Source organism: Winogradskyella algicola (assembly GCF_005869935.1).
In the GTDB taxonomy this organism is placed as follows: Bacteria; Bacteroidota; Bacteroidia; order Flavobacteriales; family Flavobacteriaceae; genus Winogradskyella; species Winogradskyella algicola.
In genome coordinates this window covers 1-57671 of sequence record NZ_SZQF01000003.1, presented here as the reverse complement: position 1 = coordinate 57671, position 57671 = coordinate 1, and the positions used below count along the sequence as shown (strand labels likewise).

The window sequence follows — 57671 nt, the reverse complement described above, 5'->3', positions numbered from 1 at the left end:
AGGTTAGATATTAATTGAATATGTTCTCCAAATTTTGATTCTCCTTTACGAAGCTTTAAAAGTGTATCGCGATCTTTTGAAGTAAATAATACGAGATTATGCATTTGGATGTTTAATTAAAGATTGAAATAAAAGTACATCTTTATTTAAAAAATTTAACCCTTAAATTAGATTAAAAAGACAAGAATTAACAAATTACTTAAACACAAATTTTATGGAAGGTTCACAAAAAACAAGCATCGGTCTTAAAGTAGGATTAGGTATTTTATTGGTATTATTTTTAGGAACTGCATTTTACGCTTCTAAATTATATACAGATAATAAAGAGACTGAAAAAACACTTATTACAGAAAAGGAACAAGTGATGAATGATCTTAACAATATGGCAAAGCAATACGACGAAGCTATTGCAGCTAGCGAGATTAAAGATCAGAATTTAATTGAGGCAAGAGAGCGTATACAAGGCTTAATGGATTCTTTAAAAGTATCTCAAAATAGTGTTAACTCTTTATGGAGATACAAAAAGAAATTCTTGGCGCTACAGGAAGAAATGGATGAGTTATTGGTTGAAAATGACCGTTTAAAAGTAGAAAACGAATATTTAGCAACATCATTAGATAGTACACAAGTACAATTAGCTGAGCGCACGGTTTTTACTGATTCTTTATTAGTACAAAATACAGAATTAGCAAATGTAGTTGAAGATGCAGCTGCTTTACAGACAGTTGGTTTAAAAGGTATGGGAGTTATTGAAAGACGTAGCGGAAGACAAATACCTACTGAAAGAGCAGGGCGAAGCGATAAAATTAAAATCTGTTTTACAGTTGCAAAAAACACTTTAACAGAAGCAGGTGACAAAGAGTTATACGTGCAAGTTATTGACCCTAAAAACAATGTTTTAGGAACTAATGACCAAGTACAATTTGAAGACCAGGTATTGAATTACAGTCTAATAAGCCGCTTCAATTACGAAAACAGAAACCTTAATATCTGTGAATATATAGCACAGTCTGAAGATACAGATTTTGAGAAAGGACGTTACCAAGTAAACGTTTTTAACGATAAAGAATTGATTTCGACTTCTGAGTTTACTTTGAAGTAAGATTTCAAAGATTGATTGATTGATAGTTAAATCCGGAAGTTTTCTTCCGGATTTTTTATATCCTTTAATTGCCCATTAATTATGACTTGCTCAACAGGATCGTGAGCAAAAGCGTATGGTATTTCGCTATAGTCGCTTAATGGTTTTGTAATAATTAGATTTGCTTTTTTTCCTCTGGTAATACTACCATACATATTGCTTATTCCCATAGCATAAGCACCATTGATAGTTGCAGCATTTATAGCTTCCTCAGGAGTCATTTTCATTTTTACACAAGCTGCACTTACAATAAAATTCATGTTTCCGCTAGGTGCAGAGCCAGGATTATAATCCGTTGCAATAGCTAAAGGCAAACCTGCATCAATAATTTGTCGAGCAGGAGTATACGGAATACTCAAAAAATAAGAACAACCCGGTAATGCAACTGGCATAGTCTCAGACTTCTTTAAAGCTTTTAAGTCATCATCATTCAATTCTTCAAGATGATCTACAGACAAGGCATTGTATTTTACACCAAGACCAACACCGCCAAGTATATTAAATTGGTTGACATGAATTTTTGGTCGCATATCATGTTTTGCCGCAGCTTTAAGAATAGCTTCTGTATCATCCAGATCAAAATATCCTTTCTCGCAAAAAACATCAATGTAATGGCTTATGTTTAATTTTGATGCTTTTGGAATCAATTCTTCAGTAATAAGCTTAACATATTCGTCCTTTTTGGTTTTATATTCTGAAGGAATAGCATGCGCTGCCAAAAGCGTAGGAGTAATTTTAGCAAGACTTTCTTGTTTTATACGTTTTATAACACGAAGCATTTTTAATTCAGCTTCAACTGTTAAACCGTAACCTGTCTTTATTTCAAAAGCGCAGGTTCCCATTCTTATAAGCTCTTCAAGACGATTAATAGACTGTTCGTATAAGTCATCTTCAGAGGTGTCTTGAAGTAATTTTGCAGAGTTTAAAATACCACCACCACGATTGGCAATGTCTTCATAACTCAATCCATTAATACGATCTACAAATTCTGATGTTCTATTGCCAGCATAAACAATATGCGTGTGCGAGTCGCACCACGAAGGTAAAACAATTTTTCCTGTCGCGTCAATTATGGTTTCAGCTTCAATACCTTCACAATATTCCATTTCACCATATTCTATAATGGTATCGTGTTCTATGTAGAGGTAGGCATTCTCTAAGACAGGAAGCGTTTTCAGGTCTTCACCTTTAACAATCATTACATTATAATCATGAACTTGTACAAGCTGTTTTATGTTTTTTATAAGAATGGACATAAGTTGGTTTTTTGTAAAGTTGCCTATTTTTTTTGATAAAAAAAAACGCTGATAACATGTATCAGCGTTTTAAAATTGAAATATTTTAGATTTCTATTCTTTAATGAACTTTGAAGCAAATTTTTCGTTAATGGTTATCGTATAAATACCGTCTGCTAAATCAGAAACATCTAAAGTATGATTTGAGTTTTGTGATTTAGAAAGTACGGTTTTTCCTGAAACGTCTGTAACCAAAATATTAATTGTTTCGTCTTCTAGACCTTCGAAATATAAATTATCTTTTGTTGGGTTAGGGAAAAAAGAAAATTTTGCAGATATGTTTTCACCAATGGTTAAAGTTTCAAGAATGTTTTCGTACCAATCTACAGTGTTATTAAAATAGCCAATCGTAGCGATATCCTTATCACCATCACCATCAAGATCTGCAATAGTTATTCCATAATGTTGATAGTTGTTATCGTTGATTAGAGCTTCAGGATTAAACGTACCAATATCTGTACTTTCAAACCAGATGATAGCATCATTTGCAGAACCACCATCGGTTAAAATAACATCATTATATGTGTCGTTATCTAAGTCTGCCACAGCAACAACTGCTGGCCTGTCAATAATTGAATCATCCGAAATTATAGTCTCTATAGAAGGTCCATTTTTGGTCTTACTGTACCACGCTACATCACCACTAACATTGTCAGATTTAATAATGTCTAAGGTACCATCGTCATTTACATCTGCGAAGGCAGCAACAAATAAAAATGGATTACCACTATTAACGGTTACTGTATCTTTTATCCAGGAGACCGTCATTGTTCCGCTTTCTATATACTGGTTGTAGTATATTTCTATGGTTCCGGAAGTAGTACCATCTACGTAGCCTATTAAGGCATCTTGGTCACCATCACCATCAAAATCATTAAAACTAACGTTTCCAGGTAGATTTGCTGCAACTATGGTTTGTTTAGCACCAAAAGTACCATCACCATTACCAGGTAACCAAGAAGCAATGCCACCATCATATTCTGCAATAGAAATGTCTAAGTTACCATCATTATTAATATCTACAGCAGTGAGTTGTCCTGCACCATCTGCAGTCGTAGATACCGCTACACCTGTATCAAATCCACCGGTACCATTATTGGCATAAAACATTACAGTGTCATTAGAATAGGAGCTTACAATAATATCATTTCCATTTATACCATCGTAATCCGCAATGATGATTCCTCCAATACCACTTAATGTACCCACATCTGAAACTGTAGGCATTATTGTAAAGTTTCCACTGCCATCGTTTTGATACCATTTAACAACATCAGTCGAAAAATTATAAGTACCAATGGCGAGGTCTATGTCTGTATCTCCATCTAAATCACCAGAAGCAATAACATATGGATCATTGCCAGTGTTTGGATCTATATTTTGAATAGAATTCCATAAAGTCTGCGCATCAGCAGAATACGCAAGTATTAAAAAAGGGAAAATTGTAAGTAAAGTTTTTTTCATTGGATTAATTGTGATTATTGAAAGCAAATGTAAGAATTTTATTAAAATTAATGTTTTATTTAATTGATATTCAAAAAAATAAAAATCAGTCATTTTAGTCAAAAAAAAATGCCAACTCGAATCGGATTTTGAAAACAATCAAAATCCAATTCAAATTGGCACCTTCTTAATATAGGTATATTTTTACTTTAAGCTGCCAACCATATCTTCTGGTTTTACCCATTCGTCATAATCTTCTGCTGATACGTAGCCTAAGTTAATTGCTTCTTCTCTAAGTGTTGTACCATTTTTATGAGCTGTATTAGCTATTTCAGCCGCTTTGTAGTAACCAATCTTGGTATTTAATGCTGTTACTAACATCAAAGAGTTATTAAGTAATTCTTTAATTACTGCATGGTTTGGTTCAATACCACTAGCACAATTTTCTTCAAAACTTACGCAAGCATCACCAATTAATTGAGCAGATTGTAAAATATTAGCAGCCATCATTGGTTTGAATACATTTAGCTCGTAATGGCCTTGTGTACCACCAACAGTTACCGCAACATCGTTACCCATAACTTGTGCGCAAACCATTGTTAAAGCCTCACACTGTGTTGGATTTACTTTTCCAGGCATAATAGAACTTCCTGGTTCGTTTGCAGGAATGATAATCTCACCAATACCAGATCGAGGACCAGAAGCCATCATTCTTATATCATTTGCTATTTTATTTAGTGATACTGCTAATTGTTTTAGTGCTCCATGTGTTTCTACAATGGCATCATGAGCAGCTAGGGCTTCAAATTTATTTTCTGCAGTTACAAAAGGAAGGTTTGTAAACTCTGCAATGTATTTAGCAACTAAAACATCATAACCTTCTGGTGTATTAAGTCCTGTACCAACTGCAGTTCCACCTAGAGCTAACTCACTTAAGTGTGCTAAAGTATTTTCTAATGCTTTTAAGCCATGGTCTAGTTGAGAAACATAACCAGAAAATTCCTGACCCAAAGTTAATGGAGTCGCATCCATGAGGTGCGTGCGACCAATTTTCACCACATCCTTAAAAGCAATGGCTTTGTTGTGTAATGTATTTCTTAATTGTATAACACCAGGAATCGTTGTTTCTACCACTTTTTTGTATGCAGCAATATGCATACCAGTAGGGAAGGTGTCGTTAGAGGATTGTGATTTGTTAACATCATCGTTTGGTTGTATAGTTTTATCACCTTCGCCAATAACTTTACCAGCTATTTGGTGTGCCCTGTTCGCAATCACTTCATTGACGTTCATGTTGCTTTGTGTACCAGAACCTGTTTGCCAAATTACTAATGGAAACTGATCGTTGTGTTTGCCTTCTAAAATCTCATCACAAACCTGCGCAATAAGGTCGCGTTTACTTTTGTCTAAAACGTCTAAATCGCAGTTAGCATAAGCCGCAGCCTTTTTAAGATATGCAAAACCATAAACCACTTCTAAAGGCATAGAAGCTGGTGCACCAATTTTAAAGTTATTACGAGATCGCTCGGTTTGTGCTCCCCAAAGTTTATCAGCAGGCACTTTAACTTCACCCATGGTGTCTTTTTCTATTCTGTATGTCATGATAATGTATGTTTTTTAACGCTTTACAAAATTACAGTTTTTGTAAGTGTATTGCTACTAAAATTGTGGTTTTATCTCAGCATTTGCACAAATAAAAAAGCCCAGAGTATTCTGGGCTTTTTGTATAAATAAGTTTTAAATTTATTTTTTTGTAGAGGTCATTACTACACTAGTTTCAATAGCTTGCCCTTCAGCAGTTACAGACATGTTAACCTCTGATTTTATAACATTACCAGTAGCCCTATCAACACTACTACTGCCTTCTAAAGTTCCTTTAGCTGCACCAGAAACGTTTCCTGTTACTTTTAGTTCTACGGTATCATCAGTTATAGAAGCTACTTCGTAAGTGGTTTCTATATTCATACCTTCTTGTTCTTTAGTCTCGTTCCATTTGTAACCAACCTCAACAGCTTCTTCAGGGAAAATCATACCACTCATGTTGTCCTTAAAAGAGCTTATATCAGCTATACCAGATTTTATATCTGTTTTGGTAACATTACCTAATTTATCATTTTCTATAGTTACAACGGTTTCTAGTAACTTTTTCATCTCAACGTGCATTCCTTTACCAAATGGGCTCAACTCAGACTCTTCAGTATTAGAATCGTAATCCATTTTTTGTCCCATAGATTCCATATCCATTTTTACATGACTAAAAGTTGCCTCAGATATTATAGCATTGTCTTTGGCATCTGTAACGTTAAGATCCATAGACATAGTCATATCCATTTTCATAAATTCGCCCATGCTTTGCTTCATTACCGTTTTTACCTCATAGGTGTCACCCTTTTCATAGTTTAGACGTAATAAGGCTGTCTCTTGCGAAAAGGCTAAGGTGCCAACGCATAACAATAGGACTACTAGTACTTTTTTCATTTTGTTTTTTTATTAATGTTATACCAACAAATATAAGATTTATAATCAGTTAGCAAATTTTTAATTGATTAAAGCTTTTGTTTGAAAAACACGTAGGTTGTGTATTGACTTGTTGATTTAAAATAGCGATCTTAGTTTACGGAGAATATAAATCATTAAAACAGATTCATATTCTAAACGCTGCCAATAATCTGAGCGACCAACTATTTTAGGTGCTCACTCAGTCAAATGGACTATTTACTCATTTCATTTTTCTATTTGAAAACTTCATTTCTATGTTTGAAGTATAAATTAAAAAACTATGAAAAAAATAATATTAGTTTGTTTTCTGCTAACTACAACAATTATTTCTGGTCAAAAAATTACCATAAAAGGAACTGCTATTAACTCAAAAATTAATAAAATTCCTGTATTTGTATCATTGAATGATACTATTAACAAATATTATAACAGTGCAAATTTTAATCAAGAGAAGTACGAAACCTTATTTTTGGATAAAGATTATAATACTTGGACAAACAAAAAAAATAAATTCAAAATAAGAGCAAAACTCACTGACTCAATAACTTTTAGTTCGCCGAATCAAATTTCTGAATCATATCTTGTTTCTGATTTGATTTCTAAAGATAAAATCATAATTCAACTTAAAACAGAGCCTTGTGAAGAATATATTGCTTGTGAAAATGATAAGCCTAAATTATATGTTTTCATCGGAAAAAAATTAACTGTCAACTATGGCGGCAATGATAATTATTGTGATGTAATATCATTGTCTACAAAATATAACGCTCATTATAAAATAATTGAAAATTTATATGGCGACTATCATAATGACACAATGAAATTTGTTGCATATGAACACGGAGGAAATGGCGATGCTAGTTTTGCTGAATATGAGTATGTTATACTATACATTGCTGAATATTGTGGAAAACTTGTCAAGTTAAGATACTTGGATAATGAAGTCTATAAAGCAAAAAATGGCAAATGGGCTACACCTTATAAAAAACTTAATTTTAAAAAACAGGATTCTGTAAAAATCAAACAACCAGAAATTATTGATTTTGAAAAAGATCTTATATTTAAATTTAGCATAAAAGCAGATTCAATGTGGCTTGAAAGAAAATATCCAAAACCATATTATCAAATTTCTGGAGCTAAAGCCAGAGCTATTTATGGCTACTATGCAAATGATATTTTTGAGATAATGAAAAAGACTATTTTGAAATCAAAAGGATTTTTTGAATAAAAAATTATTAGTAATAACGACTATAATCCATTCCGGCTAAAATTCCTGCTGGAATTTCTTTATTATGTTTCAGCTATTAAGGAAAGAAACCTACGAATTTTTCCGCAACAAGTCTACACACAAAACCTATAAGCACCATCAAAACTCTTCTAAAACTTATACCCAAACTTAAAACCCAAGGTAAAATTAAAGTGATTGTTGTTGTTTAGGCCTTCAACATTACGTCTTCTGTAATCGAAATGCCCACGATCATCATTCAGTGTGTCTGTTTCTGGATTGTAGTTTCTGCCTGGGTTTTTGATATTAAATAGCCTTATTCCAAAGCCAGAGTATAAATCAATAAAGTAATTTTTACCAATAGGGTAGTTTAAACCGTATTTTATATTAAATACGTTTACCGATTTGTGTACTACTAATGTTTCGTCAATAGAAAAGGCAATTTCTTCGAGTTCTCTAATATAACTGATGTCTTCATTAAATTGGTAACGGATAAAACGCGATTCTATACCAATATATTCATTAACTCTAGGGTTATTAGATATGCTAAGTAAATTGTAATATTTAAGCTCATACCTAAAGGCTCTTCCTTTGTCTTTAACAAGTCTTAATTTAGGATTTCTGCCACTTCCAAGCCTTTCGGTAAACACGGTGCCATATTCTGCACTAACACTTATATTATCAGTAACAAAATATTCTGCGCCTATGGTGAGCATAGGTTGTGAAAAAATATCTATAGCTTTTAGAGGTGTGGTATAAATAAAAATATCATTTCTTTTAAAGTGAATAGGCTCACTATTAGGGCTAAAAAATTTTTTCTCTGTACTATCAATTTCAAATAGTATATTTCTCTTGTAAGAAAACCGTTTGTGGTTGGTGAAATCTGCTAGAAAGCCAACATAATATGGTGATAAAAAGTTTAAAAAAAATGTACCCGAAGTTTTTTTAGGAAAAGCAAATTCTGTTGAAATGCTATCGTTAGAAAGTTCAAACTTTAAAGTGTCTTTTGAGCGTAGTGGAAAAATAGCAACATGATCTTCTTTTACCAAAAAGTCTTCACCCTTAAATTTTACTTTGGTGTTTTTAGGCGCATGTATGTAAACTTTATCTTTTTTGCCATTCAGTATCGTAGCACACGAACAGAGAGAGCAAAAACACACTAGTAAAAGTAGTTTGCGCATAAAAAATGTTTAATTAAAGATGCTAAAAGTATAAAATGGTTGCGTATAATTTTATCATTTTATTTAAAATTACGTAAGGTCAGGTATTAATATTTTAGGTTAAAAAAGCGAACTTCGCTTACTTGTGCTGAATTTGTTTCAGTATCAATCAATATAGTTCATTAAAATGGAAACATATTTTAACGACAAGCATCACCATAATATAATTTTCGCTAAAACAAAAGTTTGGTAAAAATTAATATATTTGGCTAACCCTAACTTTTAACCTACTTATACAATGAAAAGAATACTTCCGCTTTTTGCGATTATCTTAACCCTTAATTTAACTTTTTCCCAAACCTCAGAAACTAACGGAACCACATCAGAAGAATATAACTATATGATAAGAGGCTACGAAATGCAGCTATCTTCTGGTCTCGACATGAAGAGTGGTTACAAAGTAGATCTTATTAATACTGTAACCAGAAGTGATTATTCGTTTAGCTTTAATGCACTTGTTAGAACTGAGGAAGACAAATTAGCAGGCATTTTAATAATTGCTACATCAGAAGTTTCAGGTAGAACCTATTATTTAGGCATGCCAATTAACAATGCTCAATTACAACAATCTTTTGAAAATGATGTTAAGAATTGGGATGAAAGAATGACTACAGCTTTTGCACAAGCACTGGGTGAATTATATGCTACACAGGCAATTTTAGAATACAAGGAAACTAACAAAACAGAATAACGGTCTTAGTTTACAATTTTTCCATCAACCATTGTTAATTTTCTATCAGCCATATTAGCTAAGTCTTGGTTGTGGGTAACGATGACAAAGGTTTGCTTAAATTCGTCTCTTAATTTAAAAAATAGTTGATGAAGTTGTTCTGCAGATTCGCTATCTAAATTACCGGAAGGCTCGTCAGCAAAAATAATTTTTGGTTGATTAATTAATGCTCTGGCAACAGCAACACGTTGCTGCTCACCACCAGACATGCTATTAGGTTTATGTTGTATTCTATCTTTTAAACCTAAATAATCTAGCAATTCTATAGCACGTTTTTCGGCTTCGGCTTTTGGTGTATTATTAATAAATGCAGGAATACACACGTTTTCTAAAGCTGTAAACTCTGGTAATAACTGATGAAACTGAAAGATAAAACCAATATACTTATTTCTAAATTTGGCTAGAGCTTTATCGCTTAATGCTGTAATGGATTTTCCGTTGATTTGTAGTGTGGTATCACTTTTATAATCTGGTTTATCTAGCGTACCTAAAATCTGTAACAAAGTGGTTTTACCAGCACCTGATGCACCAACAATAGAAATAATTTCGCTTTCTGCAATGTCTATATCTACGCCTTTTAAAACGTGTAAATCTTTATACCATTTATGGATATTGGTAGCTTTTATCATACAAGAGCGAAAATACTATTTTTTTAGATTATGGGATGTTTCGATTCTTAGACTTTTAGATTGTTGGATTATAGTATTACTTTGATTGAAATAGTGAAGACAATTTTGAGCTTTGACTGCCTCAGCATAATACAAAATTACTCGAACTGACGGTGAATTCAATATAATGTAAAACCTTTCGAGCTGACGTTGGTTGCGTATGAAGCATATTTGGAATTAGCAAAAATTAAGAGTTAATACCAAATCTTCTGTTTCGTGACGAGAAGAAGTTGTTGGCTTGTCCGTTGTGAGGATTATCTCTTTTCTTAAAAATAGATTTTATACCGTTAAAATCTAAGAAATACTGTAACCTCACTGAAATAGTGTGCTGTATTGGCTGATCGAAAAGTGTACCTAAGCTCTCAGAATAACTATCTTCAGACATTGTATCGAAATTAAAGAGTTGATTTCTGTATAAAGCTGTTAAGAAGCTACCTGGTGCAAATTGCCATGAGTAGCTGAGGTCAATATTCCAAGTACTAAAATTAATGTTTGGAGACCCACTAACGTTATCTACCGTGTAACCTTGTTCTGTTGTAAGACGACCGTTATCCAGTAAAGTGAATAGTTCATTATCATAATTTACGGTATCCCAATAATGTCTAAACGTTAAAGCAACAGAGTTAAAAGGATTGAAGGTATAATTAGCGGAAATGGTGTTTGTGATTCGTTTTCTGTTTCGCTCACCAAGAATTGGTTGATCATCTTCAAATGTTGCATAACCGCGTTGACCATTTGCCATATTAAGGCTAAAACTGTAAATCATAAGTAACTTATCGTTTGGTCTTACTCTCGGACTTAAGAAAATATTATAACCAAATAGGTCTCTACCATCTTCAAAGATTTTAAAAATACCTCCATCAATATCAAAAGCAAATACTTTGTTGTAGTTGGACGAGTAGAAACCACCTACACTAACAATATTCTCATAAATAAAAGCCCTACCATCTCTAGATTCAAAATAATCATATTGTTTGCCTGGCTCAATGTTAAAATTAAAACCATAAGCATTGAGTTTTTTGGTTTGCGCAAAATAGCGTCCACCAAAATTTAGACCTGTAAAAACACCTGGGTTGGCTAGGTTTCTGTAATTAACCCAAGCATTAATTCTGTAGCTATTTAAATTTCCTTTAGGTTCAAAGATTTGATACCAAATATCAGCTCCAAAATTGTTGAAGTTATTTCTAAAGTTAAGTCCTAAGTCATTGATTTCATATTTGGTATCTGCAAAGCGATGATCAAAACTGTAGCGTAGATTACCGTGTGTTTTACCTATGTAGAAAAATGAACTAAAACCAGTTTCGCTGTCAGCATTTTGATAGTTAACATTACTCATTTTGGCCTCTGCATTAATCACATAAGTATTTCTCTTGTTTTGTAAATTAGTAACGAGTGCAGTAGCATTTCCATCTCTAAATTCGCCTTCACGCATTACATTAGTATTGATAAGACTTATTGATGAATTGCCATTAAACTGCTGGTCTACAACTAAAATATTATAATTAGTAAAAGGTTCAACTAACTCACGACGTTTAGTGATTAGCGTATCTATAACTTCATTATTTTCATCAAAGATTTCTTCACTTCTGGTTATAGTGGCATAAGTTTTTTCTGTAATTGCATTAAAAATACCTACACCAAGTCCTTTTTTAGTTCTACCAGATACTTTTACAGCATTTAAAACTTTTACTTCATCCGGAATATCTGCTTCCTCATTATCGTCTAAATCTAGTTGACCACTTGGTGCATTACCCACACGTCTTGAGAAGAATAAATCTCCTTTGGAAAATAAATCAACACCTTCAGTAAAAAACTGACGTTGTTCTGAGAACGTTTGTTCAAAAGGTCCAAGATTTAGAACCACTCTGTCGAAACCAGCTTGGCTAAAATCAGGAACAAGTGTTGCGTCTAGCGTAAAGTTATCTGTAATACCATACTTAACGTCCATGCCAAAGGTTAAGTCTGTTTCAGTATCACCATCGAAACTGTTTAGAATTCCTGTTGAAAAAGGGTAGAGGTTGAGCCTTACAGGTGGCTTAAGATTTTTTAGTCCTTTTAGTTCACCATGATACAAGCCAATGTTACCTTGAGTTGGGTCAAATTCATTCCATGTGTATTGGGAGCGATCTCTTCTAAAATGTCTGTGAAACTGAAGTCCCCAAGTTGGTTCTTCCTGATCAGGAAACCGTAATGTTCTGTATGGTATTTCTATTTCAACAATCCAGCCATCATTTACTATTTGTACTGCACTTTGCCAAACAGCATTCCAGCTAAAGTCCTCGCCAATACTAGGATTGGCTATAGCGTCTGCTTGCTGGCCAGAGCTAAATACAAAAAATTGGGTATCGTTTTGTGCATCGTTGTTTGGGTTTAAAACCACAGCAAAGAAATCATTCTGACCAAAATTATCTCGAGTCGTTAGCTGCTTCATAATTTTTGTTGGATCGTCGTATAAATAAGCAGCAACATAGATGGCATCATCATCATAACTCATTTTTACCTCAGTTCTTTGTTCTGTTGGTAGCGTGTTGCCAATGTCTGGTCTAAACTGTATGAAACCTGTAGCGATTTCTGCATTTTCCCAGATTTTGTCGTCTAAAACACCATCAATTTTTGGTTTTTTAGATGCTCTGGTAATGTTGAGTGTTTTTTTGTCTTTGGTAAGGACTGTGTTTTCTTGCGAAAGTGCAACGCTAAAAAAACAAAAGGTAAATAGAATGAAAAAAGAACGTATGTTCATGATGATTGATTGATGATTCTCGGGTTCGTTTTTTATAGATAAACGTTTTTTATGATTGTTACACTTTAACTTTATAATCTAGATTTAATGTATTAAAGACTTATTTTTAGATTGAAAAACAAGTCTTAAAACTCTGGTTATACTTTATAAAAAGAATTTTACAAAACTAACTTGTGATATTATGCAAGCCTCTTAATTAAACGTTAAAAAGGCTTAAGGTATGTTAATAGAATTGATACTGTAAATGACAGGTGTAAATTTTGGAATACTTATTGCTTAATATTCATTGAATTATTAACACTTAAAACTATACATGAATAAATATAAGCTGCTGGTATTGAGTATTTTGTTTGATGGTTTGGGCTTTGTGTCATTTTTTATACCTGGGATAGGCGAATTTTCGGATGTTATCTGGGCACCATTATCGGCCTATTTGATGACAAGATTATATAAGGGTAGAGAAGGTAAAGTCGCAGCTGTTGTCTCCTTTATAGAAGAAGCTCTGCCATTTATGGATATTGTTCCAACATTCTCGATAATGTGGTTATACACTTATGTTTTAAAGTCTGAAAAAACAATTACTAAAGCATAAAAAAAGCACTCAATTTGAGTGCTTTTTTATTATAACTTAATTATGGATTAGTTAATTGTAACGCCTGTGAAAGTGATGTTAAAATCTTCTTCACCACCAGTAGCTGAACCAAGGTTGTTGTTTGCGCTATCATCAACGGCAGTTGCTTCGTGAACTAAAGTAATGCTTAAGTTTCCTGTACTTGCAGCACCTGCAACCCATGTAGTATTAACACCGATTTTGTTGTTATCTAACCCAACAATATCATTAGCATCTCTAGTCATAGTAAAGTTAAGACCATTTAGTCCATACACAAAGAAGTGCTCATCAGCTTCTGGGATTACGTCATCGTTTAATAAATCATCTACATCATTAGGATCAGATGCATCTGTTGCAGCCAATGATAACGAATAAGTCTCACCAGATACAAAAGCGCCTGAAACAGTATTAGATGTAGCACCGCCACCGCCTTGACCGTTTGGCTGAATATCTTCCATCACTACAGTGGCATTAGTACTATTTGAAGGTGTAAAAGTAAGTGTTACATTGGTAAATAACTCTGTAGGATTTACTGGTGGTGGATTGTCATCATCATCAGAACAAGACGTAAACGTTGTTACAAGCGTTAAGCACACAATTGCGCTAAGTAAAAATTTAGTAGTTTTCATAAAATTAAAATTTAAAAAATTGGTTATCATTAATTTAAAGTTTTGATTGTTTGTGTTCATCATATATAAGTATTAATAATTTAGTTGTAATTGTAGTGTGAAATTTCGTCCTAAGTCATCTGCAAAAAAGCGTAAGCCATTTAGATAATTCCTATAAGAACTATTAAATATGTTATTTATGCCAAAAGCGACGTTTAAGGATGTTTTACCTTTAAAATTAAATGTGGCATCACTATAAAAGTGTAATAAATGATACGCTGGTGGTGGTGTGCTAATGTCTATTTCAAATTCTTCTTCTGTAAGTTGGTTAATTACCGTGTAGTTAAAATTTGGAAACTCATTTTGTTCTAACACCCATTCAGATTTTAAACTTGCTGAAAAATTGTTCCACTTTTCATTATAGTATCGTATTTGATTTGTCGTGCTAAAAGGCGGAATGTCTATCAAAGGCAAGTCTGTTTTTAGATCGTAACCTTTTATAAATGAGGATTTGTGATTGTACTGAATTTGAGGCGTAATGTCATAAGTTGCATTAATGTCTATACCAAAAAGTTCAGCATTGGTCTGCTCGTATATCCAAACGGCAAAGTAGCCGCGATTACTTAAATCGCTATTGTCTGGTCTTAAGAAAATGTAATCGTCAATTCTGTTGTAAAATACTTCTGCTAAGAAATTAAACTTAGAATTGGTGTAGTTATAGCTTGCCGAGATTCTATTCGCTATCTCTTGATTAAATCTAAGATCACCAATTTCGAACCTTGCTAATGCATGGTGTAATCCATCACTAAACAACTCTGACGGATTTGGTGGTCGATTGGCATGACTAAAATTCAGCATGGCTTTATGATTATCACTTATGCTATACTTTCCACCAATAGACGCTGAAAAATTGTGATAGTTGAACACAGGATTGGTTAAGAATTGCGTAGGAAATTCTTCAATTATAAGGTTTTGAAAATCTTCATCGTAGCCTCGATCTTCCCAGTTACTTCTTAAGTAGAATTTTTTAGCATCAATTCTATTGAAATCGTAACGAACTCCTGCATCGGCAATTAAATCATCACTGAGCTGCCATTCTGTTGTAATGTAAGCACCAAAATCATATTTATCATAATCTGGAACGATGCGTCTTACACCAGTATCTGGATCAGCAAAATTATCTTGATACCGTGCCACAATTCCAAAGTTGTATTTTCTGTCTAAGTTGGAATCTAGATTGACATCGGCCAAAATACTATGCGTTTGCAAAATGAGATCTACGGCCGGTATATTTCGACGGTCACCAACTCTAACGTCAAACTCTTGGCGTCTGTTGTTTTGGTAATCGTATTGTAAGCTTACCTTTCCAAAATTCTGAAAACGTTTGTAATAATTAACTTTTGCTAAATGATGCTTTACATCTTGCTTAGGCACATTAATATCGTAAGTAAAATCTTCTATTCTAATTGGTTGTCCAGCATTAATTGCACGTTCAAAATCTAAGAGATTGCCAATGTGTGCCGCTCTTAGGATGCCAATTTCGTTGTTTAGAAAACTATAATAGACTTCAAAACCAGACTCAAATGATTTTTTTCCAAATCTTGTGGAAACACCAAAAGATTCTAAGCCTGTGTTGGATAAATTATAATCTGGTGTTTGAAAATCTCCACTTCGTCTGTAAGAACTCTGGATGTGCCCAAACCAACCCGAACTATAGTTCTTATTTAAACTTGACGTGATATTATAGCCACGCCCATTGGTTTGTCCACCAAATACTGTTCTACCGTAAAGTGTATCTTTGACTATAACCCGACTTGGTTTTACAACTACAACGCCACCAACGGCATCGCCACCGTAAGCCAATGCTCCTGAACCTTTAATTACAGTAAGCTGATTAGCAGAATTTATATCAATGTTTGGCGCATGTTCAACGCCCCATTCTTGATCTTGAAGACGTACACCATTGTTCATTATTAAAATCCTACTACTATGAAGGCCGTTAATAACAGGCTTTACAATAGAATTTCCTGTTTTTAATGATGACACTCCAGGAACTTCTTCCAAAGCATCACCGATACTCAAATTACTGTATCTTCTAAGTGTTTTAGAATCGACGGTTGTCTCTTGTGCTGCATTAGTTTCTCGTCTAATAGCTTCTGTTTTAATTGCGACTTCGTCCAATTCGCGAGTATGATGCTCTAAGGTAATTGTTTCAAATTGATCGCCATTAATCATAAACGAAACTGTTTTAGTTTCACAAGCAACATGGGAAATCACTAATTTGAGAGGTCCATTACATAGTTTTTCAATTTTAAACTTACCATATACATCAGAAGTGGTGTACTTATTTAAATTTTGTATAAATACAGTAGCATCAACAATAGGAGTATTGTCGTGAAAGTCTTTAATCTCTCCTAAGAATGTATAGTCGCACTCTTGAGAATGACCAACCAGAAATGTAATTAAAAGTATAAACAAAGCTAGAAGCCTCATAACCATAAAATATAGTAAGTGATGTTACCATTTATATAATGAGCAATGGTAACTTAAATGTATTTCTTTACTGAAGTTTTAGGCTAGGGTAGGTGGACCTCTTAAAAATGAAGCGTTTTGCTGATGCGTTCTTAAGAACAAATAAAAGTAAGTATTTACCTTACTTAAGTTATTTTGAATTATAGTTTCAAAAGCTTGAAAACCAGAATAGTAGTTTGTGTTAAGTTTAAACTTATAAAATTCACAGTCTACATCTAATTCGTGGAAATGTGTTTGGTCATTACTATCGATTTCACAAACCTTGTGTTTGTGATGCGTAAAAATATGAGAAAGTTTTACACCAGAAGGTAATAATACTGCAAGTATTAATACTAAAGCAAGTCCTTTAAATGTAGGTTTTATGATAGTTTTTTTACTCAATCTACAAAACGTTTTAAGCCAAATCTCCTCAACATTTTTTTCTCAAATTCCCAAAAGAATTGAAACTGACCAAATAACCATCCAAAGGTAACTAAAAGAATTTGATAAAAAATGAGCCCAATGATAATAAATAAAATCCAGTAGAGGATAGGGTTTAAGTTTTCTTTAGTAATTCCGAGAAGTTTAATAATTGGTCTCCCTACATACAATGATGAAGAACCTGTAACTGCAAAGACAATAAATACTCTTATCATTTCCCATCTGTATTGGAGTTCCCAACGCTTATCTAGAATTTTAAATAGTTTTAAAGTTAAAACCAATAGACTAACAAAAAGAGCAACCGATGCAATAATGATATAGCCAAAACTATCAAAGTATATAAGTGCTAATTTATATGACGAATAACCAAGACTTAAAAGACCAATTAATGGAAATATTAACTGCCAATTATGTTGAATTTCCCAGTTTTCTTTAAATTTTTTCATAGCACCTTTAAAGTGGTGCAAAGTTACACTAAATTCTAGGAATCATAGAGGTTAATTGTTGTTTATATTTTAACTGAAAATATAAAAAATAATTGTAGAGTTTGTAATTAACTTCATAACCATAATCTGTACGTGTGTCGTAATCTATTCTTACCTGATATAAATCAGGGCTGTAACTATATGGTTGGAGGTTTCTTTGGTTCCAGGCTTGTACAAGTAAAGCGTTTCTGTTTTCTAACCACCTTTGAGAATGAAATCCTCTTGGTCTGGCGGTACTTGCTAACCAAGCATTAAACCCAGGCTCTATGATAATAATTTCGTAGTCAGTTTCATCACTACTTATCGAAACAGTATCATTTTCTACTAAAGCACTGTCGTTACCATTATTAATTGTTGGATTGTTGTTGTAGGATTTACAACTTGCAATTAACGCAATGAGGACAACAAACGGAATGATCTTTTTCATGAGATTAAAGGTATTAATAATTTTAGTCATTTGATAATTATTGATGTTAAAGACAAAGTACACTATAAATAATATCACTAAAAACACGCAATGAGTCAAGAGGTATAATCAGTGAGTAAACGCCTACGATTGAAAACTAAAAAAGCAGCTCATCTGAGCTGCTTTTTTTATATAATAATATCAGAATTTTATTTCCCGAATAAGCCACCTAGAAGACCACCAAGTCCACCTTTTTTCTTAGCACCACCAAGTACCATTCCTGCAACGTCATCTACAACGCTACCATCTCCATCAGCATCTAAAATCTTCTCTAAGAAACTTTGCTCATTTCTAGTGTTGCTACCACCAAGTAACCCACCTAATAAACCTGTAAGGTCGCTTTGGGAACTTACATTGTTTTGACGAGATTGCTTGCCTAAAACACCCATTAAGATCGGTGCTGCTACTTTAAGAATGTTACCAACAGAACCTGAATCTAAACCAGATTTTTGCCCTATTACTTGCTCAACACCTTGGCGTTTTTGTCCTAAAACATGACCAAGAATTTTATCTCCATCTGTTTTAACTTCATCATCTACACCACCGCCAAAAAGGCCTCCTAAGTTATCTAAGATACTTCCATCGTGCTTACCGCTTAATGCTCCCATAAGCCCTTGCGCGCCTTCTGGTGTAGAAGCATTGCGCTCCATTGCTTTCATAAGAACAGGCAATGCCATTGTTAATACACTGCTTGTTTTGTTTTGATCCGTTCCTGTAGAACCGGAAACACCACTTATGATGGTTTTTCCCATATCACTATTCAATAAGTCTAAAATTCCTTCCATATATTTTATGAATTAAAGTGTTAATAAAGTTTAGTTTAAAAAGGTACAAAAAAAGTCCTATACAATTATAGGACTCATTTTCTTTAACTAGGTCACAATTATTTTGTTAGCCCAATATTTTTATGATTTGATCTGCAAGTTCTACACCTATTCTATCTTGTGCTTCACTAGTAGCAGCACCAGTATGTGGTGTCAGAGACAATGCAGGATTCATAAGTAATTGTACTTCTGGCTGTGGCTCTTTTTCGAACACATCTAAAGCAGCTCTCGCCACTTTTCCGCTTTCAATAGCTTTTACTAAAGCAATTTCGTTTACAACTCCACCACGCGCAGCGTTGGCTATAATTACACCGTCTTTCATTTGGTTAAAGTCAGCTTCGTCTATAACATAATCTTTTTGTGCTGGCACATGTAGTGTTATAAAATCAGCTTGTTTCAAAACTTCTTCTTTAGAAACGGTTTTTATATTGAAACTTACTTTCTGACCATCGAAAAAGTCTAATTCTAGAGTAGCTTCTTCAATAAATGGATCAAAGGCTACGACGTTCATGCCAGCACCAATACCAACCTTAGCAGTAGCTTGTCCAATTCTACCAAAACCAATAACACCTAGAGTTTTTCCTTTTAATTCAACACCTTTAGCGTAAGCTTTTTTAAGTGCTTTAAAGTTAGAATCTCCTTCTAAGGGCATATCGCGATTAGAATTGTGTAAAAATCTGGCTAAACCATAAAAATGGCCAAACACTAATTCTGCTACAGAATGTGATGATGCCGCAGGTGTATTGATAACATGAAGTCCTTTTTCTCTTGCATAATCAACATCTATGTTGTCCATACCAACTCCACCACGACCAATAATCTTAAGGCTTGGGCAGTTGTCGATAATATCTTTTCTTACTTTGGTAGCACTTCTTACCAGTAGCACAGAAATATCATTATCGTTAATGTAATTTTGTAATTGTTCTTGTGCAACAGTCGTTGTTAACACTTCGTAACCCGCAGCTTCCAAAGCGTCTATACCACTTTGAGACACACCATCGTTTGCTAGTACTTTCATGTAAAAGGAATTCTTTGTTTTATTTTTTAAGCTTTTCTTTCTAGTTCACTCATAACTTCAACAAGCGCTTTGACGCTATCTAGGCTCAATGCATTATACATGGATGCTCTGTAACCACCAACGCTTCTATGACCGTTGAGACCATTAATACCAGCTTCTTTCCACATGGCGTCAAAGGTTTCTTTTAGATTTTCGTTTTCTAATGTAAAGGTTGCGTTCATAGTAGAACGATCTTCTTTTACTGCATACCCTTTAAATAGTGGGTTTAAATCTATTTCTGAGTAAATTAATCGCGCTTTCTTTTCATTTTCTTCTTCAATGGCCTTGATGCCTCCCAAATCTTTTAACCATTGTAAGGTTAGCATAGATACGTATACTGCAAATACAGGTGGTGTATTAAACATACTTCCTTTACTGATATGCACTTTATAGTCCATCATTGAAGGAATTTTACGAGACACCTTACCTAATATGTCTTCTTTAACGACAACTAAAGTTGTACCAGCAGGACCCATATTTTTCTGTGCACCAGCATAGATTAAATCAAACTGTGTGAAATCTAACTGACGCGAAAAGATATCACTACTCATATCGCAAACCATAGGAATTGGTGAGTTTGGAAAGCGCTTCATTTGTGTCCCAAAAATGGTGTTGTTAGAGGTACAGTGGAAGTAATCGTAATCTTCAGGAATATCGTAACCCTTTGGTATATAGTTAAAGTTTGCACTTTTGGAGGAACCTACTTCATAAATATCATCATAAATTCTAGCTTCTTTAATGGCTTTATCACTCCAAGTACCAGTATTTAAGTAACCAGCTCTTTTTTCAAGAAGATTTAAGGCAACCATTAAAAACTGAGTACTTGCACCACCTTGTAAGAATAACGCTTTGTAGCCTTTACCTTCTAATCCTAACAGTTCTAAAGCTAAAGCTCTGGCGTTTTCCATAACATCTACAAAAGGCTTGCTACGATGCGAAATTTCAATAAGTGATAAGCCATCGTCAAAGTTTAAAAGTGCTTCAGAAGCTTTTTGAATTACGGATTTTGGTAGTACACAAGGACCTGCACTAAAATTATGTTTTTTCATTAATAGTATAGTTTCATTTCTAATGACTCAGAAATTTATTATTTTTTTGTTTAATCTGTTACAAAGGTGCTAATTAATTGCCTATAAAACATTACTAAATTGATAATTTTTGTATCAAATTTTTAACAAGAATTCAACAGTATTAACAGCATCTGCATAATCCCAAAGATCTGGTTTTTGGGTATGCCCAAAAGCAATTTCATTTTTGATAAAACCATTTGCAACTACACATTGAATCTTGTCATGCTCTTCTTCTAATTTATTTTTTAGATTTTCTTTACTTTCATAATATTCGTAAAATACAGTGGCAATGGGAGAGGCATAGCTTTTATCTTCCTTTATCATTAAAAAGCCATTCTCTAGCATATCAAATTCGCTCATTAAGTAGACAGCCTTGTTGTAATCATAGTTATTGGCGTATTTTGCTTCATGGATCACAGGATGCCATTTGTAAACTGCATTAAAAAACGCATCAAAATTATAGTCTTTAGGTACAAATAGTTTTGATACATTTCTACACCCCAATCCGTAATATCTAAAGATATCATCAGACAAGGCTTCTAAATCTTCTTTAGACTCGTTGCCATTGAGTATCGCTACCGAATTTCTGTTCTTTCTAATGATGGACGGTTTGTTTCTAAAGTAGTACTCAAAATAGCGTGCTGTATTATCGCTACCTGTGGCTATAACAGCATCAAAGTTTTCTAGTTTATCTTGCGTAAAGGTAATTTTCCCTTTAAAGCCAGGTTCTACAACTTCGAGATACTTAGCTAGATAGGGCAGGAGGTGCTTGTCGTTAGAGGATTGTTTTACCAATACATTATGGCCAGAAATAAGTACTGATAAAAAGTCATGAAAACCAACCAGAGGGATGTTACCAGCCATAATAATACCAACCGTCTTAGGTTCTATAGTTTCAAAATTATAAGCCCTTGTCCATTGGTTTATATTTTTGGTAGTTAAGGCATGTGCCCAAGACTCTAAACTAAAGTATACGTTAGCCTCAGTAAACCAACCGTTGTGTTCTTTCGCTAGTTTTATTTGGTGTTTAAAGCCCTCAAAAAAAAGATCGTTGGCTTGTACAGTATCATCCTTTTGGATACCCTTGGTGGTAAACTGGCTTAAAAAATGCCCTAATTTTGAGAAAGCGTTAATTCTTTGTTGTAAAATCATATAGAGTTTGGTAAAACGCCTTTTAGGCTTTAACTTTGCAATCCTGTTTGGCGACAGGCAAAATTACGTAATAAAAAAGAAAAATTACCATGGCAATTATAATCACAGACGAATGTATAAATTGTGGCGCTTGTGAGCCTGAGTGCCCTAATACAGCTATTTACGAAGGTGCAGACGATTGGCGCTACTCTGACGGTACCAGTCTAAAGGGTAAGATTGTACTACCTAATGGCAAAACAGTTGATGCTGATGAGACGCAAGAGCCTATTAGTGATGAAGTCTACTATATAGCACCAGATAAATGTACGGAATGTATGGGCTTTCATGAAGAGCCACAGTGTGCAGCGGTTTGCCCAGTAGATTGTTGTGTGCCAGATGATAACCATGTAGAAACGGAAGAAGAACTTCTAGGTAAGCAACGTTTTATGCATCCTGAAGACTAAAGGAATGCTTATTTATTAATTGATAATAACCCATAATCCCGAGCGTAATGCTTGGGATTTTTTTTGTTTATTACCCGAACTAACCCTGCCGTTAACATGGTATAAAGTCGGCATATAGTCGGCATATACTTGGCATAAATAGCCTTAATTTATTTATTTTATTTATATTTAAACCATTGATAATGTGTGTTTTGGTGTGTTTGACGATTGATCGGTTGATGGTTTTTATGATACAATTTGTAAAACGCCTTAGCATATCACCATTAAAAGTTATCGATACGTACCGACTTAGGCAGTTGGGATAACAGGACTGAGGTGTGTGAATACGTTGTGTTTTTTATGCATAAGATGTTATATATAAACTATAGTAAACAAGTACGTTATGGCAAAGCAAAAGGGTGTTGTATTTTTTGAAGGGACGTTGGGCGGTATTAATTTTTATTACAGAAAGGGTGTGCCCACGGCCAGAAGGGCTGGTGGTGGCTTTTCAGCTAAGGCCATAAAGACGAGTTCTAACATGGTACGTGTGCGCGAGAGCAACTCTGAGTTTGCGCTGTGCTCTGTGATAAACAAGCATTTTAAGCTTGCGCTAAAGCCTTTTATGAATGGTTATAAGGATGGTACGTTTCATTATCGGTTGATGCGCTTGTTTTTGAGCATTAAGGATTTGGATGTTACTTCTGAACGTGGCCAACGTACGGTTGGGATTGGTTATGCTACGGAATATGGCCCTAGAGTGTTAAGTGATTTTGTAGTGACTCCGGAGCGTCCTCAGTTGTTTTCTTGTTCTTATGCTTTTGATTGGGATGCCTTGCGTTTAGATGTTCGTAATTTTAGTATTGCGGCTGCCAAGTTTCCTAAAGGTGCGGACGTTATGGAGGTTGTTGTTGGTGTGCTGCGTTTTGATTTTGAGACGTGCACTTATACTAGTGTTATGGCAGACGCTTTATATGTGCCTAGAGATTTTGAGGCTTCTTCCTTTAGTATAACTGTTGATGGCTTGCCAGAAGGTAATGGTGTATTGGTTGCTGTGGCACGTGTGGCGTTTTACCAGCAGGTTAATGGTGGGCTTTTTTTGTTGTCTGGTGCTGCTGGGTTTGGGGTTGCGATGTTTGGGTGTTACGATGTTTAAATGTTTATGTGTTTAGTCGTTTATGTGTTTAATTGTTGAGACGTTTTGATTTATTCTTACTTTTTTTAAAGACAAAAGAAGTAACTAAAACGTCTTTTGCTGTAAGGGGAAATTATAGGTTAGCTTTGGGTGTTGGGTGTTGGGTGTTGGGTTTTGGGTTTTGGGTGTTGCTGGCATAAAAAAGTCCTACCGAAGCAGGACTAGAGATTTTTATCTGCGGCATGTATTTGAATGACATGTGCATGGCTTTATTTAAGACTTCATTTCTTACAACACAATGAATATTTTGATTATTATTTAATGAACTTTGTTATCTTTCAACTTTAATAAAGCAAGGTTCAAAATGAACCGAATAAAAGAGGTTTTAGAACAGAAAGGAATAAAACAAATCTGGTTGGCTGAACAACTTGGAAAGAGCTACAATATGGTACACTCTTATGCCCAAAACAAACGCCAGCCAAGTTTGGAGGACTTGTAAAAGATTGCGGAAATCTTAAATGTTGGTGTCAAAGAATTAATAATTGAAAGAACTGAACTTTAGATAGATTAAAAATAAATATGTCAAACATAGACCAAACAGACTTAACATTTTTTACAAACGAAGAAGGACACAGCCTTTTGAGTAGATTCAAATCCACTTTGCGAGATACCCAACTCTTTGATGTTTTAGTTGGTTATTTTAGAATGAGTGGTTTCCATAGAATTTATGAATCACTTGAACCACTTGAAAAAATCAGAATATTAGTTGGTCTTAATGTCGATAAAGATTCATATGACATCATTGCATACAATGAACTAATGTCAATGATGGACTTGGAATCTCATCAAAGAACGAAAAAAGTATATCAAAAAAATCTAAAAGAAGAAATTGAAGATGCAAATGAGAATGAAGATAAACTTGAATTAGGAATTAAAAAGTTTATTGAGTTTTTGAATACAGAATGCCAAGACCCAGAAATTGACAAAGCATATCACGGAAATGGAAAAAAATTAGAGATAAGAGCTTATCCTTCAAAAAATATTCACGCCAAAGTTTATATCGGGAAATTCAAGCCTGATGATAGAGATTATGGCTTTGTAATTACAGGTTCTAGTAACTTTTCTGAATCAGGTTTAATTGCTAATCGCGAATTTAATGTTGAGTTAAGAACAAAGCGAGACGTACTTTTCGCAGAAGACCAATTCAACAAATTATGGGCTGAATCTGTAGATATTTCAGAAGACTTTATTGATACAATAGAAAAGAAAACTTGGTTAAGCGAAAATATTTCACCTTACGAACTATATCTTAAATTAATATATGAATATTTAGAAGAAGACATAAACCTTGAAGATGAGTTCGACCCATTTTTACCTGATGGTTTTATGAAACTTAAATACCAAAGTCAAGCTGCAATCCAATCTAAAAAAATATTAGAAAGATATAATGGTGTGTTTTTAGCTGATGTAGTAGGTTTGGGTAAAACATTTATTACAGCTTTATTACTTCAACAATTAATTGGACGAACACTTGTGATTTGTCCGCCAGTTTTAAAAGATTACTGGAAAGATTCGCTATTTGATTTTGGAATTAGAAGTTTTGAAGTTGAATCACTAGGTAAATTACCTCACATTCTAAAAAAAGGAACAGAACGTTATGATTATATAGTAGTTGATGAAGCACATAGATTCAGAAATGAAGGAACACAAGCCTATGCAGATTTGTTAGAGATTTGTACTAACAAAAAAGTAATTCTAGTAACTGCAACACCACTTAACAATACAATCAACGATATTTTCGCTCAATTAAAACTGTTTCAATCGCCAAAAAACTCTACTATTCCTGGAGTTCCAAATCTTGAAAAATATTTTGCAGGATTAAGAACACGTCTTAACAAAGTAGATAAAGCAGAACCAGAATACAAACAACTTATAAAAGAAATTTCAGACGATATTCGGAACAATGTGTTGCGTTATGTAATGGTGAGACGAACTCGTAACGATGTAATGACTTACTTTAAAAATGATATGCAAAAACAAGGATTGGTCTTCCCTACTCTAAATGACCCAAATAAAATTGTATATCAATACGAAGGAAATTTAGAGCAAATTTTTAAATCTACAATTCAACAGCTTCTGGAATTTACATACGCTCGTTATACGCCATTATTGTTTTATAAAGGAAACAAACAACTTTCTGAATTTGAAAAGCAACAACAACGCAACGTTGGTGGCTTTATGAAAGGTATATTGGTAAAACGATTAGAAAGTAGTTTTCACGCTTTCAAAATGAGTATTGGTCGATTTATTCAATCTTACGAGAATTTTATTGATATGTATAAGTCTGGGACGATTTATGTCAGTAAAAAAGTAAATGTTTATGACTTATTAGAAAATGATGATATATATAAATTAGAAGAGTTAGTCAATGAAGATAAAGCACATAAATACAAATCAGAAGATTTTACTAAAAACTATATAGATAAATTAAATAAAGACTTATTAATTCTTGAATACATAAGAGATGTTTGGGCAACTGTAAATGAAGACCCAAAATTAGAAACCTTTATTAATGAACTTAAAACAGATAAAATTTTAAAAAAGAACAAGCTTGTAATCTTTACAGAATCCAAAGAAACTGGCGATTATTTATATGAAGCTTTGATAGAGGAATTTCCAGAACAAGTAATGTTTTTCTCTAGCCTTGGTGGAAGACATAGTAATAAAACACTTTTATCAAATCAAAATGTTTCTAGAGATATAATTCAGTGCAACTTTGACCCAAATCGCAAAAAGAAAGACCAAGTTAGTGACATTAGGCTATTAATTACAACCGATGTTTTAGCGGAAGGTATCAACTTGCATCGCTCAAATGTGCTTGTAAATTATGATTTACCTTGGAATCCAACCAGAGTTTTACAACGTGCTGGACGTGTTAATCGTTTAGGAAGTTCCTTCCCGTTTGTATATATCTACAACTTTTTTCCAACAACACATTCTGATGCTCATTTAGGTTTAGAAATAAATATCACAAACAAAATTCAAATGTTTCACGATATTTTAGGAGAAGATGCCAAATATTTAAGTGATGGTGAAGAATTTGGTAGTCAAGAGCTTTTTAATACGTTGAATAATAAAAAAGCATATTCTGGTGAAGATGAAGTTGGTGATTCTGAATTAAAGTATTTAGAAATCATTAGAGAAATTCGAGATAATAATCCTGATTTATTTGAACGAATTAAAAACCTTCCAAAAAAAGCACGAAGTGGTTTTGTAAATAAAGAATTAGAATTTCAGAAAATGATAACATTTTTTAGAATTGGTAAACTTAAAAAGTTCTATCAATTTGAAAATGGAAAATCTGATGAAGCTACTTTCTTTGACGCTGTTCACAAATTGGAATGTAAGCCTGAAACACCAAGAGGAAAAGTGCCAGATAATTTCTTCAATATGTTGCAAACAAACAGAGCTAAATTCACGCTCGACACTACTGCAAAAGAAGAAACAGGCGGAAATAGAGGTCGCTCAAACGCAAAATATATCGAAGACCGCATCATAAAAGATAAGCTATTTAAAAATTTCAAAGGTTTCACAGAAACAGACGAAGAGTTTATTACAGCTGCAAAAACCACGCTCAAAGAAGGCAAAATGGCGAAAAAGACTGCCCAAATCGTCAAAAAAGAATTAGAGAAAGTTATTGAGCCATTGCACGTTTTACAGGTATTAAGAAAGTATGGACGTATTAGAATGGATATCAACAAACAAAATAATAATAAGTTCCAAAAAAGAGAAGTGATTCTTTCAGGATATATTACCAACAGTTAATTATGGATAAAAATTCTGCGATTAATCTCATAGATAAAACCTTTAATAAAGCATTTGATGAAGCGAGGTTTACGAACTTCATTCAGAACTTATTGAACGATTTTGAAATAAAACCATACAAAGCAAGTGGTAATACAATTTGGGAAGACCAACGCGACCACGTAAGCTACTACAAACGCATTGGTAAATATATAGATCCAGAAGGCGAAGCTTTAGATGTCTTGATTGTTCAAGTAAAAAATGTCTCTAAACTGGAAAGAGCAAGGACAGCATTGAGAAACTTTGTGATTAAGCATCTTAACAATTTTGAGAAAGACTATGCTTTAGTGGCATTTTACTCTAAAGAAGACGAAGGGTTCGACTGGCGTTTTTCTTTCATAAAAATGGAACATCAATCCTATTTAGATGAAGAAAAGCAAAAAGTGAAGATGCGTAAGGAGTTTACACCTGCAAAACGTTATTCTTTTCTAGTTGGTAAATACGAGAAATCGCATACCGCAAAAACGCAATTATTACCGCTTTTACAAAATATTGCGAATAACCCAACTATTTCAGAGTTAGAAAAAGCGTTTAGTATAGAGCGTGTAACCGATGAGTTTTTTGAACAATACAAAAGCTTATACATTAAAGTCTATGAGTATTTTGAAAAACAAGATTTATCTATTTTTCAAGACAGCCAATTAGATGCGTCAGGCTTTACTAAAAAGTTATTAGGTCAAATAGTATTCTTATACTTCTTGCAGAAAAAAGGTTGGTTAGGTGTACCTAAAAATGAAAGATGGGGTGCTGGTAAAAGACACTTTCTGCAACAACTTTTTGATGAGTCTTTAGAAAAAAACAAAAACTTCTTTAAAGACTATTTACAATATTTATTTTATGAAGCATTGGCCAAAGAGCGCGATAACGACAATTCGTTTTACCCACGTTTTAACTGTCGTATTCCATTTTTAAATGGGGGGCTTTTTGAAGCGCAATACGATTGGCAAAACGCCAACATTAGTATTCCTACAGATTTATTCCGTAACAATGAGAAAAACAAATCTGGAGATATAGGAACGGGTATTCTCGATGTGTTTGACCGTTACAATTTTACCATTAAAGAAGACGAGCCTCTTGATAAAGAAGTAGCAGTTGACCCAGAAATGCTAGGGAAAGTCTTTGAAAATATGTTGGAGATTAAAGAACGAAAAAGTAAAGGAGCGTTCTACACACCTCGTGAAATTGTACATTATATGTGTCAAGAAAGCTTAATACATTATTTAGATAATGCATTAAATAATTACAATAACACTTACCAAGAATTGGGAGATGACCAAACAAATATGTTTGGAAATCAAGGAAAAACAGGGCAACAAACCATACAAGCTGAAACCAATGAAATTATTGTGCCCAAAGAAGATATAGAACAATACATACGCGAGGGGCATTTAGCATTAGAAAACGATGTGCGTGTGGCAGAACGTGGCGAAACCAAAACCTATAAATTCTTACTGCCAGAAAGTGTACGTAATAATGCCGATGTTATAGATAAAAAACTAACCGAAATACGCATTTGCGATCCTGCTATTGGTTCTGGGGCATTTCCTGTGGGTTTGTTGCACGAGTTGGTAACAGCGCAATTAATATTAAAACCACATTTAAGTTACAATTACCTAAATAATAAATTAAAAGAATTTGAATTTCACGAACGAGAGAGCGTAAGCGAAAGCCGTTATGTGTACCGCTTAAAAAAGCACATTATACAAGAAAGTATTTATGGGGTAGATATAGACCGCTCTGCTATAGATATTGCGCGTTTACGTTTATGGCTCTCTTTAGTGGTAGACGAAGACGATTTAGAACCTATAGAAACGTTACCAAACCTCGATTATAAAATTGTGTGTGGTAATTCGTTAATTGGTATGCCAGATGGTACAATGCGAGATTTAGAGGTTGAAAAAGAGTTAGAAACTTTAAAGGAAGAGTTTTACGCAGTTACCAATGAGCAACGTAAAAAAACATTACGGAACAAGATAAACACAAAAATAAGAGAGCTTTTAGATACCGCTGAAACCTTTGCTGGATACAAGATTGACTTTGATTTTAAACTCTTCTTTTCTGAAGTATGGCGTGAAAAAGGTGGTTTTGATGCAGTGATAGCAAATCCACCATATGGAGCAAAATTAACAAAGGAGGAAAAAGTATTATTTAAAAACCAATATTCAGATGTTCATATGAGAACACCTGATACTTTCAACTATTTTATTTCTAATGGTTTAAGATTGTTGAAGGAAGATGGAGTTATAAACTTCATCGTACCTAATAATTTATTGTTTCAGTCTGAATATGAAAAAACACGAAAGCTACTTTTAAACAAAAACTCATTCCATATAGGAATTAATTTGGGAGATGGTGTATTTAATACTGCTACAGTACCTTCTTGTATCTTTTTAACAACAAAGGATAGTCGAAGCTATAGTTATAAGTATGCCGATTTAAGAAATGCTGATAAGAAGAATTTAGATTTTAAATCTATATTTTCGAAAACAACAGTCAGTTCAACATTACAAGTTCCTGCTTCTGTTTTTGGTATTAGTGAAAGTGAGTTTGAAATAATAAAAAAATTAAAAAGCGTATCTGTAACAATTGATGATATTGCAGAAGAAATGGCAAGTGGTATCTCAACTGGTGGTGATAAAATTTTTAGGATTAAAACTGATTTTGCCAAAGAGAATCAATTTGAAGATGGTATTTTAAAGAAAGTACTCAAAGGAGGTGAAATAAATAAGTATAAAATAGAAAACAGTCAAAATATTTTGATTTATACCAATAGAAGTGTAGAAATTGATAATTATCCAAATATTAAGGATTATTTACTTTCATTTAAAGATAAATTAATGACTAGAAGTGAATCTAAATCTGGGACTTTACCTTGGTTTGCTTTAGGTCGTCAGAGATATCCAGAATTATTTGAGGAGCCTAAAATTATTATGCGTCAAACTTCTGATTCTATCAAAGCTGTATTTGATGATGAAAGTTATTATGTTTTAAACAGCATATTGGTTTTTAAGAAGAAAAGTGAATGTAGTTTATCGTATGAGTACATTTTATCTATTCTTAATTCAACAGTAAACGCGTTTTTGTATGATAAATTTTCACAGGAAGGTGGAAGAACTTTTGCTGAAGTTAAACCTAAAAATGTGAGAAAGCTATATGTGCCAGAGACAGGTAATGAAGAGCAAATAAACATTAGTATTATTGTTGATTATTTGAGTTTTGTAAGCAAGTTTAAAAATGCATATGTGGAAGTTTTTAATTTCTTCGAACTTGCGCTAGATGCCACATCTTTTGAACTGTTTTTACCAAATGAGTTTAAGTCTACAAACAAATTCATTTTAAAACACCTTTCAGACCTCAAACCTATAAATGATAGTATGAGTGAAGAAGAAAAGTTGGGTATTATACAAAGCGAGTATGAGCGGTTGTATCATCCAGATCATCCTGTACGCTTTGCTATAGAAACCCTAGATAGTATAGAAGAGGTACGTATAATTAGAGAGGCATTAAAATAATTAAACAATGGCATTTAATCCAAAGACAGAATATACAATAGTTCAGGAAAGTTTTCCTATAGAAGATTTTCATAAATACAAAGATGAGTTTGTAACAAGACCACCATACCAACGTAAAGCAGTATGGAAGGTAAAAAAGAAACAAGCCCTAATGGATAGTTTGTTTAGGCGATATTATATCCCCAAGTTAGTTATTCGCAGAGTACGATTAAGTGATGACCGTACAGTTAATGAAATTGTAGATGGCCAACAACGAATTACTACGGTACAGGAGTTCTTTGAAAACAAATACAAATTACCAAAAACATTGGCAGATTTAGGTGAAGGTATTGCAGGTAAATATTACAAAGACCTTAATTCAGAAGTCCGAAAATTTATTGATAGATCCTTAACCTACCAAGCCGATGTTATTTTAAATATCGATGAACCAAATAATGTAAACCACCAAATTATTGCTACCGAGATTTTTTGGAGGTTACAACAAGGCGAAACCTTAAACTATATGGAAGTTGCACACGCGCAATTATCAAGTTTAAGTAGAAATTTTATAGTAAAATATGCTGATGACTTAACCTTTGATTATAACAAATACGAGCCAATAGATAGTAATCCAGATAAAATGCCATTTTTCAAACTATTGAATGTAGATAATGATAGAATGAAGCATTTACAATTTATGGCGAGGTTTCTTCTTATTGAAAAAAATGGTGGTTATGCCGAATTAGGCGATAAAAAAATAACAGAGTTTATTGAAGAAGCCAAAACATCAAATGGTATAGGAGATTATACTTTCGAGAATAATAATGAAGCTGTTGCGGTACGCAAAAATTTAAAAGTATTCTACGATATTTTTAAAGATGACCCAATGTTAGACGATAAAAACGGCATAAAAGAGTTTTCAGTAGAGTATTTCATCATTTCTGTATATATGCTCATTCGTCATTTAAGAATGCATTATGTATTAGATAATGATACCAAAAATATAGTTCGTGAATTTATTTATGCTTTTCATACGCGTTGGAAAACTTACGAAGATTCTGAAGATACCGATATGTTGACGTTTAGTAATCGTAGACAACAAGGAGAACACGATTTAGAAGTCAGAGATAGAATTATGAGACAAATCTTTTTCGAGTATTTAAAAGATAACCTTTTTGAGTTAAAAGAAAAAGATGAAAATAGAGCCTTTTCAGAGTTACAAAGAATCATAATTTATCGTGATGGTAAAGGATTATGTCAGGAGTGCCTACGTGAAGGTAAACCCGAAAAAGAAGCAAGAGTAAGTTGGTCTAATTATCAAGCTGACCACGTTTTTCCACACGCTAAAGGAGGTCAGACTATTTTAGAAAACGGAGAGTTATTATGTGCTCATCATAATCAATCTAAAGGTGCAAAAGTGAGTTAATATGAAAATCCAAAACCTAACCATAAATAAATACAAAGCATTTCAACGGTCTGAAAATATTGCTGTGAGTGGAAAAAACGTTTTTATTTATGGAGAAAATGGAAGTGGTAAAAGTTCCGTGTATTATGCCCTAAAGGATTTTTTTCAATCTAGTGTTGAAAATATCAATATGGCAAATTTGCGAAACCTTTATTTAACTGATGGACAAACAGATTGTGCTATTGAAGTTGAGTTTGATGGTAATGCAAAATTTACATTAAATGAAAGTACAAAGACTACAAATACAGCTTCAATCACGGACTGTAATAGATTAAAAAGTTTTATCACATACAAACATTTATTAGGAGTTCACAACGTAAAATTGAAAGATGAACTTAATGTTTTTAACTTAATTATTAATGGAGTTCTAAAGCATTTTAAATCTCAAACAATTACAGGTGGAATTGAATTGGGTGAATTGTGGAAAGATGTTTTAGAAGAAAGTAAAAAAACAGTAGGAAGAGGTAAAGATTTTAATCAGCATAGACAAAAAAAGGCTTCTGTTGAACGCAAAGCATTATCATTTAATAATGCTTTAAATAAACTCTTTTTAAGTGGTAATCCTGATTATTTAGCACCAGCAGTTAATAAAGTTTTAGAAAAATTAGTTCCTGATCTAAAAATAGAGTTCAATAGACATACGATTCAAGTAAATCAATGGGGCGGAATATCACAAAGTAAGATTTTATTAAATATTGAAAGTGATGGTACTTCTTTAGATAGTCATTATCCTCATTTCGCTTTGAATGAGGCTAAACTTTCTGCAATTGCAATAAGTATTTTTTTAGCTGCAATATTGAGACAGTCTAGATTTTCGGAAGAAATTAAAATTCTATTTCTAGATGATATACTAATCGGATTAGACAATGAGCATCGTTTAAAACTCATAAAACTTTTAAAAGAGCCAGAATTTGAGCAGTTTCAAATATTCATTACAACTTATGATAGGCATTGGTATGAAGTCGCAAAAGTACAGCTAACCAATTGGAAATTTCTTGAATTTTATAAAGGTGTAAATGGTCCAGAAATTAACGACAAAGTAAAAACTGAAATACAAAAAGCTGAACTATATAAAAATAGTTATGACTATCCAGCTGCTGCCAATTCTTTACGTAAAGTTTTAGAAAAAACGCTTAAAGAAAAACTACCTGAAACACATACGTTAAGTGAGGAAGTAAAAGGTCTTTTAAAACCACCAAAATTGGATACATTAATAAATCGTTTAAAGGAATATTATAAAGATTTAGAAATAGAAATTCCAGACTCAATAATTGATGGACTAAAAACATATAAAACTGTATTGTTAAATCCAATGTCGCACGATGATATTGAAAGTCCAATTTATAAAAATGACATAGAAGCTGCTTTTAAAGTTATAGATGATTTACAAAAAATTGAATTACCAAAAAGAGAGGTTGTAATCGAAAAGAATAAAGTATTCACTATTACTTTACCTGCAATCTCATATACTGCTGAACTGGTAACTGCTACTTATGTTTATAAGATAGATAATGATGGAGATATTTCATTTTCTACACCAGAATTTTCATTTAATAAATGGACAAGAGAAGGAGTTGACTTTGCAATGGACACGGATTCACCACCATTAGCATACACTCAAGATGCAAAATTGAACGATATATTAAGAGGACCTTATACTTGTGAAGTAATTACTAATGCTTTAAATAGAACATTTACAGATAGAAGTGTTCCCAATATTGTAGAAACTGATTTAAAAAATGCGATGGAATGTGATGGAAAAACTCTAACGCAATGGTTAGTTTAAGAATGAAATATTTATGAATCAAGCCCTAGCTCTAAATCATACACATTCGCAATTCACTACAGCCAATGCTACGCCAAAAATTACAAAAGAGTATGCCTTTCCAACGCTACAAATAAAACGGAAAATAAAGTACGAAAACACAACAAAGAACTGAGTTAAAAAGCAAGTCATTTTATGCTAATTTTGAAAAGAGGTTCTCGGCTTAAGACAATCCTGATTTTACAATAGCTAAAGCCTGTTTCTTAATATTTACTTTGGTTAAAATCCGTTGGTATAAAAAAGATATATAGTAAAATTTAAAAAATTTACTTGTTGCCTAATTCTACAATAATTGATAATTTACAGGTAACGAGCTGTACACAAGACCGCAGTAACACATTTGCGAAAAGCCTATGAAGTACAAAAATTATAAATCGGCAATTCACAATTTTACGCATTCGTTTATGAGTATTGACTATATGAAAAGCGGACGGCTTGCTGTAAATGTACTTATTGATTTATATAAAATCGGAAAAGAAAACCGAGCAAATTTTGACTTTATAAACAGAGAAATAAAACCAAAAGAGGCGGAATCTAAAGCAAGCAGACAATTACTTAACGATTATTTAAATTGGTTGCCAGAGCATTTTAAAAACCATGACTGTGATTTGACTAAATTAGAAAAGCTAGACATAACAATTTGGACAGACTTTAGTAAGGCTATCTCACCGCTTGGAATGCATAATAAAAAAGGGTATAATATTTATGCTCTAACAAAATGGAAAGCTGATGAAGGCGACGAACAAACTGTTGAGATTTCACAATTTGAATTCATTGAAGCACATTATTTGAACATTAGACTTCCTGAATTTTGAAAATGAAAACGCGCTACAGTAGAGGCTATAAGCTATTGAGGCTGAATTGCTTTACTGGTTTGCATATAATGCTTGTGTCGTTGTAATTTGTTATCTTTCGGTCGCGATACAATAAGTATGGTGAATTTTTTTTTGTAACGACTCATAGCCTAAACCATTGGCACTACTTAAAACCGAAATAATGACAAATAAAATTTTGCTTCTAGTTTTAGGACTAACTCTTTTTAGTTCCTGCGAAAAAACTGATAAATCTAATGTTTCAACAGTATACTATAATGGTGATATTATTACTATGGTTGGTGATACGGCAAATTATGTTGAAGCCATAGTTGAACAAGACGGAAAAATAATCTTTACTGGCTCTAGTGAAGACGCCATGACAATTGCTGGAAAAGATCACCATATGATTGATTTGGAAGGAAAAACACTCGTTCCGGGATTAATTGATGGGCATGCCCATTTTGCTAATTTTGGCGCACAGGCAATTGGTGCGCAATTATTAGCTTCGCCTGACGCCAATGTTGATGACATGAACACTTTAATTTCAGTCCTAAAAGCATGGAATACACCTGAAAATAGAGCTTTGACAGGCTGGATTTTTGGTACTGGGTTTGATGATTCTATCTTAAAAGAAAAACGGTTCCCTACTAAACACGATCTAGATGAAGTAAGTACAGAATTTCCAATAATGATAACGCACATTTCAGGACACTTTGCAGTAGTGAACTCAAAAGGATTAGAAAAATTGGGAATTGATGAAAACAGTAAAAATCCTGAGGGCGGCATTATAAGACGCGAAAACAACTCTACAGAACCTAATGGTGTTTTAGAAGAACTGGCTGCGATTCCGTATATGCTGCAAGCTATTGCACCCAAATCTGAGGAAGCCGTGATAAGATTTTTTGAAGCCGGACAAGAAATGGCATTGTCTTACGGATACACAACGGCTCAGGAAGGGAGAGCAATGGAAAATCATGAAATGCTAGTTGCTATGGCAGAGAGGGATCTATATAAAATTGATGTAGTGAGCTATATAGATTACGCCTTTGTAGATGCATACATGGACAGTAAATGGAATAGTAAAGATTATACTAACAACTATAGGATAGGTGGAATGAAGGTTACATTAGATGGTTCGCCCCAAGGCAGAACTGCTTGGAGAACAGAACCTTATCTTATTCCGCCACAAGGAATGCCACACGATTATAGTGGTTACCCAGCTATACCTAACGATAGCGTGGTGACTTCCATATTAGAAAAAGGGTTTAAAAATAATTGGCAAATTTTAGCACATACTAATGGAGATGCTGCAATTGACCAATTTATTAGAACAATGAAACCACTACAAGAAAAATACGGAAAGGAAAACAGACGCGATGTTATTATCCACGGGCAATACATTAGGGAAGACCAGTTAAATGAAGCCAAAGACATGAAAATGATTGCTTCTCTATTTCCGTTGCATACATTTTATTGGGGAGATTGGCATACTCAACTTATTGGTGATTCTTTAGTCCAAAGTATTAGTCCGGTAAAAACAGCACTAAAAAAGGGAATGGATATTACTATTCACACCGATGCACCAGTTGCACTACCTAATTTAATGCGCGTTTTGTGGACAGCAGTAGAACGGACTTCTCGTTCTGGTAAAATCATTGGTCCTAATGAAAGGTTATCACCCTACGAGGCTTTACAGGCAATAACCATATGGTCGGCATATCAACATTTTGAGGAAGACAGAAAAGGAAGTCTTGAAAAAGGGAAACTCGCTGATTTTGTGATTTTAGATAAAAACCCATTGAAAGTAAATCCTGAAAATATAAAAGATATACAGGTTTTAAAAACCATCAAAGAAGGAGAAATAGTATATGAGAAATAATTATTGCCGCCAATGTATAACTGTAAAATATTTACGCATATGTGTTTGCTAGCGGTATTCCCTTCGACAAGCTCAGGTCAGGCCTAACCGAATCTGCTCGAAATTACTAACGTCAGTTCTTAACTAAAAATTATTACCTTTAATGTTGTAACTTGCTGTTGTATGAGGCCTTTGTGGTGCATTTCAGCAGAACGTAAAACATAAAAGATATGGAAAGCATAACTGTTCAAACTTCTATCAAATCCGATCTTGACAGGGTTTGGAACTATTGGACACGACCAGAACACATTACCAATTGGAACTTTGCGACTGATGCGTGGTGTTGCCCAAATGCTGAAAATGATTTAAGACCGAATGGGAATTTCTCTTGGCGCATGGAAGCGAAAGACGGTAGTATGGGCTTTGATTTTACGGGAACTTATGACAAAATAATTGACAAGGAACTGATTTCTTACAAAATGTCGGACGGACGAAAAGTGGATATTGCGTTTTTGCAAAACGGAGATGAGGTAAATGTGAGGGAAACATTTGATGCTGAGGGCACACATACCGACGAACAACAGCGTGCTGGTTGGCAGGCGATACTCGAAAATTTCAAAAAATACGTGGAAACGCATTAGCCCATTACAATGAGCGAGACAAGCCCATATAATTCCGTAGCCGAATACATCAATGCTCAACCCGAAGAAACCAAACAAGCGCTGTTGGAACTTAAAGCATGTATTTTGAAAGTTGCGCCTAATGCAACTGAACTACTTAACTATAACATACCCGCTTATGCTTTAGTTAAAGACGGAAAAAGGGAACAGCAGATAATGATTGCAGGCTATACAAAACACGTTGGACTTTATCCACACCCAACAACTATGGAAAAGTTTGAACCTGAATTGACCGTATATAAACGCGGAAAGGTTCGGTTCAATTTCCGTTAGATAAGCCTTTACCTAAAGATTTAATAATAAAAATGATAATGTACCGAAAAACACTATTGAATGCATAAAGAACGTCAACCACTTTCAACAAAGAAGCCGCCTATTCCAGAGCCTGATTATAAGGTTATTGAAGATTGGATGGCAAATGGGGAAATGCCTATTACGGAACCGATGCATTAGGATGGCTGATTGAAGTTGCGGCTTATGATGTGTCTGCTAATATTGTTTTTCTTAATGGTGCAGCTTTTGATCCACAACCACCTTTGGGAACAGGGGAAACAAGATATATTAAGCTAAAGACACTAGATGAGGTAAATGATGCGAGCGTGATTGATTTTATACGACAAGCAGCAAATTATGATGGATGGAAATAAATAATAAACGACATACAGGAATGTGAATACGTAACAACGGTTTGGGTGCTACTCAAACCGCTTTTTCGTTGAAATAGCGTATATTGCTATACGACAAGCAATTACATAACATCCATTACTGCTCGTACAAAAATCGTTTGATAACATTTAGATCAACATGCTGAAAAAACTAAACTACGTACTGCTAACCACAATTTTGGTGTTTTTGAGTTGTAAAAGCGACCAGCAAATACCGGAAATAAATTACTCAAAGGATGTGGTTTCTGAACCTATTCCTTTTGCTCAAGGGATAATCTCTACTGAAGAAAACAGCGAATTTGAATTGACGTTTTCAACGGATGGACTTACAACATATTTTTCTAGAAGGGCGCCAGAACAAAAACAAACCATTTATAAAAGTACGTTGGTCGATGGTAAATGGTCAACACCAGTTTTGGCAAGTTTCTCTATTGATAGAGACGAAACGCCATTGATAACACCAGACGGAAAATTTATGTATTTCGGTTCTGAGCGACCAATTCCAGATAAACCAAACAAAGGAAACTTTGATATGAATATTTGGAAAATGGAAAGAACAGAAACTGGTTGGAGTGAACCAGTACCTTTACCTACACCAATAAATGAAGTGCAAGAAGAAGGCGAAGAATGGCCGTCATCAAATAATAATTTCTTTTTTACAAACGACAACGAGACCTTTTACTATACCACAATGGTGCGTGGCACCAAATCAATCAAACTTTATGAAACGAAGTTAGAAGGGGGAAATTTTTCAGCGCCAAAAGTAATCGATGGACTTTTTGACGATGAGAACTATGTAGTTTATTCTGCGGTAATATCACCAGACGGAAATTTTTTGGTTTTTAATTCCTATGGCGTGCCTAGCGGATCTGGAGGCGAAGATATCTTTGTTTCTAAAAAGACACAAAACGGATGGAGTAGGGCAAAGCCAATAGGTCCCTTAGCAAATACAAAGGGTGAAGAGAGCAGTCCTAGGTTTTCGAGAGATGGAAAGTATTTTTTCTTTAGTCGTGCTGAGAATTATGGTAACTACGAATACGGCAACTGGAGTATATTTTTTGTTGAAACTGAATATCTTGGTTTCAGTGAACTATTTGAATAATTATGTTGCCTAATACGGTATAAAAAAATAGTAGTTGCGGTACCTTGCTAAAAGTTGATTTTTCGTTGAAATAGCGTATATTGCTATACGACAAGCAATTACATGACATCTGTTGCTGCTCATGCATAAACCGTGGTGCTTAATTATTACGAACTCCTAACTCATGATAAAATTCTTTAGAAAAATCCGCCAAAACTTACTTATGGAAAATAAAATTGGAAAGTACTTTAAGTACGCCGTTGGAGAAATTGTACTTGTAGTCATCGGAATTTTAATTGCATTACAGATTAACAATTGGAATGAGCAACGCAAAGAACATAGTAAAGAACAAGCGCTATTAAAAAGGCTTGAAAAGGAATTTATATCTAATAGAAATCAACTTCTAGATAAAATAGAACTTAGAAATACTTTGATTGAAAATTGTAGGCAGTTATTAGATTATTATGATGACCCAGAAAATGCCACACGCGATAGTATCCTTGTTTACTTAAGTACTATTCAACCACCAACCTTTGATCCAATTCAGAACGACTTGGTAAGTTCTGGAAATATCGAAATTTTAAAAGATGAAACGTTAAAGCAACTACTTGTTAATTGGAGCACTGATGTGATTCAACTTCAAGAAGTAGAGCAAGTGTTTTTTAGATTTTGTGAACAACGCATTTATCCTCATCTAAATGACGTAGGTATACAGCGTGATGTAGCATACACCCATTGGAAAGACGCACCCAAAAACTTGTTAGAATCCAAACAGGTTAAAAACCTCATACCTGGAACATCAAAACTTATTACAACGACTACGAATGAACTTTTGAAAGACTCCAAATTAGAAGGTAAGGTTGCTTGGGCATTAACCCTAAATGTGTTTAATAATCAAGAATCCCAAACCTTAATGAAAAGGATTAATCGTATTCTTGAAGTATTAGAAAGCCAAATAAAAAACTAATAAATAAAGCACAACGCTAGCCAATGATAAAATTCTTTAGAAAAATTAGACAGAACTTACTTTCGGAAGGAAGAACCGGGAAGTATCTCAAATATGCAATCGGAGAAATTGTACTTGTAGTCATTGGTATTTTGATTGCGCTACAAATTAACAATTGGAATGAAGACCGAAAAAACAGAATTACAGAAGCCGATTATTATTGTAGAATATTAGATGACTTTTTGCTTAATGAGAAGTTAATTGATGAAAATTATGAGTTGATAGCCAACAAAATAAAACTCACCAAAGCGTTAATAGTAGATTTAAACACTATACCAAATGATAGAAGTCGCATTCTAAATAAATTTGTAATTGCCTTAAGACAAGACGCTTTTGTGCCCAGTACCATTACTTTTGAAGATTTAACATCATCTGGACAATTAAAACTGCTCACAGATATTACATTAAAAAACAGACTGATAAAGCACAGTACAGTTTTAAACAACACTATAAACCTTCTGGAAGAAAATAGAAATGAAATAATTAAGCGGTATTTTGATTTTGACCTTATCACAGAATTGGGATATCAGGATGTTGATTACATGCAAAAAGAACTTAGTGAGGAACATATTTCTTTTTTACCTAAAATCAATTGGACTAACGACCCTACCAACCCATATTTTATAAAATTTCAAGATAATCTTGTGTTTTTTTTGGGTATGCAAATGAGACAGCGACAATACTTTTTTAATTTAAAGGAAGACATACAAGAACCTATTCAATTACTAAAAGGCAAAACGTGTAAATAACGAGACCACAATAATGGCTATCAGTAATTATTTGTTCGCACAACCTACCTCACAGCAATCATACTGATCTCAACATTGACAAACTTAGGTAGGTTGGCTACTTCTACAGTTTCTCTTGCGGGTGCAGTGTCTTCATTAAAATATGTGGCATAAACAGTATTAATCTTTGCAAAGTTGTGCATGTCGCTAATAAAGATAGATGTTTTAATAACGTTTTCAAAGGTCATGTCTGCAGCAGCTAAAACTGCTTTCATGTTTTCCATAACCTGTTTGGTTTCGGCCTCAATGGTATCCATTACCAGTTCCATAGTCTTAGGATGCAAGGCTATTTGCCCAGAGGTGTACAAGGTATTACCAATTAAAACTGCTTGGTTGTATGGTCCTATTGGAGCGGGTGCGTTTGGTGTGTTGATTATAGTTTTCATGAGTATAGGTTGCTTCAGTTATTAGTGGGTTTAAAATTCGGTAATTTGAGTGGTTTTTTAGAATAAAATGGTGACTATTTTGTTCTTGGTTCATTTTGACATTAATAGTTCTCGATACATTTTTAATCGCTTTGCTAGCGATTAAAAACACTCGAACTGACAGTAGATTTGTGTTTTCCCTTTTTTGAGACTGTTTTGTGTCTTGTAGTGAGGGTTTGTTATTTTGTGGTTTGATGAGATGTTGAATTACTGAAGCAAGTTCAGGATGACATCCATGACTTCTTAAGCTTCAGCCATTGTTGACAAGTTTTGTTTATATATACTGCTGACAGCGGTTTCCGACTGTACTTTGACAAGCTCAGCATGACATGTCGGAATTTGGTTTGGCGGTCTCTGTAGGTATTGGTTTTGTTTGGTCTTCGACAGGCTCAGACTGACAGTTGCTTTAATAGTTCTCGATACACTGCAACGCAAACGTTGCAACACTCGAACTGACGGTTAGTTGCCCAATTGACGATCTGGTTGGCGACGCTGATCGTATTTTAAATCTTTTAATAGGTTGGATTTAATACCTATAAAGAAATTCCACGATTGGTTTCTACCAAATGGTACCCAAGAGAAGTTCATTCTCCAGCTTAATAAATCGCGTTCAAAACGTAACTGTGTAAAAGTAAACCCTTGGTTTAGAAAATCATAACCAGAGGATGCGCCAATAGACCAACGCGGTGAAAGTTCTACATCGCCAGAAAACATTAATGAGTGGGAGGAGATTTCGTTTTGTCGCCTAGTATTGTTGTAGTTGGCGACATAAGATAATCTTAAACTCCAGGGCATTTTATAGTTGTAGAACTCATTGTTTTTTTCTTCGTCGTCTTTGCTTTTGTCCTTTTTACGATCGCCTAGACGTTGGTCTGCAAAATCTTGCGATACCCCAAAAAGGTCATCGGCTCTTGCATTGGCAGTAGCGCTATTGCGATCTGCCTCTTCGTCTCTTTCTTCTTCTTCATCCTTACCAGAAAAACTATCGTTATTTAAACTGTAGCTAACGTTTAAGTTAGCAGATGTCATACGGAATAAACTTCCGCCATTGTTAACGTTAAATTTATCGATAACGTTATTATTGCTGTCTAAGGCATATGGATTTAGCGTCATACCGAAGTTAATATTCATCTTCTTATTAAGAATCTGGGTTCCACCAGTAACGCGCAATGGACTCCAGTTTAGTGAGTCTGCCGCTAAATCATAAGAGGTTGCCAAGTTAAGGTTGTTTAATAAAAAGATCTTCTTTGGTTCGGTTTCGGTGGAGTCTTTAGAACGTATTTTGGCTTCAAAATTATTACCAACAGCAAGTCCAAGACTGCTAGAGTAGCGATTACCTGGTCTACCGAAAAGTGAATTTTCAAAACGTGTGTATTCTATCTGATCGCTCGTTGTTCCATCTGCCGCAATAACATCGTAAGTTTCGTAATACTGATCAAAAGCTGGTGAAACATTGTAGCTAATGGAAGGACGCATTACGTGCCTAATGGCTTGTATTTTAGGGTTTTTGCCTTTCTTCTGAAAGTTATACATACCATATAAAGTGGTACCGATACTAGCACCAAAATTATAGGTTAAAAAGCGATCAAAACCGTTAACTTTTATAGCTTCAGAGCTTTCGCCTTCAAAAATATTATTTCGTTTTACGGTATTAAACGTCCAGTTTTCATCAAAATTAGCACTGACACTAGCGCTAAAATGATTAAAAACTTTAAAGTTAGTGGTCACGGGAATAGAGTGGCGCATCCCGGCAAGGGCATCCTCAAACATTTCACTTTTACCAAATAATGAGTCAGTAGTCTGTATACGGTATTCGCCTCTAGTGTTCACTTGAAAGTTAATATTCTGAATCGCACCTTTTTTGGCACCAGATTTTGGAGCAAAAGGAAACACTCTGGTCATGGAGGCTTGCATGGTTGGCAATGTTAAATTAATGGCCTCTGTATTTGTATTTTGATTGTGTGTAGCTGTTAAACTCAGATTAACTTGTGGCTCACCTTGAAAGGTTTTAGAATACGATACCGAAGAGGCCAAGGTATTAGTAAGCGTATTGGCTAAATTGGCCTGATTAATAGACTGTGAAAAGAACTGACTACTACCTAGGTTAACCGATGCTGAGAATCTAGAATTTGGATTAGCCTTAGCGTCCTGACTATGTGACCATCTTATGTTGTAAATTGTACTTTGCCTAAAATCTGGGAAACCACGTTCGCTATTAAGTAAGTTTTCATATCTAAAGCCAAAGTTTCCTCTAAACTTGTAGCGTACAGCATAGTTGCTCTGTAACCTAATACCATAACTACCATTGGTGTAATAGTCTCCAAGGACTGCCAAATCTAGATAATCGTTGATGGCAAAGTAGTAACCTCCATTTTGTAAAAAATAACCTCTGTCGTTACCAGTATCTTCTCCAAACGACGGAAAGATAATACCAGACGTTTGTTTTTTGGACATTGGAAAGAAAGCAAAAGGTAAAGCAATTGGTGTTGGCACATCGTAGATATACATTTGGCTCATACCAGTTACAATCTTTTTGTTAGGTACAATTTTTGCCTTACTCATCTTAATATAATACTCAGGATCTTCTAGGTTTTCTGAAGTCGTAAACTTTCCTTGTGATATAAAATATACCGAATCGTTTTCTCTTTTTGTACGCTCAGCTATGACGGTTCCGCCACTTTGTTCGGTTACGGAATTAAAAATTAAAGCCTTTCTGGAGTCGGTATTAAAAATAATAGAATCTGGTTCAATAACATTAGCACCTTGTGTAAAAACAGGTTTTTGAGAGTATCCTGTTGAGTCTTTTAATCTGCCAGCATATACCAGATTTTTATTGTAATCAATAACTATAACACCAGCCGTGATTTCCATATCTTCATATTGAACCATAGCCTCGTTAAATAGGCGTATTTGCTGCTTTTTTTGATTTACAGCGACATAATCCCTAGCCTTATAAGTTACTATATCTTTTAAAAAGCCTTCCTTTTTTACAGAGTCACTATCTGTAGAGTCAACTACTTTGGTATTCAAAGGCGGATTTAATAAAGAATCAGCAGAAATTTCAACCCTGTCTTTAGCAACAACAGTAGTGTCGTTTTTTTGCTCGGATGGAATGCCTTCGTTCTTTTTTGGTAATTCCTGAGCCAAGCTAAAAGTGTTGATAAACACTGTAAAACTCAAGGTAAAAAGTATGTGTAAGCTATTTGTACGCAATCCTTTTAGATGTATTTTTGTAAAAGTATGGCTCGGTTTTTGAAACGCCAAAAGTACAGATATTTTTTTGTGATTATCTTATTAAATTTCTAAAGTTTAAAAATAGGATATTACTAAAAATACTGCGTAATAATTCGAGTTTATAAACCGTTAGATTAAATATGCAAACGACGCGAAAATATATAATAGTATTCTTACTACTTACTTTTATCACTTCTTTAACATGCTTTGCACCTTTGCACGCGCAAGATGACAAGTTTATTGTGGTGTTAGATGCTGGTCATGGTGGTCACGATTCTGGTAACTTAGGCAATGGTTACAAAGAAAAAAACATAGCGCTTAATGTTACATTAGAAGTTGGTAAGGAGTTAGAAAAGAATAAAGACATCAAAGTCATTTACACACGTAAAACCGATGTGTTTGTTGAGCTGCACGAACGTGCGAATATTGCAAACAAAGCAGATGCAGATTTGTTTGTATCTATACACTGTAACGCACACAGCTCCCAAGCCTTTGGGACTGAAACCTTTGTTTTGGGTGAAAAGAATACCGGTAGAAACTTTGAGGTTGCCAAGCGTGAGAATGAGGTCATCTTCTTAGAGGATAATTACGAACAACATTATGAAGGTTTTGACCCAAGTTCGCCAGAATCTACTATTGCTATTGGTATAGAGCAAGAAGTGTATGTAGAGCAGAGTATTGTTTTAGCTCGAAAGATTGAAGATCATTTTATAAACAATGCTAAGCGAAAAAGTAGGGGACTAAAACAAGCAAGTCTTTTGGTAATACGAAATACATATATGCCAAGTGTTTTGGTAGAAGTTGGTTTTTTGACTAACAACAAAGAAGGAGCTTATTTAAATACTAAATCTGGTCAGTCTAAGATGGCAATAGCTATTAAAGATGCTATCTTATCTTACAAGAAAGAAATAGATCAGAATGTTGGTAGCAGTATTCTAGGTACCGAGAAGCTAGACACAGAGACCGTTGAAACTCTGGAGAGTTTACCTTTGGTATACGAAGATATTACCTTTAAAGTACAGATAGCTGCGAGTTCTAAAGATTTAGAACCAAAATCCTATAATTTTAAAGGTTTAACCGATATAAGTAAGGTTAAAGTAGGCAAGCTTTATAAATATTTTTACGGAAGTACTTCAGATTATAACAAAGTAAAACAACTACAGGAAGACGCAAAGTCCAAAGGCTATACAACCAGCTTTGTGGTTGCTTACAAGGATGGTGAACAAATTAGCTTGGATGAGGCTTTAAAATCTGCCACTAATTAGAATTATTATTAATAATTTTATTCCTAATTTTGTTTTCAATCAAATCTAAGCCCATTGAAAATTTCAAGAGAAGCTAAAACTGCAGTATTAGTATTGTCTGGTATTGCACTTTTCATTTATCTGTTTTCGTATTTAAAAGGAGACGATATTTTCTCCAATACAAATACTTATTACACCGAGTTTGATTATAATGCCTTAAGTCCTTCGTCTTCCGTTACTGTAAGAGGTAATAAGGTTGGTAAGATAGAAGAGATTAAATATGATTTTGAAACAGGTAAAACCAGAGTATCCTTTTCTGTAAATCCTAAGCTAAAGTTTTCTAAAAGTAGTATTATTAGACTTTATGAAACTGGTCTAATGGGTGGTAATGCGCTTGCTATTGTAAACTCAAATGAAGGTGAGCTCGCAAAACCCGGTGATTATATAGCGTCAGAAGTACAACCAGGATTAATAACATCGTTGAAAAGTAATTTTTCAGGTATCAGTTCAGATTTAGATAGCACTATTCGTTCGGCGGATACCTTAATGACAAATCTTAATAGGTTGGTAGTAGATGAATCTGAAGCAGGATTAAAAAGTACGATTGAAGAATTAAACGCGACGCTTAAATCTTTTAAATCCTTATCGTATTCTGTACAAGGAGTTATCAAGGCAAACGATGCTAAGATTGACTCTATTTTAGATAACTTCAATAGTACTAGCGAAAACTTATCAAAATTATCAGACGATATTAAAGACATAGAGTTGGCAAAAACCGTCACAAAATTTGATGAGTCTTTAACATCAATAAATACGTTGTTGGCAAGTGTGAATAGCAGCGATGGCACACTTGGCAAACTACTCAATGATGATGCGCTATACAATAACCTTGAAGCTGCATCTAAAGAAATGGAAGCGTTGTTGCTCGATATAAAATTACATCCTGCACGATACAGAAGAATTTTGTCTAAGAAAGAAATTCCGTATCAGCCACCAACCGAAGACCAAAAGAATTAATTTTTTATGGAATATATACCAAATATACTTTTTGCTGTTATCCTTGCTTTGGGTATTGGCTATTTTGCAAGAAATATTAAGAAGCTCATTCGTAATATAAAACTTGGTAGAGAAGTAGATGCTAGTGATCATAAGCGTGAACGTTGGAGCAATATGGCCAGAATTGCACTTGGCCAGAGTAAAATGGTAAAACGGCCAATTGCTGGTTTTCTACACGTTGTAGTTTATGTTGGTTTCATAATTATAAACATTGAAGTTTTAGAAATTATTATCGATGGCCTTTTTGGTACTCATCGTATAGGACTTAAAGTTTTGCCAGAATCTGTCTATGGCTTTTTAATAGGTAGTTTCGAAATTTTAGCGGTCTTAGTACTCGTTGCCGTGTTTGCTTTTTGGATGCGTCGTAATGTTATCAATATCAAACGCTTTAAAAGTTTAAAAGGTTGGCCAAAGAATGATGGTAATATCATTTTGTATTTCGAAGTGGTGCTTATGTGTTTATTCTTGGTAATGAATGCAACAGATACAATGTTTCAGAATTTAGGTCATGGCAATGTTATTTCACAATTTATAGCACCTTGGTTTGGGGATAATCCAGACACTTTACATATCATAGAGCGCACAGCATGGTGGCTACACATTGTGGGTATACTGATTTTCTTAAACTATCTGTATTTCTCTAAGCATTTACATATTCTTTTAGCATTTCCGAATACTTATTACGGTAGTGTAGCGCCAAAAGGGAAGTTTAACAATCTAGAATCAGTGACTAACGAGGTAAAATTAATGATGGATCCAAACGCAGACCCGTTTGCCGCGGCACCAGAAGGAGCAGAAGAAGAGGAACCAGCGAAGTTCGGTGCTAGTGATGTTATGGATTTAAACCAAATTCAACTACTCAACGCTTACACATGCACAGAGTGTGGTCGTTGTACAGCGGCTTGTCCTGCTAACCTAACAGGCAAGAAATTGTCTCCGCGTAAGATTATGATGGATACTAGAGATCGTCTAGAAGAAGTAGGAAAAAATATAGATGCCAATGGTGGAGAATTTAAAGACGATGGCAAACAATTATTAGGAGATTATATTACCAATGAAGAACTTTGGGCATGTACTACGTGTAATGCTTGTGTAGAAGAGTGTCCGGTAAGCATTAATCCGTTATCCATTATCTTGGATATGCGTCGTTATTTGGTAATGGAGCAGAGTGCAGCACCTATGGAATTGAATAACATGATGACCAATATAGAAAATAATGGTGCACCTTGGCCATACAACCAGATGGACCGTTTGAATTGGGCTAAAGAAGACTAGAACGTTGATGCGTTTAAGCGTTTAATTTGCTTTTGATTCAATTTATAAACAATTAAACGATTCAACTCATAAAAAATAAACATCTAAGAGATGAGCGAAGAACTAAAAGTGCCAACAATGGCAGAATTTATGGCAGAAGGTAAACAACCCGAAATCTTGTTTTGGGTAGGATCTGCTGGTAGTTACGATGATAGAGCGAAAAAAATATCAAAGGCTTTTGTTAAAATTTTAAACAAGGCCAATGTAGAATTTGCTGTATTGGGCGAAGAGGAAAGTAATACAGGTGATGTTGCTAAGCGTGCTGGTAATGAGTTTTTGTTTCAGATGCAAGCGATGATGAACATTGAAATTCTTAATGCTTATGAGGTGAAGCGTATAGTCACTTGCGATCCACATTCTTATAACTGTATAAAAAACGAATATCCAAGTCTTGGTGGTAATTACGATGTGGTACACCATACCCAATTTATAAAAGAATTAATAAGTTCTGGTCGTTTAACTATAGAAGGCAATACTTATAAAGGAAAGCGTATTACATTTCACGATCCATGCTACTTAGGTCGTGCCAATAGCGAGTATAACGCACCAAGAGATGTTCTTAAAAAAACCAATGCTAATCTGGTTGAGATGAAACGTCACAAATCTACAGCTTTATGTTGTGGTGCAGGTGGTGCCCAAATGTTTAAAGAGCCCGAAAAAGGGAATATGGATATCAATGTTCTTAGAACGGAAGACGCTTTAGAAACCAAGCCAGATATTATTGCTACAGGTTGCCCATACTGTAATACTATGATGACTGATGGTGTAAAGGCCAAAGAAAAAGAAAATGAAATTTCGGTATTAGATATCGCTGAGTTGATTGCCAATTCTTAGGTTTTGACAAACAATAATAATAAGTTATTTAGAAAAAGTATAATTTTTGGTATCATAAGCGGATTAATAATAGCAACTATAAATCTTGGAATAGATTATTATAAAGGCTCTTCTTTAATTTCAGTAAATTTATTCGTTTTTGATTTCATAATACACTCTATAATCATGGGATTTGTATATAGATTAATTACATTTAAAGGATAATTCTTAACAGAATATGATATACCTATGAAAAAAGTTACACTTTTAATATTAGTTGTACTCTTTGGATCAAGTGCTTTAGCTCAAAAAAAGTCAAAAGAAGAGGTTGCAGAGCTGATGGCAGAGGACACTTGCGAGTGTATTTCTAAAAAGAAATTTGATAAATCTGACGATACCGAAGAAAAGGAAATGGCTTTGGGACTTTGCTTATTTGATAGCTTTAATAAACACAAATCAAAATCTAGATATTACAGTAAAAAAACCTTAAATGATATCGAAGAAATAGGTGAAGATGTTGGTTTTATAATGGCAACTACTTGTGCGGATGACTTTTTATCCATTTTTTCTTCAGAAGAATTAGTAGAAATTGTAGGTGACGATGAAGATGAAGTTGGTCTGGATGCATCCACGGATTCTGTGTTAACGATAGAGGTAGAGTTGGTGACAATGAATAACGACGCTATTTCTTATTTTGAAGCTAAAGACGATTTTGATAAAACACACATTTTTTTAATTACTGAAGAATTTGAAGGCTATGAGCTGCTTAAAAAATCTAACTTCGGTAAATCTTATACCGTAACGTTTAAGGAAGTAGAGTTGTTTGATTTAAGTGAAAAGCAATACATCACAAAAAAAGTAATTACGAAGCTAGAAGAACTTTAGTATGCTAGTAGATTTTGATAAATTACCAGAAGAATCACGTGTTTGGATTTACCAAGCTAACAGAAGTTTTTCTGAAGAAGAAATAAAAGCGTTAACCTCTAAACTCGAAACATTTATTGAAGCATGGACGGCACATGGTAAAGATTTACAAGCCGGCTTTAAGATTGTTTACAAGCGCTTTATTGTTATTGCTTTAAATCAAAACCTTAATGTGGCTACAGGTTGCTCAATTGATGCTTCTGTACATTTTATTCAACAGTTAGAAAAAGACTATAATGTCGATTTAATGGATAAGATGAATGTGTCCTTTAAACAAGGAGAATTCATTGCCTACAAACCATTAATGGACTTCAAAAAAATGGCTAAAAACAATTCTGTATCCAAAAATACCATTGTTTTTAATAACCTAGTCACTAATATCGCAGAGTTTAAAGACAATTGGGAGGTACCAGCAAGTGAAAGTTGGCACAGTCGGTTTATTAAATAAATCTTCAGATTGAAGAATTCTTAATAAAATCACCTAAAAATTACAGCATTTGCATTACCAATGATTTTCATTTTTAAGAAAGAATGTTCATTTTTACACTAACTTATTTAGGAACTTAAATTCTCTAATTCGTTATTCTAAATTCGTAAATCGTCAATAGAACGTGGGCACAGATATTTTCTTATTAAATATTTCAGGACAAGATAAACCAGGCTTAACATCGTCTTTAACCAGTGTTTTGGCAGCCTATGATGCTAAGATTTTAGATATTGGTCAGGCTAATATCCACGATACCTTGTCATTAGGTATGATGTTCGAAATAAAAACCGGAAAAAAATCTGCAGCAGTCCTAAAAGACTTATTATTTAAGGCTTATGAATTAGGTATTACAGCAAAATTTACACCTATATCCTTAGAGAATTACGAGCACTGGGTAAGTATGCAAGGTAAGGATCGGTATATCGTTACCATTTTAGGCGATAAACTAAAAGCAGAACAGATTTCTGAGGTCACCAAAGTTATATCAGAAAAGAATCTGAACATAGATTCCATAAAGCGATTAACAGGTCGTACATCTTTAGTAAAAGAAGAAGAGTACCCTAGAGCATCTATTCAACTTTCAATTCGAGGAAAATTGAATGATAAATCCGAGTTTACATCTAGATTTATGGAAATATCGCATGCGTTGGATGTTGATATTGCTTTTCAGGAAGACAGCATGTTTAGACGTAACCGTCGTTTGGTGTGTTTTGATATGGATTCAACCTTAATTCAAACCGAAGTTATAGATGAATTGGCAGAACGCGCTGGAGTTGGTGATGAGGTAAAGGCCATTACAGAGTCTGCAATGCAAGGGGAAATAGATTTTCAGGAGAGTTTCAAAAAACGTATGAAGCTTCTAGAAGGACTCAGTGAATCTGTTTTAAAGGATGTTGCAGAAAATTTACCAATTACCAAAGGTGCAAAACGACTTATAGATACGCTTCATTATTACGGTTATAAAACTGCAATTCTATCTGGCGGATTTACTTATTTTGGGCACTACCTTCAAGAAAAATTAGACATAGACTTTGTGTATGCTAATGCTTTAGAAATCAAAGATGGTGTACTTACAGGTGGTTATGTTGGTGATATTGTTGATGGTCATAAAAAAGCCGAGTATCTTCAATTATTAGCGGATAATATGGGTATTGATATAGAGCAGACTATTGCTGTAGGAGACGGTGCAAATGACTTACAAATGCTCAATTTAGCAGGTTTAGGTATTGCGTTTCATGCTAAGCCAAAAGTTAAGGATAATGCCCAGAACTCTATTTCTAGTATTGGTTTGGATGGTGTGCTATATTTATTGGGTTATCACGACCGTCATATAGATTTGGTGTAACTATGTATAACTGTTAATTATACGGTTTATAAAACTATCCTAAAGTCTTTTTACTTCTTATTAAATATGCTATTTTGGCATAGTATTCGTTATTAAAATTACAAACGAGAAAAGATTGATGTATGCGATATTTGTCCCTTATTCTAATAGCTTTTTGTGTTCAGATTAGTATTGCCCAAGAAGCAACTCCTAATCCATTATTAACCAAAGATACAGCGCAACAACAAAAATGGGTAGATAGTATTTACAATGCTATGACCTTAAAAGAGCGTGTAGGTCAGCTTTTTATGGTTCAGGTGTTTTCAAAAAATAATGAGAAGGTTAATAATAAAATTGTCGATTTAATAAAAGACGAACACATTGGAGGTGTTATTTATTCAAATGGTGGACCATACCGTCAAGCCAAATTAAATAACCTTTTGCAAGCAACATCTAAAGTACCTTTGTTGGTGGGTATGGATGCAGAATGGGGTTTGAGTATGCGCTTAGACTCTACGTATGCGTTTCCGTGGAATATGACGCTAGGTGCTATTAAAGATGATAGTTTGGTAGAACAAACCGGAAGACAAATCGGTGAGCATTGCAAACGTTTGGGTGTGCACTTTAATTTTGCACCAGTAGTGGATATCAATACCAATCCTAAAAATCCAATCATTGGTAATCGTTCATTTGGTGAAGACAGAGATAATGTTACAGCCAAAGGATTAGCATTTATGAATGGTATGCAAAGTGCTGGAGTTTTGGCAAATGCCAAGCATTTCCCAGGTCATGGTGATACCGAAGATGATTCCCATAAAACCTTACCAACGGTTTCCTTTAGTGAAAAACGAATAGATTCTGTAGAACTATATCCTTATAGAAAGCTCATAAGCGAGGGTTTGTCTAGCGTTATGGTTGCGCACCTTAATGTCCCAAGTTTAGAAAAAAGACGAGGTTTTCCATCGTCCTTATCAAAACATATTGTTACAGATATTCTTAAAGGTGAATTAGGTTTTAAAGGTTTAATCTTTACAGATGCCTTAACCATGAAAGGTGCTGCAGATTATGTAGAAAAAAACGTTGATGGTATTACAACTAGTGTATTTTCAAAAGGTGGCGAAATTGATTTAATGGCATTTTTAGCAGGAAATGACGTCTTGCTAATGTCTGAAGACCCTGAGAAAGGCATCGAAAGGATTATGGAAGCTTACGAGGATAAGAAAATAAGTGAAGAGCGATTGTCGCACTCTGTTAAGAAGATTCTGATGGCAAAGTACAAGGTTGGTTTGCATAATTACTCACCAGTGGGTCTGTACGGTCTAGGTAAGGACTTAAATAGACTTGAAGACGACGTACTTTACGAAACCCTTATGGAGAATGCTATTACTGTGGTGAAAAATAAAGATGATGTACTGCCACTTAGAGACCTGCAAACCAAAAATATAGCTTATGTAGAATTAGGAGACGCAAGTGGATCAGCCTTTTACAACGAATTAAAAAAATACACTAAAGTACATCACATAAAAGGAGAAAAGTTAGACGAAATTATGACCAAACTACAGAATTATAATACTGTGGTAGTTGGTTTTCATAAATCTAATGACAACCCTTGGAAAGCTTATGAATTCTCACAAAAAGAGTTAGCATGGCTATACGAAATTGCTAGAAGCACTACTGTAATTCTAGATGTTTTTGCCAGACCTTATGCATTAAACGATTTACGCTCAGTGGAAAACATTGAAGCCATTGTAATGAGTTATCAGAATAGTACTATAGCTCAACAAAAATCGGCTCAGCTTATTTTTGGCGGAATAGGTGCAAAAGGCAAGTTACCTGTAAGTAATGGTGAGTTCTTCCCTGTAGGTACAGGCTTAACTTATAATGCACTATCTAATCTTAGTTACGGTTTACCAGAGCGTGTTGGTATGGATTCTAAGCTTTTAAGCAGAATAGACTCTGTAGCCAATCATGCTGTTAACAATAGAATGACGCCTGGTATTCAACTTTTGGTAGCTAGACGTGGAAAAGTTATTTATAACAAGAATTTTGGTTATCACACCTACTCAAAAAAGAACAAGGTAGACTTTGATGATATTTATGACGTAGCATCTTTAACAAAAATTATTGCGACGCTTCCTGTACTTATGGAATTAGAGCAACAAGGTTCCGTATCATTAGATTCAAAGCTAGGAGATTTACTACCAGCGTATAAAAAGTCTAATAAAAAGAACATTACCTTAAAACGAATGTTATCGCATTATGCGCAGTTAAAACCTTGGATTCCTTTCTATTATGCAACTCTAGATACTGTTACAAAGAAACCAGATCCTAAATATTATAGAACAAAACGCTCTAAGGATTTTAATATAGAGGTTACCAACACACTTTTTATGCGCAACGATTACAAGGACTCTATACAAGAAATTATAAAGGAGAGTGATTTACTTTCAAGATTGCGTTATCGCTATAGCGATTTGCCATATTACATCCTTAAAAATTATCTGGAAGGCTTTTATGATAAATCTTTACACGAAATAACTCAAGACCGTTTCTACAAGTCTTTAGGTGCAAATTATACCACATACAACCCAAGAAAAACATTTAGTCTAAAAGACATTGTACCAACTGAAGTGGATAGCTATTATAGGTATAAAAAGGTTCATGGTTATGTACACGACATGGGAGCCGCTATGCAAGGAGGCATTGGTGGCCATGCTGGTGTTTTTAGTAATGCCAATGATGTGGCAAAGATTATGCAGATGTACTTACAAAAAGGATTTTATGGTGGTAAACGTTACTTTAAATCCGAAACTATAGATAAGTTTAACACCTGTTATTATTGCGAAAGTGACAACAGGAGAGGTATAGGTTTCGATAAACCACAATTAGGAGAAGAAGGCCCTACTTGCGGTTGTATATCAATGACTAGTTTTGGACACTCTGGTTTTACGGGTACTTATGCATGGGCAGATCCTGAAGAAGAAATCGTTTACGTGTTTTTAGCCAATAGAACTTATCCAGAGGCTGGCAAGAATTTATTGCTTAGGGAGAACATCAGAACCGAAATTCAGCGACTCATTTATGAAGCGATCATAGATTAGGGCTATACGTTAAAAAGTGCTAAAAGTTACTTTGTACCAATTCAAATCTGCTAACTTTAACACGTATTATAAATTTGTAAGGATTTAAAAAGGTCCAAGACTTTATACATATCAATTTTAATCGTTCAAAAGTTTTAGATGAAACATCCATGATTAATCATAGATTGTACAGCAAATATGATAATAGGATGTTCCATGTGCCCATTAAAAAAATGTCTGCTATAAAGCAGGCAATAAATATTAACACATGAAAATAGGAATTGTTTGTTACCCAACATTTGGTGGTAGTGGTGTAGTAGCTACAGAATTAGGTTTAGAACTCTCTAAACGCGGTCACGAAATTCACTTTATAACCTATAGTCAACCAGTACGTTTAGAGTTGTTGAGCAATAATGTTCATTTTCACGAAGTCCATGTTCCTGAATACCCTTTATTTCACTATCAACCTTATGAGTTGGCATTGTCTAGTAAGTTGGTAGATATGGTGCAACTTTATGGTATAGAGTTGTTGCATGTGCATTATGCAATTCCACATGCTTATGCAGCCTATATGGCTCAGCAAATGCTTTTAGCAAAGGGAATTCATATTCCTATCGTTACCACACTTCATGGCACAGATATCACACTAGTTGGTAGTCATCCGTTTTATAAACCCGCGGTAACCTTTAGTATTAACAAATCTGATGCCGTTACTTCGGTTTCAGAAAGTTTAAAGAAGGACACCATGCGTCTTTTTGATATTAAAAAAGATATTTATGTAGTGCCAAACTTTATAGACTTAGATAAGCATCTCAATAATTTTACGGATTGTCAACGCGCTATGATGGCAGAAGATGAAGAGTTTATCATTACGCATATTAGTAATATGCGCGAAGTAAAGCAAATACCAGATGTAATTAAGGTTTTTTATAATATTCAGAAAGCGTTACCAGCTAAGTTAATGATGGTTGGTGAAGGCCCAGAAAAAGAAACCGCTGAAATATTGGCTGAAGAATTGGGTATTAGTGATAAGGTTATTTTCTTCGGAAACAGTAACGAAATAGACCGTATCCTATGCTTTAGTGACTTGTTTTTACTACCATCGCAAACTGAAAGTTTTGGTCTGGCAGCTTTAGAGGCTATGGCAAGTGGAGTACCGGTAATATCGACTAATACAGGTGGATTACCAGAAGTAAATATCGATGGATATTCTGGTTATTTAAGTGATGTTAATGCTGTAGCAGATATGTCGGCCAACGCCATTAAAATACTTAAAAATTCAGAGACGTTAAAGACGTTTAAAGCTAATGCCAAAGCACAATCTAAGAAGTTTGATATTCACGCTATTGTGCCACAATACGAAGCCATCTACGAAGAAACCTTAGATAAGATTTTGGTTACTAAATAGAAAGGTGAGATTCTGAAACGACTTATCAATGACAAATTAGATAAGTATGCATTATTAATTAGACCAAACCGCGTAACGTTCTCTACGCAACTCTAAAGTGATTGCTTTCTCGGCTACTAAAGCATCTTTTCGTGTTAAAAAGGGATCTATATGATTATAAAGACTTGGCCTAAGATACAAGCCATATTTTTCTACAATATTAGACGATAGTTTGTGTCCTTTTTTGTTTCTATAACCTGTTTTGTGTTGTTCAAAACGTTCCTTAGGGCTTTTACTTGTCATACCAACATACAAACACTCTAATACACCATTGTACTGCGGATTAGCATTTCTAAACTTGGCATTTTCTGTAAATACACGCTTAGAAAGTTCTACAACATAAATACGATATAGCGTTTTTGGCATGTTTTTAAAATGGAAAATTTAAGGTTGACGAAGAATTTTTTCCATTTTTCTACCTTTTGCTAATTCATCTACGAGTTTGTCTAAATACCTGCATTGTTGCGTGGTAGTATTGGTTATATCTTCAACTCTATAACCGCAAATAACACCTTTTATGAGATGTGCATTTTCATTAAGGTTGGCATTCTCAAAAAAGTCTTTAAAATTAGCTTTTTGCTCAATGAGTTCATTGAGTTTGTTTTCATTGTAGCCGGTAAGCCATTCAATGACTTCGTGGAGTTCTTCCTTGGTTCTGCCTTTCTTTTCTACTTTGGTCACGTAATGTGGGTATACAGATGCAAAACTCATATTAGCGATACGTTCGTCGTGGTGGCTGGTGTCAGATTTACTCATTTTATATTTTTTTGTGAAAAAAGGTAGTTTTTAGGTAGTTGCGCTTATCGATTTTGTGTATGGCTCGTTGCGGAAAATCAGCTATGATTTTCCGCCGTAACCTAAAGATAGCAAATTGCAATGAATTCCGATTAGGAATTCAGCCGCAATGAGCTATACATGTCTTAAGTTTACAATCCATTATATTTAGAAGATTAACCAGAAAGCACAAAAGAGAGGATTAAGATTAGTATACACGGTGAAGCTGTAACTTCGACAACAATGATAATCCCCTCTCTTTTCTACTTAGA

51 protein-coding genes (1 of these 51 running past the window's edge) are annotated in these 57671 nt (G+C 34.2%); 29 read left to right on the top strand and 22 right to left on the bottom strand.

The features are described 5' to 3' along the window. A protein-coding gene (locus FC091_RS06320; protein ID WP_138433440.1) for a formimidoylglutamase crosses the window boundary here: on the bottom strand, nt 1–104 show its 5' portion. The gene continues 910 nt to the left of window position 1, outside the view; the window shows 104 of its 1014 coding nt (coding positions 1–104); the start codon lies at nt 102–104; the stop codon falls past the left edge of the window. Nucleotides 105–214: 110 nt separating this feature from the next. On the opposite strand from FC091_RS06320, the gene FC091_RS06315 reads away from it, so the two are divergent. After that, nucleotides 215–1102: a chromosome partitioning protein ParA gene (locus FC091_RS06315; protein WP_138433439.1), complete on the top strand. Its 888-nt coding sequence runs from the start codon at nt 215–217 to the stop codon at nt 1100–1102. A 26-nt stretch (nt 1103–1128) separates the two neighbouring features. Here the strand turns inward: FC091_RS06315 and hutI are convergent, their stop codons facing one another. The 4 genes from hutI to FC091_RS06295 form a co-directional block, all read right to left on the bottom strand. Further along, complete coding sequence (hutI, locus tag FC091_RS06310; protein ID WP_138433438.1) at nt 1129–2397, bottom strand: imidazolonepropionase; 1269 nt, start codon at nt 2395–2397, stop codon at nt 1129–1131. A 93-nt stretch (nt 2398–2490) separates the two neighbouring features. Next, nucleotides 2491–3900: a T9SS type A sorting domain-containing protein gene (locus tag FC091_RS06305; protein WP_171032478.1), complete on the bottom strand. Its 1410-nt coding sequence runs from the start codon at nt 3898–3900 to the stop codon at nt 2491–2493. A gap of 183 nt (nt 3901–4083) precedes the next feature. After that, nucleotides 4084–5481 (bottom strand): class II fumarate hydratase, encoded by a 1398-nt coding sequence (gene fumC / locus FC091_RS06300; RefSeq protein WP_138433436.1) that lies wholly within the window; start codon nt 5479–5481, stop codon nt 4084–4086. Nucleotides 5482–5622: 141 nt separating this feature from the next. Beyond that, the gene (locus tag FC091_RS06295) at nt 5623–6357 is read right to left on the bottom strand and encodes a DUF6263 family protein (protein ID WP_138433435.1); all 735 of its coding nucleotides are present in this window, start codon (nt 6355–6357) and stop codon (nt 5623–5625) included. 301 nt (nt 6358–6658) lie between these two features. Between FC091_RS06295 and FC091_RS06290 the strand changes: the two genes are divergently transcribed. After that, a complete protein-coding gene (locus FC091_RS06290) occupies nt 6659–7606 on the top strand; it encodes a hypothetical protein (protein ID WP_138433434.1) in 948 nt (315 codons plus the stop codon). A 149-nt stretch (nt 7607–7755) separates the two neighbouring features. Here FC091_RS06290 and FC091_RS06285 read toward each other — a convergent pair whose 3' ends face one another. After that, a complete protein-coding gene (locus FC091_RS06285; RefSeq protein ID WP_138433433.1) occupies nt 7756–8784 on the bottom strand; it encodes a hypothetical protein in 1029 nt (342 codons plus the stop codon). Between the two features lie 277 nt (nt 8785–9061). On the opposite strand from FC091_RS06285, the gene FC091_RS06280 reads away from it, so the two are divergent. After that, nucleotides 9062–9514, top strand: coding sequence for a hypothetical protein (locus FC091_RS06280; protein WP_138433432.1), 453 nt, complete (start codon nt 9062–9064; stop codon nt 9512–9514). A gap of 5 nt (nt 9515–9519) precedes the next feature. Here the strand turns inward: FC091_RS06280 and FC091_RS06275 are convergent, their stop codons facing one another. Next, nucleotides 9520–10182 carry an ABC transporter ATP-binding protein gene (locus tag FC091_RS06275; protein ID WP_138433431.1) on the bottom strand — a complete coding sequence of 221 codons (663 nt, stop codon included), beginning with the start codon at nt 10180–10182 and terminating at the stop codon, nt 9520–9522. Nucleotides 10183–10408: 226 nt separating this feature from the next. Next, a complete protein-coding gene (locus FC091_RS06270) occupies nt 10409–12961 on the bottom strand; it encodes a DUF5916 domain-containing protein (RefSeq protein ID WP_138433430.1) in 2553 nt (850 codons plus the stop codon). A gap of 313 nt (nt 12962–13274) precedes the next feature. On the opposite strand from FC091_RS06270, the gene FC091_RS06265 reads away from it, so the two are divergent. After that, entirely contained in the window at nt 13275–13553 is a 279-nt protein-coding gene (locus FC091_RS06265) for a hypothetical protein (protein ID WP_138433429.1), read from the top strand. 47 nt (nt 13554–13600) lie between these two features. Here FC091_RS06265 and FC091_RS06260 read toward each other — a convergent pair whose 3' ends face one another. The 9 genes from FC091_RS06260 to FC091_RS06220 all read right to left on the bottom strand — a co-directional run bounded on the left by FC091_RS06260 (nt 13601) and on the right by FC091_RS06220 (nt 22185). Continuing rightward, nucleotides 13601–14200, bottom strand: a complete 600-nt coding sequence (locus FC091_RS06260) for a hypothetical protein (RefSeq protein WP_138433428.1) — start codon at nt 14198–14200, stop codon at nt 13601–13603. A gap of 72 nt (nt 14201–14272) precedes the next feature. Next, the gene (locus FC091_RS06255) at nt 14273–16672 is read right to left on the bottom strand and encodes a TonB-dependent receptor (RefSeq protein WP_138433427.1); all 2400 of its coding nucleotides are present in this window, start codon (nt 16670–16672) and stop codon (nt 14273–14275) included. A gap of 78 nt (nt 16673–16750) precedes the next feature. Then, complete coding sequence (locus tag FC091_RS06250; RefSeq protein WP_138433426.1) at nt 16751–17092, bottom strand: hypothetical protein; 342 nt, start codon at nt 17090–17092, stop codon at nt 16751–16753. Beyond that, on the bottom strand, nt 17089–17577 hold the full coding sequence (locus FC091_RS06245) for a DUF6787 family protein (RefSeq protein ID WP_138433425.1): 489 nt from the start codon (nt 17575–17577) through the stop codon (nt 17089–17091). Before FC091_RS06245 ends, FC091_RS06250 begins: the two co-directional genes overlap by 4 nt. Before the next feature lie 28 nt (nt 17578–17605). Then, complete coding sequence (locus FC091_RS06240; protein ID WP_138433424.1) at nt 17606–18043, bottom strand: DUF6146 family protein; 438 nt, start codon at nt 18041–18043, stop codon at nt 17606–17608. A 188-nt stretch (nt 18044–18231) separates the two neighbouring features. Further along, complete coding sequence (locus FC091_RS06235; RefSeq protein WP_138433423.1) at nt 18232–18867, bottom strand: DUF937 domain-containing protein; 636 nt, start codon at nt 18865–18867, stop codon at nt 18232–18234. A 106-nt stretch (nt 18868–18973) separates the two neighbouring features. Next, nucleotides 18974–19924 carry a D-2-hydroxyacid dehydrogenase gene (locus tag FC091_RS06230; protein WP_138433422.1) on the bottom strand — a complete coding sequence of 317 codons (951 nt, stop codon included), beginning with the start codon at nt 19922–19924 and terminating at the stop codon, nt 18974–18976. A gap of 26 nt (nt 19925–19950) precedes the next feature. Continuing rightward, complete coding sequence (gene serC, locus FC091_RS06225; protein WP_138433421.1) at nt 19951–21012, bottom strand: 3-phosphoserine/phosphohydroxythreonine transaminase; 1062 nt, start codon at nt 21010–21012, stop codon at nt 19951–19953. Between the two features lie 114 nt (nt 21013–21126). Next, entirely contained in the window at nt 21127–22185 is a 1059-nt protein-coding gene (locus FC091_RS06220; protein ID WP_138433420.1) for an acyl-CoA reductase, read from the bottom strand. Nucleotides 22186–22274: 89 nt separating this feature from the next. Here FC091_RS06220 and FC091_RS06215 point away from each other — a divergent pair, with 89 nt between their 5' ends. Both FC091_RS06215 and FC091_RS06210 read left to right on the top strand, forming a co-directional pair. After that, nucleotides 22275–22628, top strand: coding sequence for a 4Fe-4S dicluster domain-containing protein (locus tag FC091_RS06215; protein WP_138433419.1), 354 nt, complete (start codon nt 22275–22277; stop codon nt 22626–22628). A 382-nt stretch (nt 22629–23010) separates the two neighbouring features. Then, nucleotides 23011–23760: a hypothetical protein gene (locus FC091_RS06210; RefSeq protein ID WP_138433418.1), complete on the top strand. Its 750-nt coding sequence runs from the start codon at nt 23011–23013 to the stop codon at nt 23758–23760. Nucleotides 23761–23872: 112 nt separating this feature from the next. On the opposite strand, the gene FC091_RS15370 is transcribed toward FC091_RS06210, so the two are convergent. Beyond that, nucleotides 23873–23998 (bottom strand): hypothetical protein, encoded by a 126-nt coding sequence (locus FC091_RS15370; protein WP_262708973.1) that lies wholly within the window; start codon nt 23996–23998, stop codon nt 23873–23875. Between the two features lie 105 nt (nt 23999–24103). Between FC091_RS15370 and FC091_RS06205 the strand changes: the two genes are divergently transcribed. The 14 genes from FC091_RS06205 to FC091_RS06145 all read left to right on the top strand — a co-directional run bounded on the left by FC091_RS06205 (nt 24104) and on the right by FC091_RS06145 (nt 41238). Beyond that, nucleotides 24104–24238, top strand: a complete 135-nt coding sequence (locus tag FC091_RS06205) for a helix-turn-helix domain-containing protein (protein ID WP_138433417.1) — start codon at nt 24104–24106, stop codon at nt 24236–24238. A gap of 80 nt (nt 24239–24318) precedes the next feature. Next, on the top strand, nt 24319–27564 hold the full coding sequence (locus FC091_RS06200) for an SNF2-related protein (protein WP_138433416.1): 3246 nt from the start codon (nt 24319–24321) through the stop codon (nt 27562–27564). A gap of 2 nt (nt 27565–27566) precedes the next feature. Beyond that, nucleotides 27567–31115, top strand: coding sequence for an Eco57I restriction-modification methylase domain-containing protein (locus tag FC091_RS06195; RefSeq protein ID WP_138433415.1), 3549 nt, complete (start codon nt 27567–27569; stop codon nt 31113–31115). Between the two features lie 7 nt (nt 31116–31122). Beyond that, nucleotides 31123–32520: an HNH endonuclease family protein gene (locus tag FC091_RS06190; RefSeq protein ID WP_138433414.1), complete on the top strand. Its 1398-nt coding sequence runs from the start codon at nt 31123–31125 to the stop codon at nt 32518–32520. Nucleotide 32521: 1 nt separating this feature from the next. Next, entirely contained in the window at nt 32522–34345 is a 1824-nt protein-coding gene (locus FC091_RS06185) for an AAA family ATPase (protein ID WP_138433413.1), read from the top strand. Between the two features lie 13 nt (nt 34346–34358). After that, on the top strand, nt 34359–34499 hold the full coding sequence (locus FC091_RS15195) for a hypothetical protein (protein WP_171032477.1): 141 nt from the start codon (nt 34359–34361) through the stop codon (nt 34497–34499). Between the two features lie 238 nt (nt 34500–34737). Continuing rightward, a complete protein-coding gene (locus FC091_RS06180; protein WP_138433412.1) occupies nt 34738–35199 on the top strand; it encodes a hypothetical protein in 462 nt (153 codons plus the stop codon). A gap of 181 nt (nt 35200–35380) precedes the next feature. After that, nucleotides 35381–37078 carry an amidohydrolase gene (locus tag FC091_RS06175; protein ID WP_138433411.1) on the top strand — a complete coding sequence of 566 codons (1698 nt, stop codon included), beginning with the start codon at nt 35381–35383 and terminating at the stop codon, nt 37076–37078. Nucleotides 37079–37287: 209 nt separating this feature from the next. Next, nucleotides 37288–37698: an SRPBCC family protein gene (locus FC091_RS06170; RefSeq protein ID WP_138433410.1), complete on the top strand. Its 411-nt coding sequence runs from the start codon at nt 37288–37290 to the stop codon at nt 37696–37698. Between the two features lie 9 nt (nt 37699–37707). After that, nucleotides 37708–38010, top strand: a complete 303-nt coding sequence (locus FC091_RS06165; protein WP_246035806.1) for an iron chaperone — start codon at nt 37708–37710, stop codon at nt 38008–38010. Nucleotides 38011–38144: 134 nt separating this feature from the next. Then, nucleotides 38145–38384: a hypothetical protein gene (locus tag FC091_RS06160; protein ID WP_212745830.1), complete on the top strand. Its 240-nt coding sequence runs from the start codon at nt 38145–38147 to the stop codon at nt 38382–38384. 157 nt (nt 38385–38541) lie between these two features. Then, nucleotides 38542–39504: a TolB family protein gene (locus tag FC091_RS06155; RefSeq protein ID WP_138433409.1), complete on the top strand. Its 963-nt coding sequence runs from the start codon at nt 38542–38544 to the stop codon at nt 39502–39504. A 202-nt stretch (nt 39505–39706) separates the two neighbouring features. Next, nucleotides 39707–40450 carry a DUF6090 family protein gene (locus FC091_RS06150; RefSeq protein ID WP_171032476.1) on the top strand — a complete coding sequence of 248 codons (744 nt, stop codon included), beginning with the start codon at nt 39707–39709 and terminating at the stop codon, nt 40448–40450. 23 nt (nt 40451–40473) lie between these two features. After that, the gene (locus FC091_RS06145; protein ID WP_138433407.1) at nt 40474–41238 is read left to right on the top strand and encodes a DUF6090 family protein; all 765 of its coding nucleotides are present in this window, start codon (nt 40474–40476) and stop codon (nt 41236–41238) included. A gap of 44 nt (nt 41239–41282) precedes the next feature. Here the strand turns inward: FC091_RS06145 and FC091_RS06140 are convergent, their stop codons facing one another. Then, nucleotides 41283–41663, bottom strand: coding sequence for a Rid family detoxifying hydrolase (locus FC091_RS06140; RefSeq protein ID WP_138433406.1), 381 nt, complete (start codon nt 41661–41663; stop codon nt 41283–41285). A gap of 498 nt (nt 41664–42161) precedes the next feature. Beyond that, on the bottom strand, nt 42162–44966 hold the full coding sequence (locus tag FC091_RS06135) for a putative LPS assembly protein LptD (RefSeq protein WP_138433405.1): 2805 nt from the start codon (nt 44964–44966) through the stop codon (nt 42162–42164). A 110-nt stretch (nt 44967–45076) separates the two neighbouring features. On the opposite strand from FC091_RS06135, the gene FC091_RS06130 reads away from it, so the two are divergent. The 9 genes from FC091_RS06130 (at nt 45077) to bshA (ending at nt 56586) form a co-directional block, all read left to right on the top strand. After that, nucleotides 45077–46201, top strand: coding sequence for an N-acetylmuramoyl-L-alanine amidase family protein (locus FC091_RS06130; RefSeq protein WP_138433404.1), 1125 nt, complete (start codon nt 45077–45079; stop codon nt 46199–46201). 54 nt (nt 46202–46255) lie between these two features. Beyond that, nucleotides 46256–47197 carry an MlaD family protein gene (locus FC091_RS06125; protein ID WP_138433403.1) on the top strand — a complete coding sequence of 314 codons (942 nt, stop codon included), beginning with the start codon at nt 46256–46258 and terminating at the stop codon, nt 47195–47197. A gap of 6 nt (nt 47198–47203) precedes the next feature. Next, a complete protein-coding gene (locus FC091_RS06120; protein WP_138433402.1) occupies nt 47204–48511 on the top strand; it encodes a (Fe-S)-binding protein in 1308 nt (435 codons plus the stop codon). Between the two features lie 90 nt (nt 48512–48601). Next, the gene (locus FC091_RS06115) at nt 48602–49384 is read left to right on the top strand and encodes a (Fe-S)-binding protein (RefSeq protein ID WP_138433401.1); all 783 of its coding nucleotides are present in this window, start codon (nt 48602–48604) and stop codon (nt 49382–49384) included. 228 nt (nt 49385–49612) lie between these two features. After that, nucleotides 49613–50248: a hypothetical protein gene (locus FC091_RS06110; protein WP_138433400.1), complete on the top strand. Its 636-nt coding sequence runs from the start codon at nt 49613–49615 to the stop codon at nt 50246–50248. Nucleotide 50249: 1 nt separating this feature from the next. Further along, a complete protein-coding gene (locus FC091_RS06105) occupies nt 50250–50735 on the top strand; it encodes an ABC transporter ATPase (RefSeq protein WP_138433399.1) in 486 nt (161 codons plus the stop codon). A gap of 163 nt (nt 50736–50898) precedes the next feature. After that, the gene (serB, locus tag FC091_RS06100; protein WP_138433398.1) at nt 50899–52119 is read left to right on the top strand and encodes a phosphoserine phosphatase SerB; all 1221 of its coding nucleotides are present in this window, start codon (nt 50899–50901) and stop codon (nt 52117–52119) included. Between the two features lie 122 nt (nt 52120–52241). Beyond that, nucleotides 52242–55199, top strand: a complete 2958-nt coding sequence (locus FC091_RS06095; protein WP_138433397.1) for a glycoside hydrolase family 3 N-terminal domain-containing protein — start codon at nt 52242–52244, stop codon at nt 55197–55199. Between the two features lie 247 nt (nt 55200–55446). Further along, entirely contained in the window at nt 55447–56586 is a 1140-nt protein-coding gene (bshA, locus tag FC091_RS06090; RefSeq protein WP_138433396.1) for an N-acetyl-alpha-D-glucosaminyl L-malate synthase BshA, read from the top strand. Between the two features lie 54 nt (nt 56587–56640). Here bshA and FC091_RS06085 read toward each other — a convergent pair whose 3' ends face one another. Both FC091_RS06085 and FC091_RS06080 read right to left on the bottom strand, forming a co-directional pair. Next, nucleotides 56641–56991 carry a ribose-5-phosphate isomerase gene (locus FC091_RS06085; protein ID WP_138433395.1) on the bottom strand — a complete coding sequence of 117 codons (351 nt, stop codon included), beginning with the start codon at nt 56989–56991 and terminating at the stop codon, nt 56641–56643. A gap of 18 nt (nt 56992–57009) precedes the next feature. Further along, nucleotides 57010–57381: a DUF2200 domain-containing protein gene (locus tag FC091_RS06080; RefSeq protein WP_138433394.1), complete on the bottom strand. Its 372-nt coding sequence runs from the start codon at nt 57379–57381 to the stop codon at nt 57010–57012. Nucleotides 57382–57671: the final 290 nt, after the last annotated feature.

Bases quoted from the DNA above. Each gene is read 5' to 3' on its own strand.
- FC091_RS06205 (WP_138433417.1), top strand. From the start codon at position 24,104: ATGAACCGAATAAAAGAGGTTTTAGAACAGAAAGGAATAAAACAAATC.
- FC091_RS06255 (WP_138433427.1), bottom strand. From the start codon at position 16,672: ATGAGGCTTCTAGCTTTGTTTATACTTTTAATTACATTTCTGGTTGGT.
- FC091_RS06210 (WP_138433418.1), top strand. From the start codon at position 23,011: ATGGCAAAGCAAAAGGGTGTTGTATTTTTTGAAGGGACGTTGGGCGGT.
- FC091_RS06080 (WP_138433394.1), bottom strand. From the start codon at position 57,381: ATGAGTAAATCTGACACCAGCCACCACGACGAACGTATCGCTAATATG.
- FC091_RS06220 (WP_138433420.1), bottom strand. From the start codon at position 22,185: ATGATTTTACAACAAAGAATTAACGCTTTCTCAAAATTAGGGCATTTT.
- serC (WP_138433421.1), bottom strand. From the start codon at position 21,012: ATGAAAAAACATAATTTTAGTGCAGGTCCTTGTGTACTACCAAAATCC.
- FC091_RS06130 (WP_138433404.1), top strand. From the start codon at position 45,077: ATGCAAACGACGCGAAAATATATAATAGTATTCTTACTACTTACTTTT.
- FC091_RS06145 (WP_138433407.1), top strand. From the start codon at position 40,474: ATGATAAAATTCTTTAGAAAAATTAGACAGAACTTACTTTCGGAAGGA.
- FC091_RS06105 (WP_138433399.1), top strand. From the start codon at position 50,250: ATGCTAGTAGATTTTGATAAATTACCAGAAGAATCACGTGTTTGGATT.
- FC091_RS06230 (WP_138433422.1), bottom strand. From the start codon at position 19,924: ATGAAAGTACTAGCAAACGATGGTGTGTCTCAAAGTGGTATAGACGCT.
- FC091_RS06170 (WP_138433410.1), top strand. From the start codon at position 37,288: ATGGAAAGCATAACTGTTCAAACTTCTATCAAATCCGATCTTGACAGG.
- FC091_RS06140 (WP_138433406.1), bottom strand. From the start codon at position 41,663: ATGAAAACTATAATCAACACACCAAACGCACCCGCTCCAATAGGACCA.
- FC091_RS06235 (WP_138433423.1), bottom strand. From the start codon at position 18,867: ATGGAAGGAATTTTAGACTTATTGAATAGTGATATGGGAAAAACCATC.
- FC091_RS15195 (WP_171032477.1), top strand. From the start codon at position 34,359: ATGAATCAAGCCCTAGCTCTAAATCATACACATTCGCAATTCACTACA.
- hutI (WP_138433438.1), bottom strand. From the start codon at position 2,397: ATGTCCATTCTTATAAAAAACATAAAACAGCTTGTACAAGTTCATGAT.
- FC091_RS06215 (WP_138433419.1), top strand. From the start codon at position 22,275: ATGGCAATTATAATCACAGACGAATGTATAAATTGTGGCGCTTGTGAG.
- FC091_RS06190 (WP_138433414.1), top strand. From the start codon at position 31,123: ATGGCATTTAATCCAAAGACAGAATATACAATAGTTCAGGAAAGTTTT.
- fumC (WP_138433436.1), bottom strand. From the start codon at position 5,481: ATGACATACAGAATAGAAAAAGACACCATGGGTGAAGTTAAAGTGCCT.
- FC091_RS06270 (WP_138433430.1), bottom strand. From the start codon at position 12,961: ATGAACATACGTTCTTTTTTCATTCTATTTACCTTTTGTTTTTTTAGC.
- FC091_RS06185 (WP_138433413.1), top strand. From the start codon at position 32,522: ATGAAAATCCAAAACCTAACCATAAATAAATACAAAGCATTTCAACGG.
- FC091_RS06290 (WP_138433434.1), top strand. From the start codon at position 6,659: ATGAAAAAAATAATATTAGTTTGTTTTCTGCTAACTACAACAATTATT.
- FC091_RS06085 (WP_138433395.1), bottom strand. From the start codon at position 56,991: ATGCCAAAAACGCTATATCGTATTTATGTTGTAGAACTTTCTAAGCGT.
- FC091_RS06120 (WP_138433402.1), top strand. From the start codon at position 47,204: ATGGAATATATACCAAATATACTTTTTGCTGTTATCCTTGCTTTGGGT.
- FC091_RS06295 (WP_138433435.1), bottom strand. From the start codon at position 6,357: ATGAAAAAAGTACTAGTAGTCCTATTGTTATGCGTTGGCACCTTAGCC.
- FC091_RS06240 (WP_138433424.1), bottom strand. From the start codon at position 18,043: ATGAAAAAGATCATTCCGTTTGTTGTCCTCATTGCGTTAATTGCAAGT.
- FC091_RS06260 (WP_138433428.1), bottom strand. From the start codon at position 14,200: ATGAAAACTACTAAATTTTTACTTAGCGCAATTGTGTGCTTAACGCTT.
- FC091_RS06175 (WP_138433411.1), top strand. From the start codon at position 35,381: ATGACAAATAAAATTTTGCTTCTAGTTTTAGGACTAACTCTTTTTAGT.
- FC091_RS06115 (WP_138433401.1), top strand. From the start codon at position 48,602: ATGAGCGAAGAACTAAAAGTGCCAACAATGGCAGAATTTATGGCAGAA.
- FC091_RS06095 (WP_138433397.1), top strand. From the start codon at position 52,242: ATGCGATATTTGTCCCTTATTCTAATAGCTTTTTGTGTTCAGATTAGT.
- FC091_RS06245 (WP_138433425.1), bottom strand. From the start codon at position 17,577: ATGAAAAAATTTAAAGAAAACTGGGAAATTCAACATAATTGGCAGTTA.
- FC091_RS06180 (WP_138433412.1), top strand. From the start codon at position 34,738: ATGAAGTACAAAAATTATAAATCGGCAATTCACAATTTTACGCATTCG.
- FC091_RS06155 (WP_138433409.1), top strand. From the start codon at position 38,542: ATGCTGAAAAAACTAAACTACGTACTGCTAACCACAATTTTGGTGTTT.
- bshA (WP_138433396.1), top strand. From the start codon at position 55,447: ATGAAAATAGGAATTGTTTGTTACCCAACATTTGGTGGTAGTGGTGTA.
- FC091_RS06285 (WP_138433433.1), bottom strand. From the start codon at position 8,784: ATGCGCAAACTACTTTTACTAGTGTGTTTTTGCTCTCTCTGTTCGTGT.
- FC091_RS15370 (WP_262708973.1), bottom strand. From the start codon at position 23,998: ATGTCATTCAAATACATGCCGCAGATAAAAATCTCTAGTCCTGCTTCG.
- FC091_RS06315 (WP_138433439.1), top strand. From the start codon at position 215: ATGGAAGGTTCACAAAAAACAAGCATCGGTCTTAAAGTAGGATTAGGT.
- FC091_RS06110 (WP_138433400.1), top strand. From the start codon at position 49,613: ATGAAAAAAGTTACACTTTTAATATTAGTTGTACTCTTTGGATCAAGT.
- FC091_RS06275 (WP_138433431.1), bottom strand. From the start codon at position 10,182: ATGATAAAAGCTACCAATATCCATAAATGGTATAAAGATTTACACGTT.
- FC091_RS06200 (WP_138433416.1), top strand. From the start codon at position 24,319: ATGTCAAACATAGACCAAACAGACTTAACATTTTTTACAAACGAAGAA.
- FC091_RS06305 (WP_171032478.1), bottom strand. From the start codon at position 3,900: ATGAAAAAAACTTTACTTACAATTTTCCCTTTTTTAATACTTGCGTAT.
- FC091_RS06165 (WP_246035806.1), top strand. From the start codon at position 37,708: ATGAGCGAGACAAGCCCATATAATTCCGTAGCCGAATACATCAATGCT.
- FC091_RS06150 (WP_171032476.1), top strand. From the start codon at position 39,707: ATGGAAAATAAAATTGGAAAGTACTTTAAGTACGCCGTTGGAGAAATT.
- FC091_RS06265 (WP_138433429.1), top strand. From the start codon at position 13,275: ATGAATAAATATAAGCTGCTGGTATTGAGTATTTTGTTTGATGGTTTG.
- FC091_RS06195 (WP_138433415.1), top strand. From the start codon at position 27,567: ATGGATAAAAATTCTGCGATTAATCTCATAGATAAAACCTTTAATAAA.
- FC091_RS06280 (WP_138433432.1), top strand. From the start codon at position 9,062: ATGAAAAGAATACTTCCGCTTTTTGCGATTATCTTAACCCTTAATTTA.